This window comes from Salibacterium aidingense DSM 18341 (assembly GCF_000429685.1).
GTDB lineage: Bacteria > Bacillota > Bacilli > Bacillales > Marinococcaceae > Salibacterium > Salibacterium aidingense.
The window spans coordinates 1-40,468 of the sequence record NZ_AUCI01000030.1; the positions used below are offsets into that span (position 1 = coordinate 1).

General features: G+C 45.3%; 40 protein-coding genes, 12 tRNA genes, 1 rRNA gene, 1 pseudogene and 1 riboswitch. Of the genes and pseudogenes, 42 read left to right on the plus strand and 12 right to left on the minus strand.

From position 1 onward, the window contains the following. Positions 1-226, minus strand: a 226-nt coding sequence (locus G475_RS0119415) for a transposase (protein ID WP_026702699.1), incomplete at its 3' end; no start/stop codon positions are given. Positions 227-574: 348 nt separating this feature from the next. Here G475_RS0119415 and G475_RS0119420 point away from each other — a divergent pair. Further along, the gene (locus tag G475_RS0119420; RefSeq protein WP_026702700.1) at positions 575-2,029 is read left to right on the plus strand and encodes a SulP family inorganic anion transporter; all 1,455 of its coding nucleotides are present in this window, start codon (positions 575-577) and stop codon (positions 2,027-2,029) included. A gap of 301 nt (positions 2,030-2,330) precedes the next feature. Then, positions 2,331-2,750 carry a universal stress protein gene (locus tag G475_RS0119425; RefSeq protein ID WP_026702701.1) on the plus strand — a complete coding sequence of 140 codons (420 nt, stop codon included), beginning with the start codon at positions 2,331-2,333 and terminating at the stop codon, positions 2,748-2,750. Between the two features lie 117 nt (positions 2,751-2,867). On the opposite strand, the gene cudC is transcribed toward G475_RS0119425, so the two are convergent. After that, positions 2,868-3,443, minus strand: a complete 576-nt coding sequence (cudC, locus tag G475_RS0119430) for a choline uptake/conversion transcriptional regulator CudC (protein ID WP_026702702.1) — start codon at positions 3,441-3,443, stop codon at positions 2,868-2,870. A 275-nt stretch (positions 3,444-3,718) separates the two neighbouring features. On the opposite strand from cudC, the gene betB reads away from it, so the two are divergent. The 3 genes from betB to G475_RS0119445 all read left to right on the plus strand — a co-directional run bounded on the left by betB (position 3,719) and on the right by G475_RS0119445 (position 7,126). Then, positions 3,719-5,176 (plus strand): betaine-aldehyde dehydrogenase, encoded by a 1,458-nt coding sequence (gene betB, locus G475_RS0119435; RefSeq protein ID WP_035712049.1) that lies wholly within the window; start codon positions 3,719-3,721, stop codon positions 5,174-5,176. A 54-nt stretch (positions 5,177-5,230) separates the two neighbouring features. Beyond that, positions 5,231-6,439: an iron-containing alcohol dehydrogenase gene (locus tag G475_RS0119440; RefSeq protein ID WP_026702704.1), complete on the plus strand. Its 1,209-nt coding sequence runs from the start codon at positions 5,231-5,233 to the stop codon at positions 6,437-6,439. A 189-nt stretch (positions 6,440-6,628) separates the two neighbouring features. Beyond that, positions 6,629-7,126 carry a hypothetical protein gene (locus G475_RS0119445; RefSeq protein WP_026702705.1) on the plus strand — a complete coding sequence of 166 codons (498 nt, stop codon included), beginning with the start codon at positions 6,629-6,631 and terminating at the stop codon, positions 7,124-7,126. Between the two features lie 242 nt (positions 7,127-7,368). On the opposite strand, the gene G475_RS0119450 is transcribed toward G475_RS0119445, so the two are convergent. The 3 genes from G475_RS0119450 to G475_RS0119460 form a co-directional block, all read right to left on the minus strand. Then, complete coding sequence (locus tag G475_RS0119450; protein WP_026702706.1) at positions 7,369-7,623, minus strand: hypothetical protein; 255 nt, start codon at positions 7,621-7,623, stop codon at positions 7,369-7,371. Positions 7,624-7,717: 94 nt separating this feature from the next. Next, positions 7,718-9,277: a Na+/H+ antiporter NhaC family protein gene (locus G475_RS25730; RefSeq protein WP_156911808.1), complete on the minus strand. Its 1,560-nt coding sequence runs from the start codon at positions 9,275-9,277 to the stop codon at positions 7,718-7,720. Positions 9,278-9,423: 146 nt separating this feature from the next. Next, positions 9,424-10,422, minus strand: a complete 999-nt coding sequence (locus G475_RS0119460) for a Cof-type HAD-IIB family hydrolase (RefSeq protein WP_026702707.1) — start codon at positions 10,420-10,422, stop codon at positions 9,424-9,426. A gap of 13 nt (positions 10,423-10,435) precedes the next feature. Next, positions 10,436-10,536: riboswitch (purine riboswitch) on the plus strand. 363 nt (positions 10,537-10,899) lie between these two features. On the opposite strand from G475_RS0119460, the gene G475_RS0119465 reads away from it, so the two are divergent. Together G475_RS0119465 and G475_RS0119470 are read left to right on the plus strand one after the other, a co-directional pair. Continuing rightward, entirely contained in the window at positions 10,900-12,162 is a 1,263-nt protein-coding gene (locus G475_RS0119465; protein WP_026702708.1) for an NCS2 family permease, read from the plus strand. 54 nt (positions 12,163-12,216) lie between these two features. After that, complete coding sequence (locus G475_RS0119470) at positions 12,217-12,528, plus strand: hypothetical protein (protein WP_026702709.1); 312 nt, start codon at positions 12,217-12,219, stop codon at positions 12,526-12,528. 137 nt (positions 12,529-12,665) lie between these two features. Here G475_RS0119470 and G475_RS0119475 read toward each other — a convergent pair whose 3' ends face one another. Beyond that, complete coding sequence (locus tag G475_RS0119475) at positions 12,666-14,249, minus strand: peptide chain release factor 3 (protein ID WP_026702710.1); 1,584 nt, start codon at positions 14,247-14,249, stop codon at positions 12,666-12,668. A gap of 369 nt (positions 14,250-14,618) precedes the next feature. Beyond that, the gene (locus tag G475_RS0119480) at positions 14,619-15,464 is read right to left on the minus strand and encodes an STAS domain-containing protein (RefSeq protein WP_026702711.1); all 846 of its coding nucleotides are present in this window, start codon (positions 15,462-15,464) and stop codon (positions 14,619-14,621) included. 268 nt (positions 15,465-15,732) lie between these two features. Between G475_RS0119480 and G475_RS27925 the strand changes: the two genes are divergently transcribed. After that, positions 15,733-15,867 (plus strand): hypothetical protein, encoded by a 135-nt coding sequence (locus tag G475_RS27925; protein ID WP_267880114.1) that lies wholly within the window; start codon positions 15,733-15,735, stop codon positions 15,865-15,867. Between the two features lie 380 nt (positions 15,868-16,247). Continuing rightward, the gene (locus G475_RS0119495; protein ID WP_026702712.1) at positions 16,248-17,078 is read left to right on the plus strand and encodes a CAP domain-containing protein; all 831 of its coding nucleotides are present in this window, start codon (positions 16,248-16,250) and stop codon (positions 17,076-17,078) included. 449 nt (positions 17,079-17,527) lie between these two features. Here G475_RS0119495 and trhA read toward each other — a convergent pair whose 3' ends face one another. Further along, the gene (gene trhA / locus G475_RS0119505) at positions 17,528-18,172 is read right to left on the minus strand and encodes a PAQR family membrane homeostasis protein TrhA (protein WP_026702713.1); all 645 of its coding nucleotides are present in this window, start codon (positions 18,170-18,172) and stop codon (positions 17,528-17,530) included. A gap of 142 nt (positions 18,173-18,314) precedes the next feature. Between trhA and wrbA the strand changes: the two genes are divergently transcribed. Further along, entirely contained in the window at positions 18,315-18,932 is a 618-nt protein-coding gene (gene wrbA / locus G475_RS0119510) for an NAD(P)H:quinone oxidoreductase (RefSeq protein ID WP_026702714.1), read from the plus strand. Here wrbA and G475_RS25735 read toward each other — a convergent pair. Further along, positions 18,921-19,559, minus strand: a complete 639-nt coding sequence (locus G475_RS25735; protein WP_051302752.1) for a cell wall hydrolase — start codon at positions 19,557-19,559, stop codon at positions 18,921-18,923. The genes wrbA and G475_RS25735 overlap by 12 nt on opposite strands. A 282-nt stretch (positions 19,560-19,841) precedes the next feature. Next, a complete protein-coding gene (locus tag G475_RS0119520) occupies positions 19,842-20,516 on the minus strand; it encodes a GerMN domain-containing protein (RefSeq protein WP_026702715.1) in 675 nt (224 codons plus the stop codon). A 233-nt stretch (positions 20,517-20,749) separates the two neighbouring features. Between G475_RS0119520 and G475_RS25740 the strand changes: the two genes are divergently transcribed. From G475_RS25740 to G475_RS25750, 4 genes and pseudogenes are all read left to right on the plus strand, one after another. Continuing rightward, entirely contained in the window at positions 20,750-20,896 is a 147-nt protein-coding gene (locus G475_RS25740; RefSeq protein WP_035712045.1) for a BH0509 family protein, read from the plus strand. 319 nt (positions 20,897-21,215) lie between these two features. Further along, positions 21,216-21,755: an RNA polymerase sigma factor SigX gene (locus tag G475_RS25745; protein ID WP_051302754.1), complete on the plus strand. Its 540-nt coding sequence runs from the start codon at positions 21,216-21,218 to the stop codon at positions 21,753-21,755. Next, complete coding sequence (locus G475_RS0119540; RefSeq protein WP_026702716.1) at positions 21,752-23,050, plus strand: hypothetical protein; 1,299 nt, start codon at positions 21,752-21,754, stop codon at positions 23,048-23,050. Before G475_RS25745 ends, G475_RS0119540 begins: the two co-directional genes overlap by 4 nt. A gap of 672 nt (positions 23,051-23,722) precedes the next feature. Further along, positions 23,723-24,366: pseudogene (locus tag G475_RS25750) on the plus strand (cupin domain-containing protein). 112 nt (positions 24,367-24,478) lie between these two features. Here G475_RS25750 and G475_RS0119555 read toward each other — a convergent pair. Continuing rightward, positions 24,479-25,249, minus strand: a complete 771-nt coding sequence (locus tag G475_RS0119555; protein WP_026702718.1) for a rhomboid family intramembrane serine protease — start codon at positions 25,247-25,249, stop codon at positions 24,479-24,481. Between the two features lie 109 nt (positions 25,250-25,358). Here G475_RS0119555 and acpS point away from each other — a divergent pair, with 109 nt between their 5' ends. From acpS to G475_RS0119625, 14 genes are all read left to right on the plus strand, one after another. After that, complete coding sequence (gene acpS / locus G475_RS0119560) at positions 25,359-25,709, plus strand: holo-ACP synthase (RefSeq protein ID WP_026702719.1); 351 nt, start codon at positions 25,359-25,361, stop codon at positions 25,707-25,709. A 78-nt stretch (positions 25,710-25,787) separates the two neighbouring features. Beyond that, on the plus strand, positions 25,788-27,329 hold the full coding sequence (locus tag G475_RS0119565; protein ID WP_026702720.1) for a bifunctional ADP-dependent NAD(P)H-hydrate dehydratase/NAD(P)H-hydrate epimerase: 1,542 nt from the start codon (positions 25,788-25,790) through the stop codon (positions 27,327-27,329). Between the two features lie 47 nt (positions 27,330-27,376). Then, the gene (locus tag G475_RS0119570) at positions 27,377-28,441 is read left to right on the plus strand and encodes a LolA family protein (protein ID WP_026702721.1); all 1,065 of its coding nucleotides are present in this window, start codon (positions 27,377-27,379) and stop codon (positions 28,439-28,441) included. Between the two features lie 195 nt (positions 28,442-28,636). Then, on the plus strand, positions 28,637-29,782 hold the full coding sequence (gene alr / locus G475_RS0119575) for an alanine racemase (RefSeq protein WP_026702722.1): 1,146 nt from the start codon (positions 28,637-28,639) through the stop codon (positions 29,780-29,782). A gap of 119 nt (positions 29,783-29,901) precedes the next feature. After that, a complete protein-coding gene (locus G475_RS0119580) occupies positions 29,902-30,183 on the plus strand; it encodes a CopG family ribbon-helix-helix protein (protein ID WP_026702723.1) in 282 nt (93 codons plus the stop codon). A 290-nt stretch (positions 30,184-30,473) separates the two neighbouring features. After that, positions 30,474-31,295 carry an RsbT co-antagonist protein RsbRA gene (locus G475_RS0119585; protein WP_026702724.1) on the plus strand — a complete coding sequence of 274 codons (822 nt, stop codon included), beginning with the start codon at positions 30,474-30,476 and terminating at the stop codon, positions 31,293-31,295. Positions 31,296-31,331: 36 nt separating this feature from the next. Further along, entirely contained in the window at positions 31,332-31,688 is a 357-nt protein-coding gene (locus G475_RS0119590; RefSeq protein WP_026702725.1) for an STAS domain-containing protein, read from the plus strand. A 2-nt stretch (positions 31,689-31,690) separates the two neighbouring features. Then, positions 31,691-32,104 carry an anti-sigma regulatory factor gene (locus G475_RS0119595; protein WP_026702726.1) on the plus strand — a complete coding sequence of 138 codons (414 nt, stop codon included), beginning with the start codon at positions 31,691-31,693 and terminating at the stop codon, positions 32,102-32,104. Between the two features lie 17 nt (positions 32,105-32,121). Further along, a complete protein-coding gene (locus G475_RS0119600) occupies positions 32,122-33,135 on the plus strand; it encodes a PP2C family protein-serine/threonine phosphatase (protein WP_026702727.1) in 1,014 nt (337 codons plus the stop codon). Positions 33,136-33,307: 172 nt separating this feature from the next. Beyond that, positions 33,308-33,634, plus strand: coding sequence for an STAS domain-containing protein (locus G475_RS0119605; RefSeq protein WP_026702728.1), 327 nt, complete (start codon positions 33,308-33,310; stop codon positions 33,632-33,634). Next, positions 33,634-34,125: an anti-sigma B factor RsbW gene (rsbW, locus tag G475_RS0119610; protein WP_407636216.1), complete on the plus strand. Its 492-nt coding sequence runs from the start codon at positions 33,634-33,636 to the stop codon at positions 34,123-34,125. Before G475_RS0119605 ends, rsbW begins: the two co-directional genes overlap by 1 nt. Then, the gene (gene sigB, locus G475_RS0119615) at positions 34,082-34,885 is read left to right on the plus strand and encodes an RNA polymerase sigma factor SigB (protein WP_026702730.1); all 804 of its coding nucleotides are present in this window, start codon (positions 34,082-34,084) and stop codon (positions 34,883-34,885) included. Before rsbW ends, sigB begins: the two co-directional genes overlap by 44 nt. After that, positions 34,885-35,487 carry a PP2C family serine/threonine-protein phosphatase gene (locus G475_RS25755; RefSeq protein WP_051302758.1) on the plus strand — a complete coding sequence of 201 codons (603 nt, stop codon included), beginning with the start codon at positions 34,885-34,887 and terminating at the stop codon, positions 35,485-35,487. The genes sigB and G475_RS25755 overlap by 1 nt, the downstream gene beginning before the upstream one ends. A gap of 148 nt (positions 35,488-35,635) precedes the next feature. Continuing rightward, the gene (locus tag G475_RS0119625) at positions 35,636-37,816 is read left to right on the plus strand and encodes a Tex family protein (RefSeq protein ID WP_035712063.1); all 2,181 of its coding nucleotides are present in this window, start codon (positions 35,636-35,638) and stop codon (positions 37,814-37,816) included. Between the two features lie 19 nt (positions 37,817-37,835). Here G475_RS0119625 and cmpA read toward each other — a convergent pair whose 3' ends face one another. After that, positions 37,836-37,970: a cortex morphogenetic protein CmpA gene (cmpA, locus tag G475_RS27380; RefSeq protein WP_156911810.1), complete on the minus strand. Its 135-nt coding sequence runs from the start codon at positions 37,968-37,970 to the stop codon at positions 37,836-37,838. 102 nt (positions 37,971-38,072) lie between these two features. Here cmpA and G475_RS0119635 point away from each other — a divergent pair, with 102 nt between their 5' ends. The 14 genes from G475_RS0119635 to G475_RS0119700 all read left to right on the plus strand — a co-directional run. Next, entirely contained in the window at positions 38,073-38,522 is a 450-nt protein-coding gene (locus G475_RS0119635; protein WP_026702732.1) for a SprT family protein, read from the plus strand. A gap of 170 nt (positions 38,523-38,692) precedes the next feature. Then, a tRNA-Asn gene (locus G475_RS0119640) sits at positions 38,693-38,767 on the plus strand. A 1-nt stretch (position 38,768) separates the two neighbouring features. Next, positions 38,769-38,859, plus strand: a tRNA-Ser gene (locus tag G475_RS0119645). Between the two features lie 9 nt (positions 38,860-38,868). After that, a tRNA-Glu gene (locus G475_RS0119650) sits at positions 38,869-38,943 on the plus strand. 1 nt (position 38,944) lies between these two features. Beyond that, a tRNA-Val gene (locus G475_RS0119655) sits at positions 38,945-39,020 on the plus strand. A gap of 173 nt (positions 39,021-39,193) precedes the next feature. Then, a tRNA-Asp gene (locus G475_RS0119660) sits at positions 39,194-39,269 on the plus strand. 22 nt (positions 39,270-39,291) lie between these two features. Then, a tRNA-Gln gene (locus G475_RS0119665) sits at positions 39,292-39,366 on the plus strand. Positions 39,367-39,371: 5 nt separating this feature from the next. Next, positions 39,372-39,455: transfer RNA gene (locus tag G475_RS0119670), tRNA-Leu, on the plus strand. 22 nt (positions 39,456-39,477) lie between these two features. Further along, positions 39,478-39,564 (plus strand) — tRNA-Leu (locus G475_RS0119675). An 8-nt stretch (positions 39,565-39,572) separates the two neighbouring features. Then, positions 39,573-39,649, plus strand: a tRNA-Arg gene (locus G475_RS0119680). 242 nt (positions 39,650-39,891) lie between these two features. After that, positions 39,892-39,968: transfer RNA gene (locus G475_RS0119685), tRNA-Pro, on the plus strand. A 4-nt stretch (positions 39,969-39,972) separates the two neighbouring features. Then, positions 39,973-40,046, plus strand: a tRNA-Gly gene (locus G475_RS0119690). A gap of 66 nt (positions 40,047-40,112) precedes the next feature. Further along, positions 40,113-40,189, plus strand: a tRNA-Ile gene (locus G475_RS0119695). Positions 40,190-40,367: 178 nt separating this feature from the next. Continuing rightward, positions 40,368-40,468 (plus strand): 16S ribosomal RNA (locus G475_RS0119700); the annotation flags it as partial.

The following is a 40,468-nucleotide window of genomic DNA, read 5'->3' on the forward strand; positions in this document are numbered from 1 at the left end:
TTTCTTTGGCTTTCAACTGGCGTTCCAGGTCTTTGACGTGTTGGTGGTCGACAACCGGTTCGTCGTCAAATTCGCGGTATTGCTTCATCCATTCATACAACGCGCTTCGAGGAATCTGTAAGTCCTCGGCAATGTCGGTGATGTTTTTCTGTTGTTTGTGCTGCTGGACATAACGGACCGTGTCCTTTTTAAAAGCTTCGCTGTACTGTTGACGCTGTTCACCCATGGGGGAACCCTCCTTGTTGGTTTTATCATGCCATGTCCATGAAGAAGGTGTCCACTTTTTATTCTAAATTTAAGATGTCCGAAAGGGCGACGCCTAAAATATCCCGGCGTGACACCTCCCCGTGCACGGACGCTGCCTTCCACGTCATGGAGGGGTGAAAATTTATGAAAATCCATGAAAATAAAAGATTGAACCATCTCTGGAAGAGAAAATGAGAGATGATGAACGCTTACATCAACATTGGGAGCTGTCGATTTGTATGGTAAAATTCGTTTATTCATAACGGAGCTTTTGTAACAAGGCAAAAGTAAAGAACGAATTTTTTAATACAAAAGGAGACAGTAAACATTGAATACAGCGAAAATAAAACAGGAATGGCTGGGTAACGTCCGCGGCGATGTTCTAGCCGGAATGGTTGTGGCTCTGGCCTTAATACCCGAAGCCATCGCATTTTCCCTCGTCGCAGGTCTTGATCCAATGGTAGGCTTGTATGCATCCTTCAGTATTGCGGTAGTGATTGCCATCGTGGGAGGAAGACCCGGAATGATTTCAGCTGCCACGGGGGCCATGGCTTTATTGATGGTAACATTGGTTGCCGAACATGGGTTGGAGTATTTGCTCGCGGCAACGATTTTGACCGGCGTTATTCAAATAATATTCGGATGGAGTAAATTATCACGGATAATGAAGTTTGTTCCCCGTTCGGTAATGGTTGGATTCGTCAACGCCCTGGCCATCCTTATTTTTCTTTCCCAGGTGGAACACTTTGAAGGGGCCGGCTGGATGATGTATCTCCTTGCGGGAGCAACGCTTGCTATTATTTATTTATTTCCCAAAATAACGAAAGCTGTTCCTTCTACGCTGATTGCTATTATCGCCGTCACCGTGCTGGCCGTTTTTCTGGGAGCGGAAGTTCAAACAGTCGGGGATATGGGGGCACTGCCTGACACCCTTCCCGTATTTCTGATCCCGGAGATTCCTTTGAGTCTGGAGACCTTGAAGATTATTTTCCCGTATGCATTGGCTCTTTCTATCGTGGGGCTGTTGGAGTCCCTGCTGACCGCATCGATTGTAGATGACATGACGGACACAGAAAGTGATAAAGATAAAGAATCTCGCGGACAGGGGTATGCCAACGTGGTATCGGGATTTTTCGGCGGTATGGCCGGCTGCGCAATGATTGGCCAATCGGTGATTAATATGAAGTCCGGTGGAAACGGACGGTTATCTTCTCTTGTGGCAGGTCTCTTTTTAATGTTTTTGATTCTTGTGCTTGGAAATCTGGTTGTTCAGATTCCAATTGCGGCTCTGGCCGGAGTGATGATCATGGTTTCTATCAGCACCTTTGACTGGAATTCTATTAAAATGCTGCCAAAAGTCCCAAAAAGTGACTCTACGGTAATGGCTGCTACAGTGGTAACGGTGGTTGTCACCCATGATTTGTCGAAGGGCGTCCTCGCCGGAGTAGTGTTAAGTACCCTATTTTTTGCAGCTAAAATTTCAAAGGTAAAAGTGAAACAGGCCGGGGAAAGTACGGCGGCCCATATCGTCTATAAAGTGGAAGGCCAGCTGTTCTTTGCTTCCGTGACGGATTTCTCAAAAAGCTTTACGTTTGAAGAAAAAGCGGAAACCGTGGAGTTAGATCTCAGCCAGGCCCATTTGTGGGATGATTCCGCGGTGGAAGCGTTGGAGAAAGTAAAGGAAAAGTTCAGGCAGCGGGATATTCGAGTGATTCTGAGCGGAGTGAACAAAGAAAGTTCAAGATTAATGAGCCGGTTGGAAGGTCTATCTTCCGGCCATTAAGAAAGGCGCAAGCGCCCTGGACAGCCGCGACAGGTTCTACGAGCACAGGAGGTGCTTGTACCGCCATTCCGTACAGGACGTGCGCGGTTATAGGAGAAGTCCTTATGGAGGTTCGACTAAATGGGTCACGTCCAGTGACAACGTCGAACTGACCCACAACACGTGCGCCTCCGAGCGGCTGGGCGCTGAAGCTGGATCTTGAAAACTATCTATTAAAAAAGTGTGCCAAAGAGCGCACTTTTTTTCTGGTTAAGAAGAGGGTATGATGATAGAAAGGGCAGTGATAGAGGAGGGAACAAGTATGTATGAAAAGATATTGTTAGCTGCCGATGGTTCAGAGCACTCCCTTCGTGCTGTGAAGCATGCCATTGCTTTAGTGAAAGGAGAGCAAGCCCCGCATATCGATATTATTTATGTGGTAGACGGGGAAAAATCCAAATCGGATGTCCTCCATTATGGAAATACGGAAATCATTCAAACGAAACGTAAAGAAAAACTCACCCCTGTTGAAGAGATATTAATGAAGGAACATATATCCTACGAGGTCCACGTGAAACATGGGGAGCCGGGCCCCTCTATCGTAAAATTTGCGAATGAAGGAGACTATGATTGTGTAGTACTTGGCAGCCGCGGCTTGAATCAGCTTCAGACGATGGTTCTGGGAAGCGTCAGTCATAAAGTCGCTAAACGCGTAGAATGTCCGGTGATGATTGTAAAGTAAATAAGAGAGCGCATTTGGCAGAGCAGTGTGCTCTGGATGTATGTCATACAGACAGGCAGGAAACGAGCGGGGGAGCCGATCCATCCGTACCGGCTCTGCTCCATCCAGCTTAAGCTGCTAAAAATTTTCATCATGGTCTGGGTCATTGGGATCAATAGGGATTAAATCAAAGATTTCTCCCGTTTCTATCTTTTCCACCAATTTATTCAGCCAGATGTAATACGTTTTAGAGTTTTCCATAATTTGATACGTTTCATTGGCTTCTTCTTTTAAATTGTTCGAAACGTTATCATCATTTATAATTTGTATTAACAGCTCCTGAGCTTCTCTGACAGAATGAAGGTTCACTTTGGCTTCTCTTTCCCACTTCTGGGTGAAGAAGTTGGAGAAAAACTGAAAAAAATCCTTTTCCGCAACATATGTCTGTTTCCGTTTTCCTTTGCGAAACGTTTTTTTCACAACATTGAATTCCTGCAGTTTTTTCACACCGGTGCTCATGCTTGGTTTGCTCATTCCAAGTTTTTCGCGCATCTCATCCAGCGTCATATCCCCTTCAAGATACATCGTGCCGTAAAGGGTTCCGGCACTTCTGGTAACACCATATAAATCCATGGTTTCTGCGATGGAATCGACCACCAGATCTTTCGCATTATTTATGGATTCCCGTGCTTCCTGATCTGAAGAATGATCCATTTCAATCCTCCTTCATTTAAGTTATTAAATTTGTTAAATATATTCTTTACTTTAACATCTTAACGTATAACCCTGAGATGTTAAAGTAAAAATTCAATGAATGAATGACAGAGCAGGAGGGGGCATAAAAGGGATCAGGAAAAGATTCAGCATTCGGGTTTGACAGAAAAATAGAGGGATGATAAATTAAATACATTCGAAACGTTAAATTTTTTTTAAACAAATTAAATCGTTGTAGTTTTAATTAAGGAGGGATCCATGTGGCACTGAAAAAGATGTATATTGACGGTGCTTGGGTGGAGGCAAAGTCAAATGAAACCAGAGCCATTATTAATCCGTATAATCAGGAACTTGCGGCCGAAGCTGCGGAAGGAAACCGGGAAGACACCAAAGCGGCAATTCAGGCAGCCCGTACGGCTTTTGATAAAGGAGAATGGGCAACGGCTCCTGCAAGTGAAAGAGGAGAAGTTGTACAAAAAATCGCGGATTTTATCCGCCGGGATAAAGAAGAACTTGCTGAATTGGAAACCCTCGATACGGGCAAAACAATAGAAGAAAGTCGTGCTGATATGGTTGATATCGCCGGCGTCTTTCAATATTTTGCCGGACTCGCGGACAAGGATGCAGGAGAAGTGATTGCGTCTCCGATTCCGGATTCCGACAGCAAAGTAGTGCATGAACCAGTCGGTGTCTGCGGACAAATCACACCCTGGAACTATCCGCTTCTGCAGGCAGCCTGGAAGATTGCTCCGGCGCTTGCAGCTGGGAATACGATTGTCATGAAGCCTAGTGAAATCACCCCGCTTACTACTGTGAAAGTGTTTGAACTGATGGAAGAAGCAGGGACGCCAAAAGGGGTGGCCAACCTTGTTCTTGGGAAAGGCGCCGATGTCGGCGCAGAGCTTTCCGAAAACACGGATGTGGACCTTATCTCCTTTACGGGCGGTATTGAAACAGGAAAGAAAATTATGCAGGCTGGCAGTGTTAATGTGAAAAAAATTGCCCTTGAACTTGGCGGTAAAAACCCGAACATTGTGTTTGCCGATGCAGATTTTGAACTGGCTGTCGACCAGGCATTAAATGCGGCTTTTTTCCACGCCGGCCAGGTATGTTCTGCAGGAGCACGTCTTTTGGTGGAAGAAAGCATCCATGATGAATTTGTGGAAGAGCTCGTCAAGCGTGCTGGTAATATTAAACTGGGGAACGGTTTTGATGATCATACTCAATCAGGACCCGTTATTTCAGCAGAACACCTTGACAAGGTAGAAAAATATGTGGAAATTGGACAAAACGAAGGTGCGAAACTGGAAGTCGGCGGCAAACGCCCGAATGATCCAGAATTGCAGGATGGATTCTTCTATCTGCCGACCGTATTCAGCCATTGCACCTCCGATATGACCATCGTTCAGGAAGAAGTTTTTGGCCCAGTTCTCACAGTGGAGAAATTCAGCAGCCAGGAGGAAGCAGTGGCAAAAGCGAATGACACGATTTATGGACTGGCCGGAGCTGTCTTTACAACCGATGTCGGCAAGGCGGAAGAAGTCGCAGCAGGACTGCGTCTTGGTACTGTTTGGATCAATGATTTCCATCCGTACTTTGCCCAGGCCCCATGGGGCGGCTATAAGCAGTCCGGCATCGGCCGGGAGCTTGGAAAGCCGGGACTGGAAGAATACACAGAAACAAAACACATTTTCCGCAATAAAAAGCCGGAACCCATCCATTGGTTTAAATAACAGCACAGACCGGGAAATACGTCACCATGTGGATGAACCGCGGGAGGTATGATGATGAGTCTTAATATGAAAGTCGAGCACATGCTTGGATATCACTCCTTTGAAATTCCAACTGCCATTAAGCATGGGATCGGCGCTGTCAAGCATATCGGAGAGGAAGTACAAAATCTAGGAGCCGATAAAGTACTTCTGGTGACAGGTCCCGGGCTGTATAAAGCAGGAGCAGTCAACCCAGTTATAGTGAATCTGGAAGAAGCCGGCGTGGACGTTGTGATCTTTAATGATATAGAGCCAAACCCTCCGGTCCGTCTGATCGAAAAAGGGGCTAACGTGTATCAGCAGGAAGGATGTAACGGCCTGGTCGCTGTCGGCGGTGGAAGTCCGATGGATACAGCAAAAGGCATCGGCGTCGAAGTGACCCATGAGGGAAGTGTGCTGGATTATGAAGCAGCGGAAGGGAAAAAAGAACTTGAACATCGTATCCCCCCGCTTATTACCGTGCCTACTACGGCAGGAACAGGTTCAGAAGTAACACAATGGGCAGTGATTACAGACGAAGACCGCGAAATCAAGTTTAATACCGGCGGCCCGCTTATTGCGGCACACCTCGCCATCATCGATCCGGAACTTCACGTTTCGATGCCGCCTCATGTTACAGCAATGACCGGGATTGACGTTATTTCCCATGCGGTGGAATGCTATACCATGAAGTTGGCCCAGCCTGTTACCGATGCAGTAGCGCTTTTGGCTATGGAATACGCCGCAAAGTATATCCGCCGTGCCTATGCCGATGGTACCGATCTTGAAGCTCGTTATGGCATGGCACAGGGAGCGATGCTTGCCGGACTTGCCTACGGCAGTGAATCAGCAGGAGCAGCACACGCAATGAGCCAAACGCTCGGCGGTTTTATTCCGGTAGCGCACGGTCAGTGTGTCGCGGCTATGATGGGGCCGGTCATGGAATATAACTGGAAAGGGACGCCGGAACGCTTTGCCCGTATAGCGCAGGCCTTTGGTATTGATACTGCTCCAATGTCTAATGAGGAAGCAGCCAGAGCCGCTGTGAACTGGATGTATGATCTTGTCGAAGATCTGGACATTCCAACTCTGGAAGAGCAGGGAGTCGATCCAGAATTGATAGAACGACTTGCCAAAGCAGCGATGGAAGATCCCCAGACGGAAGGGAATCCACGGGATCTCAGCATTCCGGATTACGAATGGATCTACAAGCGCTGCTTTAACCAGGTTCCAAAAACGGTTTAATAAAAACGAGCGCCTGCTTTCTGTTTCATCAGGAGGCAGGCGTTGTTTATGAATAAAGATATTGAAAAGGGTAGTTAGTGCCGGGAAGGGACTGTCATAAACATCCAGAAATCAGGATGTTTTTTTAATGAAAAAAATATTATAATGATAACCAGCGAAAAGTCATTTACATCAGAGGGGGCGATTCTAATGAAGAAAGTTTTCATCATATGCGGCATTTGCCTTCTCGTTTTCCTTGCCGGCACCTATTTTAATCTCACCGTCAACCCGCCCTTAGCAGCTCATCCCAGCGCTTCGGCAAATCAAGCGTCTAATCACGTTCAACTAGTCACATTAGGAAACCAAAGTCCGCTCGGAGATATTAAAATAGAGGAAGTGCGGGTTAATAGCGATAACAAACCGGAAAGCGTGAAAATCCAAGTAAGTACCACCCCAAAAGGATTTATTATTTCTGATGATATGGAAGGGGAAAAAGAGAAACAATACACATTTCAAGACTTGGATTCAATAAAAATTCAAACAAATACGGACCCGCAAAAACATCTGGATAAAGTAAATAGTAGCACTGCAACTAAAAACGACCCCATCTATGCTCTTACATTAGGTCATAAGAATACCATTCATAACGTAATCATCCAATACCGATACTTTGGTATCGCATACGAAAACACAGTATCCATTGATTAGACTTCCGGGGAGACGGAGGAAGGAGAAAATATTCCCGGCATTGGGGGACATTTATTCCGTTATTTTCATTTTTCAGCGTCAAAAGACTACCGAAGATCCTAGATAGCGGAACAAATGTCCGAAAAGACTGCCGGAGGCCGCTGATTCCGCTATTTAACGGAATATATCTCCGCAGGTACGCCCTGACCACTAAGCATCCCCTTCAGCGGAGGAGAGACTCTGTTTTCCCAAGCTTGTTTGTTCTAGGCATTCTGCTGAGGGCCGCGGAGCAGAAAATCAATCAGACTTCCGGCAATCATTCCGAAAAATACATCTTGAATGTTCATCTGCTCACCGGCAAGCCCGTAGAGCAGTCCAATTCCTCCGAAGATAATGGTATAGCGCACCCGCATGATCGAATTAAAATAAGGAAACGAGGCCTGCAGACTTTCAAGAAAATAAGGGGAAAAATAAACAGCAACGATGATCACCACAATAATAATAAATAATACTTCCATCCATAAAACTCCCTTCCACACCTTCGAGCGTTCTTATCTTTCATTTTTCCTCTTCTTCCACCTTTTAAACAAACAGGCTTCTGAATTATCAAATTCAGGAGCCTGTTTCTGTATCATGAAGGGCGTGTAGCGTGTTTTTTAAATAAAGAGCAAGCAGAAGCAGGAGAATGAATGTGGTGAGCAGCCCTGCTGCTGTACTTCCGGTGAATCCAAGCACGAGAAAACCGAAAAAGGAAACTGCCGCCATCATCATAGCATACGGCAGCTGGGTAACGACATGGTCGATATGGTGGCTCCCGGCTCCAGTAGAGGAAAGAATTGTAGTGTCTGAAATAGGGGAACAATGATCTCCTAAAATAGCGCCTGCTATCACCGACGATAAGAATGGCAGCAGCATCGTAAGATCCAGCACAGCGGCAATTTCTCCGGCAATTGGAAGAAGAATGGTAAAAGTTCCCCAGGAGGTTCCGGTGGAGAAAGCGATCAAGCCAGCAGTTACAAATAATAATCCTGGAAGAAAGATCGCGGGGATAGATCCATCGAGAAGCCCTGCTATATATTCTCCTGTTTTTAATTCTGAAATAATGGAAACAATCATCCACGCTAAAATTAAGATGTAAATAGCGGGAAGCATGGAGCGGATGCCGTTCCAACTCGTTTTTGCAAGTCCTGTAAGAGAGGGACGTTTTGCCGCTGTCAGCATAAAAGAAACAACCAGACCAACCAGTCCTCCCAAAACAAGGGATTGAGCAACGTCTGTTTCTGCAAATACAGAGACTACTGTCACTTCCTCTACGGCTTGGATTCCGGTATAAACCATGAGAAAAACAGTGCTGAGGATAAGAGCAGCTATTGGAAGCACCAAATCACGAACTTGTCCATGGTGTTCATCAAGCGCTGAGGCTTGATGACCAGGTATACCGGCCCGGGATGGATCCAGCAGTTCATGGTGGAGGACCGCTCTTTCTTCATGTGTCCGCATGGCACCAATATCGAGTTTCCACACGATAACCAGAAACACAAACAGGATGGCGGAAAGTGCATAAAAATTCATTGGAAGCATGGAAATAAAGGCCTGAAACCCGCTCATCGACACTCCATGCTCCGCCGTAATATCATTTAACAGCGTAATAATATAGGCGCCCCAGCTCGATAACGGAGCAAGGACACAGATTGGAGCTGCTGCAGAGTCTACAATATAAGCAAGTTTTGCCCGCGAAATCCGGTGTCTATCTGTTAACGGGCGGCTCACCTGCCCCACGGTCAGACTATTAAAATAATCATCGATAAAAACGAGGATGCCAAAAATAAAGGTAACCAGCTGGGCGCCTGTCCGGGTTTTCACCCGTTTCAGCGCCCAATTCCCAAAGGCTCTGCTTCCTCCCGAAAAGCTGATCATAGAAGCCATGATGCCAAGCAGTAAGAGAAATAAAATAATAAATAATTCCCAGTTATTCAGGCTGCCTTCCGTTACAAAAATGGAAGCAAAGATTTCCCATAATTGCATGATGGAAGGGAATAACGACCAATCATTGAGCAGTAAAGCTCCAATAATAATGCCGGTCCCCAGGGAAGGAAGTACTTTCCTGGTTGCAATGATCATAGCAAGTGCTAAAAGCGGCGGCAGCAGAGACAAAGCCGTTGGTTCTTCCATTTATTCTTCTCCTTTCTATAAGGTGTTGCACAGAAAAACCTGGCTGGAAACAATCCCAGTCAGGTGAATACAGGCCGGCTATTCATACGGTGGAATAGAATCACTGGAATTATACCAGCCTTCTTGCAGCGGGGCAATATCATCTGTTATCTCGAGGAAGAGGGATGAAAGACATAGGATTCTATAGCATACGCCACGCCATCGTCATCATGGGAAGTGGTTGTATGGGTAGCTACCCGTTTTACATCCTCTTCTGCGTTTTCCATGGCAATGCTGACAGCCGCTGCATTAAAAAGGGGCAGATCATTGAAATTATCCCCGATGGCAAACGTAGAACCTACGTCCAGGCCGGCATATTCCAGTAAATCCAGGAGCCCTTTCCCTTTTTGAGTATCAGGATGCATGATTTCCAGGTTGTCCCGCCCGGAAGAGGTAACCGAAATATTGGTAAAGTCTCCCCAGTGCTCCACGCATCGCTGTAGTTTGGGTTCAAGCATGGATAAAATAAGAAACTTATAAACTGTTATATTTTTTTCTTTTAAAAGCTCAGGAGACGAGAGTTCCTTCATTTCATACTGCTTCCGGTGGCCGTCAGCACGGCGGCGGATCGCTTCTTTTATTTCTTCTCCCTTTTCTTTATCCTGGGTGTAGATATCAAGGTCATTCATAAAAAAATCCCGCGACCGCGGAGGACTGTAAATCCCGTCGTCTGTGTTAATGTGGTAGTAGTATTCATTGGTATCAAGCCAGTGGGCGAGATCTATCACATCTTGATAATCCATATAGGATTCTTTCACATGTTCGCCCTGCCACATCACCACACCTCCGTTTAAAGAAACGATCCCGTCCGGCACGAGGTTCACGTTTCCCAGTAAGCGTTTTACATCGGAAATACCTCTTCCTGTTGCCACGACAAACTTGTGTCCTTCTTCCTGCAGGCGCCGCAGTGTTTTTGCATTGTATTCTGATACATAGCCGTCACTGTGAAGAAGCGTACCATCCATATCTATCGCTACTATACTCATCATCGTCACCTTTTCATTTAAACATAATGTCGAGAAATATTTTATCATATTATATTCTGAGAAGCCCGCATTTTGTTGAAATCGGCAGACGATGAAAATGATTGACGAAACGACATTCATTGGATATAATCCTTAACGGAATGAAATATTACCTCGTATAGCCCGGACAAAAAGGGTCCGGGGTTTCTACTGGAAACCGATAAATTTCCGGCTACGGGTCTTCCTTTTTATAGGAGACTCGTAGCTTTTTTCATTGTATCAGAAAATATGTAATGGCAGCGTTTTGAGGTCCAGCTTCAGCGCCCATCCGCTCGGAGGCCCAATGGATTTGGGTCAGTTCGGCGTTGTCACAGGACGTGGCGCTCTTAGGCGAACATCGATAAGGTTCTTCTATTAAGACCGCGAACGTCCTGTTCCGGGCGTTGGAGCGTGGAAGGGACTCTGGACGGCAGGCAGCTCTCGCACCGTAGAAGAATCGTTGCCTACAAGCCCCCGCGTCCTATAGGGAACGGCGGCACAGCGTCTCCTGTACGTCGCAGAACCTGTCGCGGCTTCCCAAGACGTTTGGCTTTTCTTATAGAAAGAAGGGATGTATAGATGTTTCATATGGCAGCACAGGGAACGACATGGAAGCAGGAAATCACTGCTGGTCTTACATCATTTTTTACGATTGCTTATATCCTTGTCGTGAACCCTGCTATTTTGGCGGATACCGGGATGCCCTATTCGTATGCGCTTCTGGCCACGGTGCTTGTCACTGTTATTGGATGCTTTCTAATTGGAGTGTGGGGAAATGCACCGATTGTTTTAACGCCGGGCATGGGGATAAATGCGTTTTTCACGTATACCATTGTAGAAGGCTTTGGGTTGACATGGCAGCAGGGGCTGGCAGCTGTATTTGCAGCTGGCTGCGTCTTTTTTATCGCTGCCGTAACACCGCTTGCCGGACAACTTACATCAGCTGTGCCCGAATCGTTGAAGCTGGGAATTACCGTAGGGATTGGAATGTTTCTTTCGTTTATCGGCCTGCAGAAAGGCGGTCTGATTGCCGCAGACGAGGATACATTTGTGACACTTGGCTCTTTATCTTCGTCTCTGCCTTTATTAACGATATTCGGTCTGATCCTAACGCTGGCTCTGTTTGTTCGAAAGGTGAAAGGAAGTTTTCTTATTGGAATAACAGTAACGACAGTTGCAGGTCTGTTCTTTGGAATAGAGGGAGAACAGGCGGGAACGCATGTTTCTTTTTCCGGCTATGGTTCCATGCTGAAGGCGCTCGACTTCAGCGGCTGGCTGGAGCTTTCCTTTTGGGTATCGGTATTTTCGCTAACGATCATTATCATGTTTGAAAGCATGGGCTTGTTACAGGGGATGCTCCCGGATCAGAATAAATTTTCGAGATCCTACCAGGCTTCCGCTATCGCTGCATTGTCAGCCGGAGTATTGGGTACCTCCCCTACGATACCAACAGTAGAAAGTGCTTCAGGAATAGCAGAAGGGGGGAGGACCGGAGTGACAGCTATCGTAGTCGGCGTGTTGTTTGCTCTCTCGCTTTTATTCGCCCCTTTCTTCACGAGCATTCCGGAAGGAGCGATTGCGCCGGTTTTAGTTATTGTCGGAGGGCTGATGGTACAGGAAATCCGCCATATTACGTTTCATGACATGTCGGAATGGTTTCCCGCTTATTTAATTATTGGGCTCATTCCGCTGACTTCTTCCATTGCAGATGGCATCGCATTTGGGTTTATCGCATATCCGCTGCTGAAATTAGCGCTTGGTCGTCCGAGGGCTGTTTCCCCGCTGATGTATATGATCTCCGGCCTGTTTCTGTTAAATTATATTCTTCTTCTGGGACTTTAAGGTCTGCACTCTCTTATATGTAATGCATAGGCTGAAAGAAAAAGGGGGGCTCTTATGAGAAACAGTCGCGATAAACATAGTGCATCTCTGCCCCCCTATACGATGTCAGATTTATTTCAGGGGGAAAATCTTGATATTATTGCTGCCGTTTTGCTTATCACCGGTAAGCTGAGGGTGAATTCAGCAGAACTCTACCGCGGAGAGCCTACCGTATTAGTTACCCTCATTGGGGAATATAGAAAAAGCTCTTCCTCCAAATCAGAAAAACTGGCAGCTTTTTTGGAAGAAAACGGGGATATGACCGTGGATGATGTTTTACATGCTGTCCGCCGCCGGATGCAGGAAGAAGGGGGGACGGATTTCTGATTAATAATGGTTTGATCTTTGTCGCTCTGCTGCTGCTTCTCATCTTTGGTTCAACGAAGATCCAAGGGTTAACGACCAGTCCTGAATTCTTTGAATAAGAAAAAACAGCGGAAGGAAGCATTCCCTCCGCTGTTTTTTTAACCTATAAAAGAATTCTCATGGAATACGAGATTAGGATATTTTTCTTTGGCCATGTTCATCTGGAACTCATTATCAAATAAAGCAACAAGTTTTTCATCTCGATCCACGGCCAGGTTCCTCTGTTTTTTCTTGAACTGTTCCAGCTCTTCCGTGTCTCCGCTGATCCAGCGGGCGATGGAGAAGGGGAGATGCTCCATTCTGATGTCGGCTTTATATTCATGTTTGAGCCGGTGTTCCAGCACTTCAAATTGAAGTTCTCCTACCACTCCGATAATCTGCTGTTCCGGATAACGGTTATACGTGTGGAAGAGCTGGATGGCTCCTTCTTCCGTCAACTGCTGGAGCCCTTTTTCAAACGATTTATGCTTCATCGCGTCTTTGACCGAAATGGCAGCGAAATGTTCCGGTGAAAAGTGAGGCATTTCAGCAAATTGAAATGTCCCTTTTTCCGCAAGAGTGTCTCCGATGCGGAAGGTCCCCGGATCAAACAGGCCGATGATATCCCCGGCATACGCCTCCTGAACAATACTGCGGTCTTGTGCCAAAAATTGAGTCGGCTGAGCCAGGCGCATCGTTTTATTTAGCCGGACGTGGTTCACATTCATGCCTTGCGTATATTTTCCTGACGTGATCCGCATAAAAGCAATCCGGTCCCGGTGTTTGGGGTTCATATTCGCCTGAATTTTAAAGATGAACCCGGAAAACAGGTCTTGTACAGGCTCTACCACTCCCTGATCACTTTCTCTTCCGACCGGAGAAGGGGCAAAGTACAGAAAATGTTCCAAAAAGTTCTGCACACCGAAGTTCGAAATGGCACTCCCAAAAAATACCGGTGTCAGTTCCCCTTGAAATATTTTGTCTTCATCGTAAGGGTCCCCGGCGACATCAAGCAGTTCAATTTCTTCCCGGAACTGGGCCAGGAACGATGGATCGACCAATTCATCAAGAATAGGGTCCTCCGGTCCAGAAGTTTGCTTTACTTCAACATCGGAAGGATTTTCCGAGTTAAAGAGTTCCACTTTTTTAGAATGCCGGTCATAAATCCCGTAAAAATTCTGGCCCATGCCGATCGGCCAGTTCATCGGATAGGAACGGATACCGAGTATTTCTTCCATTTCTTCCATTAACTCAAATGGATCCCTTACTTCCCGGTCTAATTTGTTGATAAACGTAAAAATCGGGATGCCGCGCATGCTGCAGACTTTAAATAATTTCTCTGTTTGCGCCTCCACCCCTTTGGCTGCGTCAATAAGCATTGTTGCCGAATCGGCCGCAGTCAAGGTGCGGTACGTGTCTTCACTGAAATCTTCGTGGCCCGGGGTATCCAGAATGTTAATATGATGATCCTTATAGTGGAACTCTAACACGGAACTTGTGACAGAAATCCCACGTTGTTTTTCTATTTCCATCCAGTCACTGGTGGCGTGTTTTGTATTTTTCTTCCCTTTAACGGACCCCGCTTCCCGGATCGCTCCTCCAAAATAAAGAAGCTTTTCCGTTAACGTTGTTTTTCCGGCATCGGGGTGGGAGATAATCGCAAAGGTTTTGCGGGAGGTGATTTCTTCCTGTAACTTACTCATCTCATAACCCTTTCTACGTATAACATTTAACCCTTCTATAATAAATAATTCCTTCTAACGAAACAATACATTCCCAGACCCTCCACCAAAAAAGAGTCAGTAGCAAATTATTTCTCCTGAAAGACGAACCTTACGTGACACGACGGAAGCTGGGAAACAGTCCGCATGTGCCTATGAATTCAGTTCATAGGAAAAAAGGCAGGGCTGGAACAGCGATCATTCAGCAGTATACTCCTTTCCTATAGGGGATGTAAGAGGGCAGAGGCGGCATGAAAAATCCGAACGATGCCGAATTCTAAACATAGAATCTAAGATGGTCGTTCGGATTTTTATTCGACCTATATGATTTTGGCCCAGAGTCTATAGAATTTATGTATTGGAAACAGTGTGCTGCTGCAGGGCCTGTTCCAATGTTAAAAATTTGGATACCTGCTTAAAACTGATGCCCAGCTGTACGATTGTCTGAGAGAGCTCCGGCCTCATACCGGATATACTTGTATCAATCCCAAGGAGCTGCAGGGCTTCGATCAGTTGATTTAAATGCTGGGCAAACCAAGTATTTATCGTGTTAATCCCCGATAAGTCTATAATTAAATACGACAATTCCAGTTCGGTAGCCCGCTCCAGCGTACGTTCCTGCAGAAATTCAGATCGTTCATCATCCATATCTCCAATGAGCGGAAGTACAGCTGTGCCCTGCTTAATTGGAACAACAGGAACAGAAATTTCCTGCATCTCCTGTTTGGCCCGTTCTAATGCCGTAATGTGCTGGTGCAGAAAGGTGTAGCTGAACGCATGGGCAGCTTTGTCCAAAAGAGATTCAAACTGACTGTATATAAAGAAGGAATCATGCAGGGTTAAATCGAATTCGAGGCATTTTCTTTCAATCGTGCTGGTAAGTACTTCACGGAATTGAGGAATAACCTCTAACGCCGTGGAAAGGGAAACTTCATTGCTTAAACAGTAAGCTGCTGCTTTCTCTCCCCACGCTCTAATCTCTTCTTTTAAATCCGGTGATTCCGGAGACTTGTCATGAATCCCTTCCCCAATGGTCTGAAATAACTCTTTGTTTAATTCTAAAAAATAATCGTTGTTGCGGGTGAAGTGAAATCTTTCATCTAAATGCTGGAGCTGATGCATCTGTTCCTTTAAATCTTCCGTATTTTTCAGTATGTCTTCCCCGATTTTTTGAAATGTCTGGTCTCGGTTAACCATCCTATCTAACTCCTGTTCTTCTAAAGATTCATCTGTAAAAACAAAAGCATATCTTATTAATAATACCCTTTATTTTAATTTTAAAACATAGAAAGAGCAAAAAAAGCAAACAAATGAGAAAATTTCGTAGAAATGTGGAAGGGTTCTATAAAAATGTAAAAGTTCTTTATTTTTGATTTAAATGGAGTGCCGCTGTGGTATCTTTTAACTAAAGCAAGAGATGAACGTAGCCGTTCATGCTCTTCCATTATACAAAGGAGGAATAAAGATGAGCAAAAAAATGTTGTATGCTTTATTGACCGGAGTATTGACAGTTAGTGTCCTGGGGGCTTGCGGTGACACAGAAGGTGAAGATCCAACAATGGAAGAGGATCCAGCAATGGAAGAAGACATGGAAGGTTAAACAAGATGAAGCAGAAAGCGCTGCCGGACCGGCAGCGCTTTTTTTGGTGCTCCAGCCCTTCTTTTTCCTTTTTACGTATTGTATTTCTTATTGGAAGGAGATTCCGGACCCCCGATATGAACTTTTCATTTTCATTACTTTTTTTTACGTTTTTATAAGAAGAACCAAGTACAAAGTTGGGATAGTATTTGAAGGGCAGGCAAGACTTTTGTAATGAAATAGAGAAGAACAGGGGCTTGATAAAGAAGAAGCTATCCATTTTCTAGAATAGTGGAAGGAAAAAAGTCGGAGAGAAAATAACGGTATGCTTTTCCATAAAAACCCACCTCCCCTTTCATAGATTTTGAGATATGGCATAATGACATGTGGAGGTGTTCAACATGAAAAAAATCATCATAGCATCGGCTGTACTACTCGCATTTCCGGCAGCCGCTCAAGCTCAGGACTGTTATACAGTAGAAAAAGGAGATACTTCAGAAATTTCCAATAACCTGCAGGTATCTCTTGAAGAGATCTTCCAGCAAGACGGTCAATCGTTTACGATCAACCCGGAAGATTTTGAGCTGCCGCAGCAGCAGGAAGAACAAGAAAATGGAAAAGATAATACCGAAGAGCAGTCTGGAAATGAAGCGGAGGAGAATGAAAACAGCTCCGGCGATAATAACGCTTCGGAAGAACCTTCTGCCGAGCAGCCGGCAGAGCAGGCAGAACCTGAACCATCCACGGAGGAACCTGCGGAAGAAACAACGGAAGAAACAGACGCTCAACCTTCAGAAGAAGCAAATGCTGAAGAAGAGACCTCCGATGATGCAGAAACTCAATCGGAAAGTGAATTTGAGCAGCGTGTGATTGAGTTGACCAACCAAGAAAGAGAACAAGCCGGATTGGAACCGTTGAAACCATATAGTGAACTTTCAGATGTGGCCAGAGACAAATCGGAAGACATGCGGGACGCCGGGTATTTTTCCCATAATAGCCCGAACTACGGAAGTCCTTTTGATATGATGGATACTTATAATATTGAGTATCAAGGGGCCGGTGAGAATATTGCTGCAGGACAGCGTTCCCCGGAACAGGTAGTAGAAGGCTGGATGAATTCGGAAGGCCACCGCGAAAACATTCTAAATGGTGACTTTACTCATATCGGAGTCGGCCATGCCGAAGGCGGCAGCTATGGCAACTACTGGACGCAAATGTTTGTGACAAAATAATAGAATCCAATTAGCAAATCCTCTTCTAAATGCAGAAGAGGATTTTTTACGGTTCATCCTTAGGAGGAGTCTGGGAGGGGACCATGATATCGCCGTTAATCGCTGATAGAGCGGAAAACGTCCGCCCGAGGCAAACGCTCGTAAGTGTGCAAAGGCCGGAAGCAGCCGTAGAGGACATGAACGAATGATCTAATCTCTTATTGTTCTCCATATCGGCTTTTGTGCCCATTAGCACAAAATAATTCCACTGTACTTTTCTCCAGGATTCCTGAATGGTTGTACAGGGGGGATAGGATGGCTGCCTATAAGCTGACAGCGTTGGGAAAGGAAGATAAAACGGTCGTATAGTGTTCAAGGGATGAACAGCTCCCACCTGCAACGAAGGCCGTCAAGCAAACTCCCTGAAAAAACAGGGGTTGAGAAGATTTTCGGAATTACAGCAGAATTGATTATAAAGGCAGAACATAAAGAAATACAGCAAAAAAATGCAGAATAGAGCCGCCGAGTACAAATAAGTGCCAGACCGCGTGGTGATAAGGAAAATGGCGCCACATGTAAAAGACCGTTCCAACTGTATAAAGCAGTCCTCCTCCTACTAAAAGGCCGATTCCTGCTGAAGGCAGCGTCTCTACCAAAGGCTTCCACGCAAAGACAATAATCCATCCCATAAAGATATAAAAGATGGTCGACAGGAACATAAATTTCTTTACAAAAAACACTTTGAACCCTATCCCTGCCATTGCCGTTCCCCACACAATTCCAAACAACGTCCAGCTCAAGGCACCTTCGAGAACGTGGAAGAGAAAGGGAGTGTAAGTACCGGCAATGAAAAGGTAGATAGAGGCGTGATCCAAAATCTCAAACAAATCTTTCGCTTTTCCGTGTTTCAGGAGATGAAGCAGAGTGGAGCAGACATACAATAACAGCATTGTCGTTCCGTAAATGGTAACACTCACGATATGAAAAGGAGTGGCATTCAAACTGGCAAATACAATGAGAATGGCAGCGGCAGCGATACTCAAGGCAATACCGACAGCATGAGTAGCTGCATTTACCATCTCTTCTTTCCGGGAAAACGTATGGACTTCGGCCATTCCTATCTTCTTCCTTTCTATGCTAAGCAATAAAACAACTGAATTTATTTTAACATACCTCCATGGTTTACTCGAATGGAGCCTCAGGGAATGAGAGCAGTAGAACCGGCGGAAAACTACTAGAAAGGCAGAGGTGAGGATGATGGCTAATATTATTATCCCGTATTACAGTATGTATGGTCATGTTTTTCAATTGGCCAATGAAGTTGTTAAGGGTGCTGAACAGACAGGGGCAGAGGTCAAATTAGCAAAAGTGAGAGAATTTGAGGAAGTACGGCAGGCGATGGCGGAAGATGATGCCTATATCAAGGCGCAGGAGGCTCAAAAAGAAATCCCTGAGGCGGAGCATGAAGATTTGAAATGGGCGGACGGCATTATCTGGGGCGTACCTACGCGATATGGAAATATGCCGGCCCAGCTGAAACAATTTCTGGATTCGGCCGGGGCCCTTTGGATGAACGGGAAATTAGAGGGAAAAGCAACGGCCGTATTTACCAGTACTGGGTCCATCCATGGAGGCCAGGAAACCACCGCGATTACAACATTGGTTCCACTGCTTCATTTCGGCCTTATCTACGTAGGACTGCCTTATGGAGAAAATCAGGAAATGCTGACGACGGAGGGCATAGGAGGCTCTCCTTATGCTGCTTCCACCATAGCCGGAGTGGATGGCTCCAATCAACCGGTCGAACAGGAATTCACGATGGCCCGGCGACTGGGAGCCCGTGTTGCTCACGTATCGGAAAAATTAAGTCAATAATAAAAAAACCTGCCGTAGGACGTTGGGTCCCGGCAGGATTTTATTACCGGCAAAAACATGCTTACCTATGACAGTTGTTGTTTCTCTTGTGGCAATCCAGTGGTTTGATGCTTTATTAGGATTATAAAAGTAAAGAGAGCCGTAGCCTTGTCCTTCAAATGCAATTGCTTCTTTTACCGCGCGCATGGATTCCGCATCGGCAGGTTTATTGATTTCTCCGTTGCCGACAGGAGAAAAAGAAGGATAGCCGGTGGCAGATACATCGTACACCACTCCTTCAATACTATCAGGGAAGTCGGAACTTGCGACTCGGTTTAGTACGACAGTAGCTACCGCGACTTTCCCGGTATAAGATTCTCCTTTGGCTTCAGCATGCACAAGGCGTGCCATTAATTCCTGATCCTGCGCGGAGACGCCGGAAGGAAGAGCCAGGGTTTCCCCAGTGTTCACATGACCGGAATTCTTGCCGTTTTCGTCTTTTATATCGACAACGGAGACACCGTGATCCATAGCAATTTCCCAAAGTGTTTCTCCTTCATTTACGGTATGCGTACCGGCTGCTTCGGTTGTAGTTCCAATCGAAACGAACAGAGCCAAAAACAGGCCGGCCATCTTTATTTTTTTCATGATGTTCATGAACCTCCTGTATTCATAGTGAAAAAATCACAAAATCAGATTATCAGGAGAGGAGAGGGAAATCAGCAGGGAATCATAACCAATGGTCCCTGTCAATTGTAAAAACCTTGATTTAGCGGAGGTTCGTTTGATTTTTAAAAAATCATGACAAAAATGACACCTATGTAATATTTCCTAAGATTATCGTTTTTCTCCAACACGGCCCATACCTATCCAAAAAACCCCAAAACAAAGCCCCTGCCGCAATCGTTTATCGGCAGGGGCTCTTGTTTTTTATTCAATCGACTCGTAATCATCCGGGTTCTCTGCTGTAATAGGTTCAGTAGCGTCCATATGACCGAACAAGGAAGATTCTTCTTCCCCTTCAATTAATATTTTGGTTTCCTCATAACCGAACTGTTCCATCATCAACGCAATTTGTTCGGTAATAGCCATTTCCGCGCTGGATCCGGCATTTGTATCCAGGAAGGATTCGGAAAAGGACACTTCTGCGACACCGTCCGATTCTTCAACAGATTGGACTTCTACGTCTTCCTGAAAATGAGAGGTTAGTTCCTCATGTTCCGGGCCGTCAATCCAGGCCTGGAGCGCAGCAGCAGGAATCTCCTCTTCGGAATCTGCTTCTACTTCTTGTTCTTCTTTATAGGTTTCAAGCAGTTCGTTATCAGAAAAGTAGAGCGTTACGGTTTCTGTCACTGTTTCTTCTGAAGAATCGGTTTCCACCGTGTCTTCCTGCTCCACTTCGGTTTCGTCCGCAGATTCTTCTGTCTCCTCTGCAGCATCTTCGGTGCCTTCTTCTGTATCCTCCTGAACATCATCTTCGGCCGGCTCTGTGTCTCCTGCTTCATCTCCTGTATTTTCCTGGTTTTGTTCTTCTCCCTGGCCACAGGCAGCAAGAATCCCCAAGCTTAATATGGCAGTAATGAATAAGTACAATAGGCGTTTCATGTGATACCCCTTTCTTCCTGTTTTAATCTCTGTCTACTTCATAGTCGATATGTAGAAAGAAACAGTTACAAAAAGTGTAGAAAAAGTAGAAATTAATGTCAAAGGCCTTTTCTCCTTATTTCTTTAATGTAAAATTTTCTGAAAAATACCATTGACCACGGAAAACGTCTGTCATACAATAAGTAAAAATAATTAAACTGTTTTATAACAGTAAAGGAAAGGGTGGAATATTTATGTTAAAACGGCAGGAAAGAAAAAATATGATATCGTTTCTCGCACAAATGAGAGGAGAGGAAGCCCACTATTTATCAATTCTGACCGATGAAGAGGTAGAGCATCTATATGAAAAAACCTATTTCGAAACACAGATAACAGAATAATACACAAGGCAATGAACACAACCGCAGCAGAAGCGGTTGTGTTTTTTATTTTTTGAATCTACGATGTTAGAAAAAAGTGATATAATGGGCGGTGTTACGTTATTTTGACAGGTGGGAGAATGAAAAATGTCTAATAAAAAACTGGCGGGCATCGTCCTTGCTTTTATTCTAATCTATGCGATAGTATATTGGATGTTTGTATTATTTTAGGGACTGAACTGAAGCTGGCAGAGGCTTTTTCTTCCTGATAATACAAAAAGGAGAAAATCATTTGTAACATAGAAGAAAGACTAACGACTAAAGTATGGGAGTGTTCATAGTGAAAGAGGAATTCGAGCGGTTGTATGAAACCTATCACCACTCTCTTTATCAATATTTATTCTATATGGTACGAGACAAAGAAACCGCGGAGGAATTGGTGCAGGAAGTGTATATCAAAGTGTTTCATTCGTTTGATTCCTTTGAAGGAAAGAGCAGTGAAAAAACCTGGCTGTATTCCATTGCCAGACATGTTGGCATAGACTGGGTCAGGAAGCAAAACCGAAAGAAAAGAAAGTGGCTCGGTGTCCTTGGCCCGCTTTCAAAAGAAGAGGTAAGGGATCCAGCTCCCTTGCCGGAAGAAATAGTATCAGCCAGGGATGAAGCCAGAGAGGTATTCGAAGGAATGGAACACTGCACTCCGGATCAACGGCAGGTGCTTGTACTCCGTTATATCGATTCGCTCTCTATTAAAGAGACGGCGGAAGTGCTCGGATGGTCGGAGAGCAAAGTGAAAACAACGCAGCACCGCGCCATCAAGAAACTTCAGGATGTGCTGGGAAGCCAGGCTCGTGTGTCAGAAAGGAGGGCGGGACAGTGAGAAGGTTTAATCATTCTTCAGAAGAACAGATAAAACAGGCGTTGGAACATCTTCCCCGGGTGGAGGATAAACGATCAAAAGAAGACATTTATCAAAATATTGTGCGTCATTCCAGGAAACCCCGGCAGAAACCGTCAAAAAAATGGGTGGTCCCGGCTTTTTCTGCAGCAGCGGCCTGTCTGCTTCTGCTTGTACTGGTTCCAAATTTAATGTCGCTGAATAACCAGTCCGGTTCGCCGGGAGGAACCGGGGACAATGCCGAAGAAGAAGCGGATATGAGCACAATGGAAGACTCAGAAACACAGGAGCGCAGCACCGAAGAAGGCAGTAGTGATTCGGGCGGCGGAGCTACATCGGAAAACGCTCCGGCAGATGATAAAACAGAAGATTCCAACTCAGCGGATATCGAAGAGGAGCCCCCGGTAGAGACAGGGGAAAAAGAGGTTTCCTATGAAAATTATACAGCTGCTTTAAAGCAGGAGGATATCGGACAGGAAGAAAACGCTGTTACCATCCCTCTTCAGAATGCGCAGGCTTCTTTGGTAGTCCCGGTCACGTTTATAGCAGAACCCTCCCAGAATCCTATGGAAACGCTGGAACAACAGAGCGATAACTATAATGGCGAAGAGCTTGGCCTTGGCCCTTCCCCGCTTCGTGATATAGATTGGACGGATGGAGGAGACAACACCTTTCTGGAAGCGGATTTTGACGAAAAAGAAACCCCCGTAAGCAGTGCGGAAAGCAATCTAATTGTAAAAAGCTTAAGTGAAACGCTTCGTTACAGAGATGAGACCGAAGTTCTGCTGACAGATGACGGGGATTCCGGAGTAGATTTAGGCAGCTACGGGATGATGGAACATTACACTGAAGAAGAGAATAACCGCGGTTATTACGTATATACAAGTGACACAGGCCGTTCGTTTTTGGTGAGTCAGCAGGCTGCAGACCTGGAAAATTCAAATCAAAATGGAGAACTGCTCACGTTTGATGAAACATTGGAACACATGCAGTCTGTTCCCGATGAAAGCAATGCCGAGCCGTCAATTCCGGCCGATGTTTCATTTGAAGCGGTGGAAGAAGAGGACGGAGCAGCCAGGGTTGCATTTGCAGAGAACAGTGAATTTCCGGAGGAAGGAAATGTCCGCTGGATGATGGAATCAATTCTCTTCACAGCCGCTGATTTTGGTTACGACCAGGTTGTCTTTGAAGGTATTTCAGCAGAAGAGACTGGAGGCTATCCGGTCAATCAGCCGGTCGACATTCCAATCGCCCCAAACCGGGTGCCAGAGGAATGACGATTATTTTACACGAGATCTTTTTTGAATTGGGATTGTTTCGTCCGGTGGAAGCCGGAATACTACGCTCAGCGCCTCATGGCAATCCCAGTTTTTACTGATACTTGGATATTTATCTTTCGATGAAGCGATTGGACATTTATTCCGCTAATCCTATCATTTTTCCCATTTTGGAGGAGGGATTGGACATATATTCCGTTATTGCCCCTTTTCAGTAATGAAAAAGCAGCCCAGAGCACTAATAGCGGAACAAATGTCCGATAAAGCTGCTTCAGGCCCCTCATTCTGCCATTTAGCGGAACAAATGTCCGCAGGGCATTCTTCTTGTAAATATGGAGGGAAAAGCAGGATTCCGCGAAAGGAAGGAGCTGTATCTAAGGGTACAGCTCTTATTTTTGTGACTAATAAAATCCAGGGCAGAAGGCCGGGATGAAGCAGAGGCGCTGCCCCCCTCCCCTCCGTAAAAAAAGACACGAGAGCACCGCAGGGAGCCGATGCCGTTGACCCCCGGCGGCGAATTCCCTTTATTGCTCAACAAGCGCCTTATAGCATACTTTTATACAGCCCCTCCACCTGTGGGAATTCTGGGCTGTTGTCACCATTATTTCTGTTTCTCATAAGGTAGGACTGATTACCAATAGAAACGGAAGGAAAGCATTGGCTGTATCTTACATGGATTACACGTCACCAGATGCGGAGTATTTTTTTAATGTGAACCAAAATCGGTTGTTTACAAGGAATGCAGAAAATTATATCAACAGGCTGGGCAGAGACAATTAGAATACGTTAGGGAACGTTTCCCTGCTTGATATTTATTTAAGCAGAGCGCATGTAACCCCATTATTATCAAAATGCTTCTGAGCTGGTTTATTGTATTGAAGGAGCTGCGGAAGTTTCATTTTTAACCCGTTTACAACGAGGTGACAAATATTCGAATCATGCCGGGAGAAGTGGCAAATATTCCGCAGGGGTCGTGGCACTGGGAAGAAGCATTGGAAGATAATACTCATTTGCTTGCCATTTTTGATGCTCCGTATCCTGAGTATATTTTTGGGTCTGACATTCTCACCAAAACGCCGGCAGAAGTATTTGCCCACACGTATTGCCTGGACGAAGAAACATTTAAAAACGCAGTAGCGCCTCTGCACGGAGAAACGATTATTATTGGTCCTACCGATGAGTGCGGACAGGAAGCGCAGGAGCAGGTTCAGCATTATGCCGGTGGAAATCATACGCCGAATATGGGCTATTCCATGCCCTATTACGTATATCCGCAGCCGTATCCCAGGTACTATTATTGTCCGATGTTTCGGTAATGAATATATTCCGCCATACAAAAGGACTGTTCCAAAATCACAAATAGGAACAGTCCTTTATCTATGGTGCAGCAAACAGCAAGGATGGTGCCGGAAAACCGGCGTTTTGTATTTAAAATAGATTGGACAGGATGCCGATAATGACTAACACGACAAAAACCCATCCTACAGCACGGGCAAGGCCGCGTCCTGTGAAGATTCTCCGCTTCTGCCACCGGTTTGGATTAAACGCGGCCTCTCCTTTTGAAACAGGCGGCCCGGCCTGCATATAAAAAGGTTTTGCGTTTTTTAATATAGGAGGGGCTACAGCGGCTCCGGCAATGAGGCCGAATAGATGGCCGAGAATATTGATTTGTGGGTTTAAAAAGGTCATGACGACCCCGAGAATAAGAATAATACTGATAATCTGCGCGTTCATGGCATCAATTAAATCCTTCCTGTACAATACCATGTATAAATAGACCCCAAATAATCCGAAGATGGCACCGGATGCTCCGAGGTGGGAATACATTGGACTGGTTAGAAAAAAAGTACCGATATTGGCCAAAACCCCTGCGCCAAGATAGACCGTAAGAAATTTTACGGTCCCGAGCATCTTCTCAAGCGCTGGGCCAAATAAAATCAGGGAAATAGAATTAAATAAGACATGCCGCATTCCTTCATGCAAAAAAATGGGTGTAATAAGCCGCCAAAATTCGCCGTCAGCAATTGCGCCGGTATTCCCGAGTCCCAGATGCAGAATCAGTCTGCCAAAAGGAATTGCCCCCCCTGTAAGATAGGAAAGATTGATCCAAAGAAATAGAATAAGGTGTATAATAGTAAGCGTTGTAATAACTGGATAATTTTTTCGGTACGAATAAAATGTTTCATTTCGTATGAACATGTGGTATCTCCTTTTTATAAAAAGGTATAAGAATAATTGTATTTATTTATTTTAGCATATGAGAAATGAGGGAGGCTAATGAGGCCTTCTGGGATGTTGGAGGAAAAAAATGGTGAGAGGCATCGGCATAGATATCGTGGAGCTGGCAAGAATTGAAAGACTTCTCCTGAAAAACGATCGGTTTGAAAAAAGAGTGCTTACCCCGGCGGAATGCCGAAAAATGAAACAGTACCAGGGAAAACGAAAAATCGAATATACAGGCGGACGGTTTGCCGCCAAAGAAGCGTTTGTAAAAGCTGCTGGAACGGGGATATCTACTCATTACAGCTTTCAGGATCTTGAAATCACCTCCGATGAAAACGGGAAGCCATGCCTTGAGGCAGCAGGATGGAACGGAAAGATTCATGTATCTATCTCTCACAGCCAAGAATACGCGGTAGCGCAGGTAGTTCTTGAATAGCCGGAAGTTCTTACGGCTTGTTTGCATAACGGTGAGGGTTGTCTCATAGAAATATAGTGCGGTTGGGAGGGACCTGACATGCAAGTGGTTACGGGTGAAGAAATGAGGAAAATCGATCGGTTTGCCATGGATGAATTGGGAATGAAAGAAGAGCTTTTAATGGAAAATGCCGGACGGGCTGCAGCTCGTCAACTGGAAAAACATTATGGCTCTTCCGCTGGTAAGAAAGCGGCTGTTCTTATTGGAAAAGGGAATAATGGCGGGGATGGTTTTGTCATTGCAAGGATACTGCTGGAGAAAGGATGGCATCTTGATACGTGGCTGCTTTCGGAAGCGGAGCAGTTTAAAGGAGCCGCCCGATACCACAAGGAACTGTATGAACATTGCGGGTACGAATGGCAGTATTGGTCTCCCAAAACAATGGTCCATCTGCAGGATGAGTACAGCATTATTATTGACGCGATGCTGGGGACAGGAGTTACCGGAGAATTAAGGGAACCTTTTAAGGAAGCAGCAGCATCGATGAACAACTCGAAAGGAAAGGTCGTCTCCATCGATGTTCCCAGCGGAGTTCCCTCCGGGGAAGAACCAGTGCCGGATACTGCGGTGAAAGCGGACATGACTATTACATTACAGGCCCCGAAGGTCAGTGCTTACCTGTACCCGGCAAAACATCATTATGGTCAGCTCATCATAACGGATATTGGAATTCCGGCAAAAGCCATGCAAGTCCAGCAGGATGTGAAGAGAGAATGGCGGGAAGGTGATGTCGTCCGGACCCTGCCAGGGCGCTCTGCTGCAGCATACAAGGGAAGCCATGGAAAAGGGCTCTTAATTGGCGGATCCCAAACGATGCCGGGGGCCCCGGCGATGGCATCATCCGCCTGTTTATACAGTGGAGCGGGGCTTCTCACCGCTGCTGTTCCTTTTTCTGCAATGCCAGCACTGGCAGCAAGCCAGCCGGAAGTAATGCTGACGCCTTTGCCTGAAGAAAATGGATATGTCGCGCCTCAGGTTACGGCTGCCAATCTGCCGATAGAAGCTTATGATAGTATTGCTGCCGGACCTGGCCTGGGAAGAGGAGAAGGCACCAGGGCTCTGGTGAAACATCTGGTAAGCAAAGTTGACGTGCCGCTGCTGTTGGATGCGGATGGATTATACTTTCTGCCGGAGCTGGAACGGGAGGTGATGAAACGCCGGTCTCCCTTGATTTTAACTCCTCATCCGGGGGAAATGGCACATCTTGCGGGGGTCTCCATTTTTGATGTGAACCGGCATCGTTTCACGCTTTCCCAGAATTACGCGAGACAGCACAAATGTTATGTTGTGTTAAAGGGGCCGGACACGATTGTCACTACTCCGGAAGGCCGCCAGTATGTGAATACGACGGGAAATGAAGTATTGGCCCGGGGAGGAACGGGAGATATCCTCACGGGAATTATGCTGGGGCTGGTTCTGCAGAAAGGAGAAATTAGTGCTGCCGCAAGCAATGCTGTGTACCTACACGGATATGCAGCTGATCTGGCTGTTCAGGAAGAATTTCATTCCTATTCCATGGCTTCAACCGACCTTATTCGTTACCTGCCGCCTGCATTTCGTTCTATAGTTTCTTCTTTGTAAGGTTCCCTCCTTTGTCGTTATTTTACAGACAAAGGAGAAATGATATCGTGCGCAGATTATGTTATGTAAGCATTATGTTTCTATTGACAATCGGGCTGCTTGCCGCCTGCGGGGAGAAATCACAGGAAGAAGTTGTGCAGGATCTGGATAACAAACTTCAGAATCTGGAGGGTTACAAAGGTAAAGCATCCATGACGCTGGAGACAGGAGAAGAACCCAGAACGTATGATGTAGATGTCTGGCATATGCAGAATGAACAAAATAAATATTACAAAGTAGATTTAAAAAATGAAAAAGAAGAACAGAATCAGATGATTATCCGCAACGATGACGGTGTCTTCGTATTAACGCCTTCACTTAATAAAAGTTTCCGTTTTCAAAGTGACTGGCCGAACAACAACAGTCAGGTATATCTTTATGAGTCTCTCCTTTCTGATATATTGATGGATGCGGAACGTACATTTGCCATCCATGAGGATACGTATGTGTTTGAAACCAAGACCAATTATCAGAATAAAAATCTTCACCATCAGGAAATCGTCCTCGATTCCAAATCATTGGAACCGCGCTCTGTGAAAATCTATGATGCCGACTACAAATTATTGGTCTCCGTCGATTTCTCCGATTTTGAAGAAAATGCAGAATTTGATAAGAATGATTTTGATAAAGATAAGAATATGACAGCTGCAAACATGGAGGTGCCAGCCTCGGCAGAGGAAGAAGGAAAGAATGAAGAAAACAAAGAAGAATCTACCAAAGAACCTGCTTCTTTTGATGTGGTGTATCCTTCCTTTGAACCACAGGGGGCGGCCCTTGAGGACACCGAAGAAACCATGACAGAAGCAGGAAAGAAAGTGGTACTCTCTTATGGAGGAGAAAAATCTTTCACGATCATAGAGACAGCAGAGGAAGCTGCCCCTGCCATGGCTAATGTCGATATGGGCGATGGAGGCCCCGTGCAGCTCGAGACTGCCATTGGAGCTCAAACCGAAGACTCTCTCACATGGACTCACAACGGGATAGAATTTTTCCTCGCTTCCAACAATTTAACGAAAGAAGAAATGGCAGCTGTAGCACGTTCCATGACAGAAACAGAACAAGACGTAAAATAAATGCTCAGACCTCAAAAGAAATTTTCTTTTGAGGTTTTGTTTTATTAGAGAAAGAAGACGGCTTTCTCCATCTTCGTTTTATTCGTAATGGCTGCATAAATGAAAAAATCTTTTCGAAGAATTGACATATGAAGGATTCCCTACAATAATCAATATAGACACTACAGGCATCGAAAAGAGTAGGGGACGATTAATTTGGCTTTTAAACAAACATCGTATCGAGATACATGGGCAGACATTAATTTGGACCATATTAAATATAATGTAAGAGAGGTTAAAAAACAGTTTAAGCAGCAGATGAATGTAATGGCGGTAGTGAAGGCAGACGGATACGGCCACGGTGCAGTGGAAACGGCCCGCGCCGCCTTGGATGCTGGAGCCGGCTTTTTGGGAGTAGCGCTTTTAGAAGAAGCATTAGAGCTGCGTGAGGCTGGTATCGAGGAACCAGTATTGGTACTCGGCCGTATTAACCCGGAGGATGCAAAGACTGCCCAAAAATATCATATTAGACTAACAGTTTTTCAAAAAGAATGGATGGAGGAGGCGCAAAAATTCTTATCCAGTGAATTCTCTCCGCTTCCAATCCATATTAAAGTGGATACAGGCATGGGAAGGATCGGGATGAAAGAAGATCAGGAAATTCTGTCATTTTTGGCTGCCCTGGAAGAGCATTCTTTAATGGAAGCAGAAGGATTGTTTACGCATTTCGCAACGGCGGATGAAAAGGAGACCTCTTACTGGCAATCCCAGTACCGCCGGTTTCTTCAAATTGCAGGGCTGCTGAACAGCAGCCTCGGCCCGCTTGCCTATGTCCATTGCGGCAACAGTGCGACGGCTCTTCGTTTTCCGGATCACTGTTTTAATATGGTACGGTTTGGCATATCTATGTACGGATTGACGCCTTCGGAAGAAATCACGGATGAAATTCCTTTTTCCCTAAAGGAAGCTTTTTCTCTTCACAGCCGTATTGTACAGGTGAAAAAATGCGCTCCCGGGGAAAACATCAGTTACGGAGCAACCTATACCACGAGCGGGGAAGAATGGATCGCCACGGTGCCTATCGGTTACGGGGACGGCTGGTATCGGTATCACTCTTCTAACGGGGGCGAAGTTCTTGTAAATGGGGAAAAAGTTCCAATAGTAGGAAGAATATGTATGGATCAAATGATGATCAGATTGAAGGAGCCGGTCCCTGTTGGGACAAAAGTCACCCTGATAGGCAGACAGAAAGACAGACATATTTCGGTATTGGACGCGGCACGCAGGCTTGGAACGATTACGTATGAAATCCCGTGCATGATCAGCAGCCGGGTTCCGCGCCGGTATATTCAAAAGGAATAGCTTTATTTCTTATCTTTCTTATCCTGAATAGCGAAAGCCCTTTGCAAACATTAGGACGAAATGCTATGATAAATTTAGTTGAAAAGAGAAGTAAGGCGTAAGCTGGAGGTGTATGTGGCGTGTATCAGAGAAGCACAAAGCAAATCAAAGTCAGTCTCCCTGAGTATCTGCTGCGTGAGTTGGACAGGATTGTCGAAGAAGACAACATGAATCGTCATGATTTTATTTATCAGGCCGCAGAGTATTACCTCAAGGAGCGCCAAAAAAGACGGGACCGAGAATCGATGCAACAGGGGTATATGGAAATGGCCAACATTAATCTGCATATAGCCTCTGAATCATTCCTTGCCGAAGAAGAAGCAGAGAATTCCCTGGATAACAGGCTGGTCAGCGGAGTATAAACAGAAGTCTGCCTACTTCTACAGTTTTTCTGTCATGGATTTATTCCTTCATTTTAACACTAAAAAGAGACGGATAAAAAAGTTGCTCTGCCTGCCAAATGGTGGAGCAACTTTTTTATGCACCATATTGCCTGTGGGAAGCTCGATTTGTATAATAAATAGTCGAAAAAAATAGTGATTTGTTTGCGCATGGCAGAAAGTCATGAAATAATAGAAGGACAAGTATGTTTTAGACGGCTGAAATCCGTTTATTTTTAATGCAGTAAATAGGATTGTGGAGGAGATTTCTTATGCAGCCATCTGTCATTGAGATGATAAACAGCTATCGGGATGAAGTCATTGCCCAATGGAAAAAAGAAATAACACAGGTGCAGGAAGGCGAATTTAATCATACTGTACCCGAAGCTGTCTTCAATGAAACAAATAAAGAATTTGTAGAACTAATTTTACATACCCTTGAACTGAAACAGAATGAAGCGAAAGAACATCTGCGTTCCTTTACGGAACGATTGATCCACACAGGCTGGCCTTTAAGTTACTTCACCAAAGGGCTTCAAGTTTTCAGACGGGTGCTGCTTGAATTAATGACTTCAAACGACGCTTTGCCGTCCAAAAAAGTCTATGAAACTTTTAGTGAAGTGGAAAGCTGGATAGACGGTATTATCAATCAACTGGTGGATGAGTATTCCGGTTCCTGGGAAAACACACTCCATCTGCAGAAACTGGCTTTGAAGGAATTATCTGCTCCACTCATTCCAGTATTTGAAAAAATCAGTGTGATGCCGCTGGTTGGAACCATCGATACAGAACGGGCCAAATTAATTATGGAAAGTCTATTAGAAGGTATTATCGAACACCGCTCCCAGGTGGTTTTGATAGATATCACCGGTGTTCCTGTTGTAGATACAATGGTGGCCCATCATATTATACAAGCAGCCGAAGCGGTAAGGCTTGTAGGAGCTAAGTGTATTCTCGTGGGGATTCGGCCGGAAATCGCCCAAACGATAGTAAACCTTGGAATAGATCTAGGTAAATTTTCTACGAAGAGCTCACTGCGGAAAGGAATTGAGTCAGGCTTGGAATTGACTCACCGAAAAATAGTAAGCGTATAAAGGGATCTAAAAATATGAGACAGGGGGGTTGAGGCCATGCGTATTCCTATTCTAAAACTAAACAGGTACCTGCTGATTTCAATCCAGGTCGATTTGGATGACCAAACGGCTCTTCAATTTCAGGAAGATCTTTTGAATAAAATTCACCAGGAAGGTTCTGCCGGGGTCGTCATTGATCTCACATCGGTCGAAATGATTGACTCTTTTATAGCCAAAGTATTAGGAGACGTTGTCGAGATGTCCAATTTGATGGGAGCGCGGGTCGTCCTTACTGGAATTCAGCCGGGGGTTGCTATTACTCTGATTGATATGGGCATTATGCTTGAAGAAGTGCCAACAGCTCTGGATCTGGAGCAAGGTTTGGAAAAACTTCAACAGGAATTGGAGGCATGAGAATGAGTGTTCAATCCAACGTTGAAGTACACAGCGAATGGGGAATTGTTTCCGCCCGTCAGGCCGGCCGGAACCTGGCTAAAGAGCTGGGGTTCGGAGGGGTCGATCAAGCTAGAATTACAACAGCCATTTCAGAACTGGCAAGAAATATCTATTTGTATGCGGAAAAAGGAGAAATCGTTCTGGAGGGTATCGAAAAAAAGGAAGCCGGCGGAGTGCATCGAGGATTGAGAATAGTAGCAAAAGACCAGGGGCCCGGTATTAAAAGCGTCCGTGAAGTTATGGAAGATGGGTATACTACTTCCGGAGGTTTAGGGGCCGGACTGCCAGGAGTGAAACGGTTAATGGACGAATTTGATATTGATTCCATTACGGGAGAAGGAACAGTCATTACAGTTGTTAAATGGCTTCGTTAAAGTTGGGGGGAACTAGGTTGGCGGATTCTTACCGATTAATGCAGGAACAATACGTAAAAATATTAAAAACATATCTGGAAGATAAGAATGAGATAGGGTTATACCAGGCGCAGCAATTCAGTAAAAAAGTACTGGAAAACCAAATTTCTCCGGAAGAAGTAGTCAGTCTCCATATTGAAGCGCTTGAACAATTTTACCCGGATCTGCCGCAGGGAGCCTGGGATTCCTTTGATTTTTTAATAGAAATTATGATGGGATACGGCATGGCCTACCGCGAACATCAGATTCTGCGGGACAAGCAGAAAGAACTGGAATCAGAAATCAATGTTGCAGCAAACATGCAGCAAACGTTTCTGCCTGACGAAGTGCCGGATGTTGAGGAGTTGGACATAGGAGTTATCAGCGTCCCAGCTTCGAAAATGAGTGGAGATTATTATCATTTTGTCAAAGATAATAATGGTTGTGTAGGGGTGGCGATTGCCGATATTATAGGTAAAGGAGTACCAGCGGCCCTATGTATGTCGATGATCAAGTACGGAATGGACAGTCTTCCCGAACAGCGGCTTCAGCCGGGAGCGCTGCTCGAGAACTTAAATAGAGTGGTGGAACAAAACGTCGCATCCAATATGTTTATTACTATGATGTATGGGTCGTATGATCCGCGGGTACATCATTTTTATTATTCGGGTGCGGGCCATGAGCCTGGATTTTTTTACAATAGAGCGGAGGACACGTTTGAAGAGCTTTACGCCAAAGGACTTGTGCTCGGGTTGAACAGAGATACTCAGTTTCGGGAATATCATAAAAAAATTGAACCGGGGGATTTTATCGTTCTGTTGTCTGATGGTGTCACAGAATGTCGGACGGCCGAAGGTTTTATCGAAAGAGAAGAGCTGACACGTCTTATTCACCAGTACAGTGATCTTTCCGCCCAGGAAATTGTTAACAATGTGTTTTACCAGCTGGAAAAGCTGCAGGGATTCAGCTTAAGGGATGATTTTTCTTTAATTATTTTAAGAAGAAAGGTTTAAATAAAAAAAAGCGCGGGAATGAGTGAAGCTAGAGTATATGAAGATGGAAAGCGTCTTTTTTTGTGCGGGAGATAAAACCCACTCTGGTGGAAGTTCTCATTGTTTTCACCGGGGAATTTATTATTAATATGAGAAATTTGTCATCATGTGTTTTATTATAGGAGGTACTATCATGAATCTTGATATTCGGACAGAGGAATTAGAACGGGGAACCCTGCTTTATATTGGAGGGGAAATTGATGCTTACACAGCATCCCAGCTGCGGGAAGCCCTTCTCCCGTTAACAGAAAAGAAGGGAGCGAATGTTGTCGTGGATTTGTCGAATGTCAATTATATTGACAGTACGGGTCTGGGGATTTTTATCGGTGCTTTGAAATCTGCCGAGAGTCACGAAAGTTATTTAAAATTAACCGGTTTAAACGAACGGGTCAAACGTTTATTTTCTATTACTGGTTTAGATGAAGTAATGGACATCGAAGAAGAGGAGGAAGCCCAGTGATGGAGAAAGAAGTAATAGACCACATTGAAATGAAGCTCCCGGCACGAGCGGAATATGTCGGGGTAGCGCGATTGACAGTTTCGGGAATAGCCAGCCGCGCCGGCTACTCTTACGATGACATTGAAGATTTAAAAGTTGCAGTGGCCGAAGCATGCACAAATGTTGTTGATCATGCCTACAAGCACGATGGGTTTATGGGATTATTCTGTGATCTTTATGAAGATAAGATTGAAATTGTCGTTTCGGACCGGGGGCAGAGTTTTCATTTTGAAGATATCAAAAGAGGACTTGGACCGATTGATGCCGAAAAACCTATAGAAGATCTAAAAGAAGGGGGGCTCGGACTTTTTCTAATCGATTCCTTGATGGATGAAGTAGAGATCAACGGAGAAACGGGCGTCGCCATAGTGATGACGAAGTTCCTGCAAAGAGATGGGAGGGAACCAGATGTCAATGGAATCCCAACAAAAAATGCACAAAAACAGCAATGATCAGGAAAATGAACAAGTATACGAATGGATCTCACAATTTCAGGAAAATCCGACGGAAGAAATACAGACAAAACTGGTAGAACACTATGAGCAGCTCGTCCAATCTCTGGCAAGAAAATTTTCCCGTGGTCAGGATCACGATGATGATTTGTATCAAGTGGGAATGATAGGTCTTCTTGCCGCTCTCCGCAGATTCGATGATTCGTATAACCGAAGTTTTGAATCGTTTGCCGTCCCCACGATTGTCGGGGAAATTAAACGTTTTATCCGGGATAAAACATGGAGCGTCCATGTTCCGAGAAGGATCAAAGAGCTGGGACCGCGTATCAAAAAAGCGGTGGAAGATTTAACGAGTGACCTGCAGCGTTCTCCGCAGGTGGAAGAAATTGCATCCTATCTGGGTGTAAGTGAAGAAGAAGTATTAGAGACAATGGAAATGGGAAAAAGCTATCAAGCATTATCGGTGGACCGTTCCATCGAAGCTGATCAAGAAGGCAGTGCCGTAACTCTTCTGGATCTTGTTGGTTCTACCGAAGAAGGATATGAAAAAACCGACCAGCATCTTTTGTTGGAAAAAGCTTTTTCTGTTTTGACGGATCGGGAAAAAGAAATTCTTCAGTGTACTTATTTTGACAATTTGAGCCAAAAGGAGACGGGAGAACAGCTTGGAATTTCACAAATGCACGTGTCCCGCCTGCAGCGCAGAGCTTTACAGAAATTACGGGATTCGATAAGAGTAGAACCATCGGAGTGTCTGTGATGATTGAGAATAAAACTCATTCAAAAGTAGAGATTGCTGCCTTTCAGCAGAAGAAGAGCGGCACGAATCAATGCGGAGATGATTATGTTACCATAGAGACAGAAGCCTGCTTCCTCTGTGCCCTGGCTGACGGCCTCGGCAGCGGAGAAGGAGCGTACCATTCTGCCAGTATTGCCATGGATACAGTCAGGAAGCATTATGATCAGGATATGGATGTTATACTCGATAAATGCAACCGCGCTCTTCTTCATGAACGGGGAGTCGTTCTTACTATATTAAAAGTTGTTTTTGACACCAACGAGATTATCTATGGCAATATCGGCAATATTGAGACGTACCTGTTTTCGGAAGAAGGAGATATGAAACGTCCGATCCCCGCTCCCGGTTATTTGTCCGGCAGGAAGTTCAAATATAGAAAGCTAAGCTATTCGATGTCTCAAGGCACTCATTTTGTTATGCATTCTGATGGTATCAAGTTTACGAGATCGGATCAGCAAAGTGTCCAGCATATGGGATGCCCCCGAACCGCTATTAAACATTTTGCCGAAAAAGCGCAGCGGCAGAATGATGATATTACTGTGATAATAGGATATATTACATGAAGAGCCCTGAGACCGTACAGAGGCTCTTTTTTACCCTTATGGGAGTATACAAGGGGAAGAAACCCTGTATATTCTGTTTCATGTTATGATGGAAACAAGTACGTTTCACCGTTGGAGTACAGGAAAGGAGAGGCATAGTATGGCCGTAATGGAAGAAACAGAAGAGGCGTTATTAGAGAAAATTACAGAGGATCTCCCGTTACAAAAATCGGCGGTGCAGCGGATCATCCGGCTGCTTGAGGAAGGAAATACCGTCCCGTTTATCGCCCGCTACCGCAAAGAACAGAGCGGCGGTGCAGATGAAATACAAATTCGGACTGTACAGGAATCATGGGAGTATGGAAAGCAGTTAAATGAAAGGAAGCAGGAAGTTCTGCGTCTTATTGAAGAACAGGGGAAATTAACACCAGAATTGCAGAAATCCATCAATGCCTCTGTGAAGCTGCAGGAAGTAGAGGATCTTTACCGCCCGTATCGGCAAAAGCGGAGAACAAGAGCAACCAAAGCGAAGGAAAAAGGCCTGGAACCATTAGCAGAATACATATTTTCACAGCCGAGAGAAGGGAACATAAGAGCGGAAGCTTCTCGTTATTTAACGGAAGAAAAGGAAGTATTCTCTGAAGACGATGCCTTGCAGGGAGCCCTGGACATAATCGCGGAATGGGTTTCGGATGATGCAAAAGTGCGCACAGAAATTCGAAATGTAACATACCGGCAGGGCAGTATCGCATCGAGTAAAAAAACGAAAGCTGCGGATGACCAGGGCATTTATGAAATGTATTACGACTATGACGAACCGATACGCAAAATCCCGGCTCACCGGGTACTTGCCATGAATAGAGGGGAAAAAGAAGAAGTGTTGAAAATTTCTCTTGAGATGGCGGAGGAGCCAGTATTTTCTTTTTTGGAAAAGCATGTGATTAAACGATTTGGTTCGCCATCGGTTCCTTACCTGAAGCAAGCCTACGAAGACGCCTATAAGCGTTTGATTGCTCCTGCTATCGAACGTGAGCTCCGCAAAGAATTAACAGAAAAAGCAGAGGAGCAGGCAATCCACATTTTCTCAGAAAACCTGAAGAACCTGCTCTTGCAGCCCCCTGTTAAAGGGAAAGTGGTACTGGGTGTTGATCCGGCTTATCGTACAGGGTGTAAACTGACGGTGGTGAATGAAACAGGTAAAATGATGACTGTTGATGTTATTTATCCGGTGCCGCCCAAGAATGAAGTGGAAAAATCAAAGGAAAAAGTAAAAAAACTGGTGGACACACATGGAGTGGAAATTATTGTTGTTGGAAACGGGACAGCTTCCAGAGAAACCGAGCAGTTCGTGGCAGATGTGATTTCCGAACTGGATACAGATGTATCCTATCTCATTGTTAATGAAGCAGGTGCCAGCGTGTATTCTGCCTCGCCGCTCGGCCGCGAGGAGTTTCCCAACCTGGAAGTAGAAGAACGAAGCGCGGTATCCATTGCCAGGCGGCTTCAGGATCCGCTTGCAGAATTGGTAAAAATTGATCCTCAATCTGTTGGTGTAGGCCAGTATCAGCATGATGTATCGCAGGCTAAGTTGAACGATTCCCTGAAATTTGTTGTAGAAACGACGGTGAACCAGGTTGGAGTAGATTTGAACAGCGCTTCTTCCAGTTTGCTCCAATATGTCTCCGGTTTATCAAAACCGGTAGCGAACAATATTATTCAAAGACGGGATGAAAAAGGATCTTTTCAAACGCGAAAAGACCTTCAGGAAGTCCCGCGCCTTGGTGCGAAAACCTTTGAACAGGCAGCTGGGTTTCTGCGTATTCCGGACGGCGCAGAACCCCTGGACCGCACAGCTATTCATCCGGAAAGCTACAGGACGGCATGGAAGCTGCTGGATCAAATAGGAGCGCGGGCACAGGAGGCTGGTTCAGACGATATAAAAGAAAAATTGGAAGGGCTTGAGGTTCATACTACAGCGGAAACGTTAAATGTGGGCGTTCCTACCCTGCGGGATATCATTGAAGATTTGAAACGGCCCAGCCGTGATCCAAGGGATCATCTGCCAGCCCCCATCCTGAAAAAAGGGGTAATGAGTATGGAAGACTTAATCAAAGGGATGGAACTGCAGGGAACCGTACGTAACGTTGTCGACTTCGGGGCGTTTGTGGATATTGGAGTGAAACAGGATGGCCTTGTGCACATTTCTAAACTTGCTTCCCGGTTTATTAAACATCCCATGGAGGAAGTATCTGTTGGTGATGTCGTCACCGTCTGGGTGGAAGACGTGGATCAGCAGAAGGGGCGAATTGCTTTGACCATGATTCAGCCGGAGAAACAAACGGAATCGTAAAAATAAGGCGGGGCAGAAGCTAACGGCTTCCATGTCCCGCCAAATTTTTCTGCTTAAACTGGTAATCAAACCAACATTGGTTCAGCACGCGGATTTCATGCCTGTTTTTTTCAAAAAAAGCTTTTTCCATCTGCTTCATAAACCATCCTGGCATTGCGCCCGCCCTCCTCCGGCAAGTAAAATGGTTGAGAAGTGGTTTGTGTATTAGTATATGTTTGAGGGTTTGTCAGAGTTGACAAAAAGGATTGAGATTACTATGGAAGAAAAAGAATTACAGGCGCTGACCGAGGACATCTCGCTTTCTTTTTTTCAAAAATCTTTTAAGCACCGTGTGAGGTTCAACAACAGGTTAAGAACAACCGGCGGCCGTTACATGCTGCAAAGCCATAATATCGAGATTAATCCCAAGCATTATGAGAAATTTGGAAGGGAAGAACTAATATCCATCGTAAAACATGAATTATGTCATTATCATTTACACCTTGAAGGAAAAGGGTACAAGCACAGGGATAAAGAATTTAAATGGCTGCTGGCGAAAGTCGGAGGCGCGCGGCATTGTCAAACCATTCCTGAACTACGGAACCAGGTGCGAACCGTACATTATTACAAGTGTTCAGGCTGCGGTATTCAATTCAGACGGAAGCGTAGGGTGGATACAGTGAAGTATGTGTGTGGAAAATGTAATGGGAAACTGAAAAAAATCTAATGAATGCTTGACCAAATCAAACCCCTGTGTTACATTATAAAAGTCGCTTCAGACAGGAGCGCACATATTCCTTGAACAAATTAATTAATAAATAAAATTAAATGATTGACAATACATAATCGATTCGATACAATAATCTTTGTCGCTGAAAACAGCACGATTTCAAATATTCCACAGTAGCTCAGTGGTAGAGCTATCGGCTGTTAACCGATCGGTCGCAGGTTCGAATCCTGCCTGTGGAGCCATGGAGAAGTACCCAAGTGGCTGAAGGGACACCCCTGCTAAGGGTGCAGGTCGCGTAAGCGGCGCGAGGGTTCAAATCCCTCCTTCTCCGCCATACAGATAAGGCCCGTTGGTCAAGTGGTTAAGACATCGCCCTTTCACGGCGGTATCAGGGGTTCGAATCCCCTACGGGTCACCATGGAGGGTTAGCTCAGCTGGGAGAGCATCTGCCTTACAAGCAGGAGGTCGGCGGTTCGATCCCGTCACCCTCCACCATCTAACCAAATGCTTTTGAAACAGAAACAGCATAACGATGGAGAAAACAAACGAGCGAACGTGGACAACGGTACGCAATCTTGCTCGGCGAAACAGCTGGAGCGTACATCAGTACGTGACATGACCGCCCGAGAGCAGTTGACGAAGAGGTTCGCAGCTTATTCTTTTCAAAAGGGCCTGTGGTGTAGCGGTTAACATGCCTGCCTGTCACGCAGGAGATCGCGGGTTCGATTCCCGTCAGGCCCGCCATTTAAAATATTAATATGGAGAATGGGGTATAGCCAAGCGGTAAGGCATCGGATTTTGATTCCGTGATGCGCTGGTTCGAATCCAGCTACCCCAGCCATTCTTGCGGGTGTGGCGGAATTGGCAGACGCGCTAGACTTAGGATCTAGTGTCTCTGACGTGGGGGTTCAAGTCCCTCCACCCGCACCATTAATCAAAAATAACTGGCCGCGCGGTCGTGGCGGAATGGCAGACGCGCTAGGTTGAGGGCCTAGTGGGAGTTAATCCCGTGGAGGTTCAAGTCCTCTCGACCGCACCATCTTATAGGCGCCCGTAGCTCAATTGGATAGAGCGTCTGACTACGGATCAGAAGGTTAGGGGTTCGACTCCTCTCGGGCGCGCCATTTCATTTACCGATCAACATAAAAACCTACATCGAATCAGAGAGATGGAACGTACACCAGTACGTGACATAACCGACCGAAAGAAGCAGACGACGAAGAGTTTCACTGCTTAGATCGACTTTGGAAGAAGGAGCAAGAAGGTCGAGGAAACAAGCGAGGAAGGAATGGAGCGTACATCATTACGTGACAGGACTGACCGAGAGCAGTAGACGAAGAGATTCGCCGCTTATTCTTACAAAGAACGGGAAGTAGCTCAGCTTGGCAGAGCACTTGGTTTGGGACCAAGGGGTCGCAGGTTCGAATCCTGTCTTCCCGACCACTACGCGGGTGTAGTTTAGTGGTAAAACCTCAGCCTTCCAAGCTGATGTCGTGGGTTCGATTCCCATCACCCGCTCCATTATGATATTTTTTCAATTGAATAAAAAAGACAGAAGTCTTTTTTTATGTCTGAAGAAATACATATGGGCCTGTAGCTCAGTTGGTCAGAGCGCACGCCTGATAAGCGTGAGGTCGGTGGTTCAAGTCCACTCAGGCCCACCAAAAAAATTACTAAAAAACTGTTGACTCCAGTTTGGTATGTTGTTATTATAATCATTGTCGCTTTGAAAGAGGCGAGCAATTGCCCTTTGAAAATTGAATGAAAGTCAAGCGTCTGTCAATTCAAAGACGATTCAACGGTGTTGAATCGCATGATTTATGTTTTGCTAGTTCAAACTTTTTAATGGAGAGTTTGATCCTGGCTCAGGACGAACGCTGGCGGCGTGCCTAATACATGCAAGTCGAGCGCGGGAAGCAGGCAGCCCCTCTTCGGAGGGAATG

Excerpts from the sequence above, each read along its gene's own strand:
- G475_RS0119590 (WP_026702725.1), top strand. The coding sequence starts at position 31,332 with ATGCGTATTCCTATTCTAAAACTAAACAGGTACCTGCTGATTTCAATC.
- cudC (WP_026702702.1), bottom strand. The coding sequence starts at position 3,443 with ATGGATCATTCTTCAGATCAGGAAGCACGGGAATCCATAAATAATGCG.
- G475_RS0119465 (WP_026702708.1), top strand. The coding sequence starts at position 10,900 with ATGTTTCATATGGCAGCACAGGGAACGACATGGAAGCAGGAAATCACT.
- G475_RS0119625 (WP_035712063.1), top strand. The coding sequence starts at position 35,636 with ATGGAAGAAACAGAAGAGGCGTTATTAGAGAAAATTACAGAGGATCTC.
- betB (WP_035712049.1), top strand. The coding sequence starts at position 3,719 with ATGTATATTGACGGTGCTTGGGTGGAGGCAAAGTCAAATGAAACCAGA.
- G475_RS25735 (WP_051302752.1), bottom strand. The coding sequence starts at position 19,559 with ATGAAAAAAATAAAGATGGCCGGCCTGTTTTTGGCTCTGTTCGTTTCG.
- G475_RS0119470 (WP_026702709.1), top strand. The coding sequence starts at position 12,217 with ATGAGAAACAGTCGCGATAAACATAGTGCATCTCTGCCCCCCTATACG.
- rsbW (WP_407636216.1), top strand. The coding sequence starts at position 33,634 with ATGGAGAAAGAAGTAATAGACCACATTGAAATGAAGCTCCCGGCACGA.
- G475_RS25740 (WP_035712045.1), top strand. The coding sequence starts at position 20,750 with ATGTTAAAACGGCAGGAAAGAAAAAATATGATATCGTTTCTCGCACAA.
- trhA (WP_026702713.1), bottom strand. The coding sequence starts at position 18,172 with ATGGCCGAAGTCCATACGTTTTCCCGGAAAGAAGAGATGGTAAATGCA.
- G475_RS0119605 (WP_026702728.1), top strand. The coding sequence starts at position 33,308 with ATGAATCTTGATATTCGGACAGAGGAATTAGAACGGGGAACCCTGCTT.
- G475_RS27925 (WP_267880114.1), top strand. The coding sequence starts at position 15,733 with ATGAGCAAAAAAATGTTGTATGCTTTATTGACCGGAGTATTGACAGTT.
- G475_RS0119460 (WP_026702707.1), bottom strand. The coding sequence starts at position 10,422 with ATGAATGTCGTTTCGTCAATCATTTTCATCGTCTGCCGATTTCAACAA.
- G475_RS0119585 (WP_026702724.1), top strand. The coding sequence starts at position 30,474 with ATGCAGCCATCTGTCATTGAGATGATAAACAGCTATCGGGATGAAGTC.
- G475_RS25730 (WP_156911808.1), bottom strand. The coding sequence starts at position 9,277 with ATGGAAGAACCAACGGCTTTGTCTCTGCTGCCGCCGCTTTTAGCACTT.
- G475_RS0119635 (WP_026702732.1), top strand. The coding sequence starts at position 38,073 with ATGGAAGAAAAAGAATTACAGGCGCTGACCGAGGACATCTCGCTTTCT.
- G475_RS0119555 (WP_026702718.1), bottom strand. The coding sequence starts at position 25,249 with ATGTTCATACGAAATGAAACATTTTATTCGTACCGAAAAAATTATCCA.
- G475_RS0119480 (WP_026702711.1), bottom strand. The coding sequence starts at position 15,464 with ATGGTTAACCGAGACCAGACATTTCAAAAAATCGGGGAAGACATACTG.
- sigB (WP_026702730.1), top strand. The coding sequence starts at position 34,082 with ATGTCAATGGAATCCCAACAAAAAATGCACAAAAACAGCAATGATCAG.
- acpS (WP_026702719.1), top strand. The coding sequence starts at position 25,359 with ATGGTGAGAGGCATCGGCATAGATATCGTGGAGCTGGCAAGAATTGAA.
- G475_RS0119595 (WP_026702726.1), top strand. The coding sequence starts at position 31,691 with ATGAGTGTTCAATCCAACGTTGAAGTACACAGCGAATGGGGAATTGTT.
- G475_RS0119445 (WP_026702705.1), top strand. The coding sequence starts at position 6,629 with ATGAAGAAAGTTTTCATCATATGCGGCATTTGCCTTCTCGTTTTCCTT.
- wrbA (WP_026702714.1), top strand. The coding sequence starts at position 18,315 with ATGGCTAATATTATTATCCCGTATTACAGTATGTATGGTCATGTTTTT.
- G475_RS0119520 (WP_026702715.1), bottom strand. The coding sequence starts at position 20,516 with ATGAAACGCCTATTGTACTTATTCATTACTGCCATATTAAGCTTGGGG.
- G475_RS25755 (WP_051302758.1), top strand. The coding sequence starts at position 34,885 with ATGATTGAGAATAAAACTCATTCAAAAGTAGAGATTGCTGCCTTTCAG.
- cmpA (WP_156911810.1), bottom strand. The coding sequence starts at position 37,970 with ATGCCAGGATGGTTTATGAAGCAGATGGAAAAAGCTTTTTTTGAAAAA.
- G475_RS0119565 (WP_026702720.1), top strand. The coding sequence starts at position 25,788 with ATGCAAGTGGTTACGGGTGAAGAAATGAGGAAAATCGATCGGTTTGCC.
- G475_RS0119450 (WP_026702706.1), bottom strand. The coding sequence starts at position 7,623 with ATGGAAGTATTATTTATTATTATTGTGGTGATCATCGTTGCTGTTTAT.
- G475_RS0119475 (WP_026702710.1), bottom strand. The coding sequence starts at position 14,249 with ATGAGTAAGTTACAGGAAGAAATCACCTCCCGCAAAACCTTTGCGATT.
- G475_RS0119440 (WP_026702704.1), top strand. The coding sequence starts at position 5,231 with ATGAGTCTTAATATGAAAGTCGAGCACATGCTTGGATATCACTCCTTT.
- G475_RS0119495 (WP_026702712.1), top strand. The coding sequence starts at position 16,248 with ATGAAAAAAATCATCATAGCATCGGCTGTACTACTCGCATTTCCGGCA.
- G475_RS0119425 (WP_026702701.1), top strand. The coding sequence starts at position 2,331 with ATGTATGAAAAGATATTGTTAGCTGCCGATGGTTCAGAGCACTCCCTT.